Source organism: Kitasatospora sp. NPDC005748, from assembly GCF_040630735.1.
Lineage (GTDB): Bacteria > Actinomycetota > Actinomycetes > Streptomycetales > Streptomycetaceae > Kitasatospora.
On sequence record NZ_JBEXYD010000006.1, the window covers coordinates 1 to 57230 of the forward strand.

At 71.8% G+C, this 57230-nt stretch carries 51 protein-coding genes and 4 tRNA genes (1 of these 55 running past the window's edge); 12 read left to right on the forward strand and 43 right to left on the reverse strand.

Annotation, left to right across the window (positions count from 1 at the left end):
* From ABZ495_RS06810 to rfbB, 5 genes are all read right to left on the reverse strand, one after another.
* Positions 1 to 413: hypothetical protein (locus ABZ495_RS06810; protein ID WP_359834794.1), on the reverse strand; the 413-nt coding region annotated here is incomplete at its 3' end.
* Positions 414 to 693: 280 nt separating this feature from the next.
* Positions 694 to 1473 (reverse strand): glycosyltransferase family 2 protein, encoded by a 780-nt coding sequence (locus ABZ495_RS06815; protein WP_359834797.1) that lies wholly within the window; start codon positions 1471 to 1473, stop codon positions 694 to 696.
* The gene (locus tag ABZ495_RS06820) at positions 1470 to 1871 is read right to left on the reverse strand and encodes a DUF2304 domain-containing protein (protein ID WP_329488130.1); all 402 of its coding nucleotides are present in this window, start codon (positions 1869 to 1871) and stop codon (positions 1470 to 1472) included. The genes ABZ495_RS06815 and ABZ495_RS06820 overlap by 4 nt, the downstream gene beginning before the upstream one ends.
* Before the next feature lie 107 nt (positions 1872 to 1978).
* Positions 1979 to 3295 (reverse strand): hypothetical protein, encoded by a 1317-nt coding sequence (locus ABZ495_RS06825; protein ID WP_329488131.1) that lies wholly within the window; start codon positions 3293 to 3295, stop codon positions 1979 to 1981.
* Entirely contained in the window at positions 3292 to 4266 is a 975-nt protein-coding gene (gene rfbB / locus ABZ495_RS06830; protein ID WP_329488132.1) for a dTDP-glucose 4,6-dehydratase, read from the reverse strand. The genes ABZ495_RS06825 and rfbB overlap by 4 nt, the downstream gene beginning before the upstream one ends.
* Positions 4267 to 4347: 81 nt before the next feature.
* On the opposite strand from rfbB, the gene rfbA reads away from it, so the two are divergent.
* The 5 genes from rfbA (at position 4348) to ABZ495_RS06855 (ending at position 9247) form a co-directional block, all read left to right on the forward strand.
* On the forward strand, positions 4348 to 5223 hold the full coding sequence (gene rfbA, locus ABZ495_RS06835; RefSeq protein WP_329488133.1) for a glucose-1-phosphate thymidylyltransferase RfbA: 876 nt from the start codon (positions 4348 to 4350) through the stop codon (positions 5221 to 5223).
* On the forward strand, positions 5220 to 5819 hold the full coding sequence (gene rfbC, locus ABZ495_RS06840; RefSeq protein WP_329488135.1) for a dTDP-4-dehydrorhamnose 3,5-epimerase: 600 nt from the start codon (positions 5220 to 5222) through the stop codon (positions 5817 to 5819). Before rfbA ends, rfbC begins: the two co-directional genes overlap by 4 nt.
* A gap of 156 nt (positions 5820 to 5975) precedes the next feature.
* Positions 5976 to 6878, forward strand: a complete 903-nt coding sequence (locus ABZ495_RS06845; RefSeq protein WP_359834799.1) for a glycosyltransferase — start codon at positions 5976 to 5978, stop codon at positions 6876 to 6878.
* Positions 6879 to 6945: 67 nt separating this feature from the next.
* On the forward strand, positions 6946 to 7902 hold the full coding sequence (locus ABZ495_RS06850) for an NAD(P)-dependent oxidoreductase (RefSeq protein ID WP_329488137.1): 957 nt from the start codon (positions 6946 to 6948) through the stop codon (positions 7900 to 7902).
* A gap of 112 nt (positions 7903 to 8014) precedes the next feature.
* Positions 8015 to 9247 (forward strand): acyltransferase family protein, encoded by a 1233-nt coding sequence (locus tag ABZ495_RS06855; RefSeq protein ID WP_359834801.1) that lies wholly within the window; start codon positions 8015 to 8017, stop codon positions 9245 to 9247.
* Here the strand turns inward: ABZ495_RS06855 and ABZ495_RS06860 are convergent.
* The 9 genes from ABZ495_RS06860 to ABZ495_RS06900 all read right to left on the reverse strand — a co-directional run bounded on the left by ABZ495_RS06860 (position 9234) and on the right by ABZ495_RS06900 (position 20345).
* Positions 9234 to 9701: a GtrA family protein gene (locus ABZ495_RS06860; protein WP_359803475.1), complete on the reverse strand. Its 468-nt coding sequence runs from the start codon at positions 9699 to 9701 to the stop codon at positions 9234 to 9236. The genes ABZ495_RS06855 and ABZ495_RS06860 overlap by 14 nt on opposite strands.
* Positions 9702 to 9730: 29 nt before the next feature.
* Positions 9731 to 12136, reverse strand: a complete 2406-nt coding sequence (locus ABZ495_RS06865) for a hypothetical protein (protein WP_359834803.1) — start codon at positions 12134 to 12136, stop codon at positions 9731 to 9733.
* A gap of 94 nt (positions 12137 to 12230) precedes the next feature.
* Positions 12231 to 13238: a glycosyltransferase family 2 protein gene (locus ABZ495_RS06870; RefSeq protein ID WP_329488142.1), complete on the reverse strand. Its 1008-nt coding sequence runs from the start codon at positions 13236 to 13238 to the stop codon at positions 12231 to 12233.
* Positions 13239 to 13442: 204 nt separating this feature from the next.
* Entirely contained in the window at positions 13443 to 14636 is a 1194-nt protein-coding gene (locus ABZ495_RS06875; RefSeq protein WP_359803471.1) for an acyltransferase, read from the reverse strand.
* Positions 14637 to 14845: 209 nt separating this feature from the next.
* Positions 14846 to 16039: an elongation factor Tu gene (tuf, locus tag ABZ495_RS06880; RefSeq protein ID WP_329488145.1), complete on the reverse strand. Its 1194-nt coding sequence runs from the start codon at positions 16037 to 16039 to the stop codon at positions 14846 to 14848.
* Between the two features lie 236 nt (positions 16040 to 16275).
* Positions 16276 to 18381 carry an elongation factor G gene (gene fusA / locus ABZ495_RS06885; protein ID WP_329488147.1) on the reverse strand — a complete coding sequence of 702 codons (2106 nt, stop codon included), beginning with the start codon at positions 18379 to 18381 and terminating at the stop codon, positions 16276 to 16278.
* Positions 18382 to 18420: 39 nt separating this feature from the next.
* Positions 18421 to 18891 (reverse strand): 30S ribosomal protein S7, encoded by a 471-nt coding sequence (gene rpsG / locus ABZ495_RS06890; RefSeq protein ID WP_148644378.1) that lies wholly within the window; start codon positions 18889 to 18891, stop codon positions 18421 to 18423.
* A 2-nt stretch (positions 18892 to 18893) separates the two neighbouring features.
* Entirely contained in the window at positions 18894 to 19265 is a 372-nt protein-coding gene (gene rpsL, locus ABZ495_RS06895; RefSeq protein WP_014144289.1) for a 30S ribosomal protein S12, read from the reverse strand.
* A gap of 489 nt (positions 19266 to 19754) precedes the next feature.
* Entirely contained in the window at positions 19755 to 20345 is a 591-nt protein-coding gene (locus ABZ495_RS06900; protein ID WP_329488149.1) for a DUF1707 and DUF4190 domain-containing protein, read from the reverse strand.
* Positions 20346 to 20584: 239 nt separating this feature from the next.
* Here ABZ495_RS06900 and ABZ495_RS06905 point away from each other — a divergent pair, with 239 nt between their 5' ends.
* The 4 genes from ABZ495_RS06905 (at position 20585) to ABZ495_RS06920 (ending at position 25672) form a co-directional block, all read left to right on the forward strand.
* On the forward strand, positions 20585 to 21388 hold the full coding sequence (locus tag ABZ495_RS06905; RefSeq protein WP_359834805.1) for an ABC transporter ATP-binding protein: 804 nt from the start codon (positions 20585 to 20587) through the stop codon (positions 21386 to 21388).
* Positions 21385 to 23031, forward strand: a complete 1647-nt coding sequence (locus ABZ495_RS06910; RefSeq protein WP_359834807.1) for a transporter — start codon at positions 21385 to 21387, stop codon at positions 23029 to 23031. The genes ABZ495_RS06905 and ABZ495_RS06910 overlap by 4 nt, the downstream gene beginning before the upstream one ends.
* A gap of 121 nt (positions 23032 to 23152) precedes the next feature.
* Complete coding sequence (locus ABZ495_RS06915) at positions 23153 to 24466, forward strand: DUF2786 domain-containing protein (RefSeq protein WP_359803464.1); 1314 nt, start codon at positions 23153 to 23155, stop codon at positions 24464 to 24466.
* A 99-nt stretch (positions 24467 to 24565) separates the two neighbouring features.
* Positions 24566 to 25672, forward strand: a complete 1107-nt coding sequence (locus ABZ495_RS06920; RefSeq protein WP_359803462.1) for an ADP-ribosylglycohydrolase family protein — start codon at positions 24566 to 24568, stop codon at positions 25670 to 25672.
* A 48-nt stretch (positions 25673 to 25720) separates the two neighbouring features.
* Here ABZ495_RS06920 and ABZ495_RS06925 read toward each other — a convergent pair whose 3' ends face one another.
* From ABZ495_RS06925 to ABZ495_RS07025, 21 genes are all read right to left on the reverse strand, one after another.
* On the reverse strand, positions 25721 to 27064 hold the full coding sequence (locus ABZ495_RS06925; RefSeq protein WP_359834809.1) for a serpin family protein: 1344 nt from the start codon (positions 27062 to 27064) through the stop codon (positions 25721 to 25723).
* 58 nt (positions 27065 to 27122) lie between these two features.
* Positions 27123 to 27275 carry a hypothetical protein gene (locus tag ABZ495_RS06930; protein ID WP_359803458.1) on the reverse strand — a complete coding sequence of 51 codons (153 nt, stop codon included), beginning with the start codon at positions 27273 to 27275 and terminating at the stop codon, positions 27123 to 27125.
* 9 nt (positions 27276 to 27284) lie between these two features.
* Positions 27285 to 28499 (reverse strand): cytochrome P450, encoded by a 1215-nt coding sequence (locus ABZ495_RS06935; protein WP_329488156.1) that lies wholly within the window; start codon positions 28497 to 28499, stop codon positions 27285 to 27287.
* 69 nt (positions 28500 to 28568) lie between these two features.
* Positions 28569 to 29309 carry a Sir2 family NAD-dependent protein deacetylase gene (locus ABZ495_RS06940; protein ID WP_329488158.1) on the reverse strand — a complete coding sequence of 247 codons (741 nt, stop codon included), beginning with the start codon at positions 29307 to 29309 and terminating at the stop codon, positions 28569 to 28571.
* 97 nt (positions 29310 to 29406) lie between these two features.
* Complete coding sequence (locus ABZ495_RS06945) at positions 29407 to 30015, reverse strand: hypothetical protein (RefSeq protein WP_359834811.1); 609 nt, start codon at positions 30013 to 30015, stop codon at positions 29407 to 29409.
* A 132-nt stretch (positions 30016 to 30147) separates the two neighbouring features.
* Entirely contained in the window at positions 30148 to 30837 is a 690-nt protein-coding gene (locus ABZ495_RS06950; protein WP_329488160.1) for a response regulator transcription factor, read from the reverse strand.
* Complete coding sequence (locus ABZ495_RS06955; protein WP_359834812.1) at positions 30834 to 32039, reverse strand: sensor histidine kinase; 1206 nt, start codon at positions 32037 to 32039, stop codon at positions 30834 to 30836. Before ABZ495_RS06955 ends, ABZ495_RS06950 begins: the two co-directional genes overlap by 4 nt.
* A 76-nt stretch (positions 32040 to 32115) precedes the next feature.
* Positions 32116 to 32784, reverse strand: a complete 669-nt coding sequence (locus ABZ495_RS06960) for a hypothetical protein (protein ID WP_359834814.1) — start codon at positions 32782 to 32784, stop codon at positions 32116 to 32118.
* Between the two features lie 172 nt (positions 32785 to 32956).
* Positions 32957 to 33030: transfer RNA gene (locus tag ABZ495_RS06965), tRNA-Met, on the reverse strand.
* Positions 33031 to 33232: 202 nt separating this feature from the next.
* Entirely contained in the window at positions 33233 to 37123 is a 3891-nt protein-coding gene (locus ABZ495_RS06970; RefSeq protein WP_329488164.1) for a DNA-directed RNA polymerase subunit beta', read from the reverse strand.
* A 103-nt stretch (positions 37124 to 37226) separates the two neighbouring features.
* The gene (rpoB, locus tag ABZ495_RS06975) at positions 37227 to 40703 is read right to left on the reverse strand and encodes a DNA-directed RNA polymerase subunit beta (protein WP_329488165.1); all 3477 of its coding nucleotides are present in this window, start codon (positions 40701 to 40703) and stop codon (positions 37227 to 37229) included.
* Between the two features lie 836 nt (positions 40704 to 41539).
* Positions 41540 to 41920, reverse strand: coding sequence for a 50S ribosomal protein L7/L12 (gene rplL / locus ABZ495_RS06980; RefSeq protein WP_329488166.1), 381 nt, complete (start codon positions 41918 to 41920; stop codon positions 41540 to 41542).
* A gap of 90 nt (positions 41921 to 42010) precedes the next feature.
* Complete coding sequence (gene rplJ, locus ABZ495_RS06985) at positions 42011 to 42574, reverse strand: 50S ribosomal protein L10 (RefSeq protein ID WP_359803449.1); 564 nt, start codon at positions 42572 to 42574, stop codon at positions 42011 to 42013.
* A gap of 339 nt (positions 42575 to 42913) precedes the next feature.
* Positions 42914 to 43774 carry a hypothetical protein gene (locus ABZ495_RS06990; RefSeq protein ID WP_329488168.1) on the reverse strand — a complete coding sequence of 287 codons (861 nt, stop codon included), beginning with the start codon at positions 43772 to 43774 and terminating at the stop codon, positions 42914 to 42916.
* A 169-nt stretch (positions 43775 to 43943) separates the two neighbouring features.
* Positions 43944 to 44768 carry a hypothetical protein gene (locus ABZ495_RS06995; protein WP_359803445.1) on the reverse strand — a complete coding sequence of 275 codons (825 nt, stop codon included), beginning with the start codon at positions 44766 to 44768 and terminating at the stop codon, positions 43944 to 43946.
* 92 nt (positions 44769 to 44860) lie between these two features.
* Complete coding sequence (locus ABZ495_RS07000; RefSeq protein WP_359834816.1) at positions 44861 to 45652, reverse strand: hypothetical protein; 792 nt, start codon at positions 45650 to 45652, stop codon at positions 44861 to 44863.
* A 204-nt stretch (positions 45653 to 45856) separates the two neighbouring features.
* Positions 45857 to 46579 carry a 50S ribosomal protein L1 gene (gene rplA / locus ABZ495_RS07005; RefSeq protein WP_359803441.1) on the reverse strand — a complete coding sequence of 241 codons (723 nt, stop codon included), beginning with the start codon at positions 46577 to 46579 and terminating at the stop codon, positions 45857 to 45859.
* Positions 46580 to 46655: 76 nt separating this feature from the next.
* Positions 46656 to 47090: a 50S ribosomal protein L11 gene (rplK, locus tag ABZ495_RS07010; protein ID WP_148644356.1), complete on the reverse strand. Its 435-nt coding sequence runs from the start codon at positions 47088 to 47090 to the stop codon at positions 46656 to 46658.
* A 180-nt stretch (positions 47091 to 47270) separates the two neighbouring features.
* The gene (nusG, locus tag ABZ495_RS07015; protein ID WP_359834924.1) at positions 47271 to 48149 is read right to left on the reverse strand and encodes a transcription termination/antitermination protein NusG; all 879 of its coding nucleotides are present in this window, start codon (positions 48147 to 48149) and stop codon (positions 47271 to 47273) included.
* Between the two features lie 275 nt (positions 48150 to 48424).
* A complete protein-coding gene (gene secE / locus ABZ495_RS07020; protein ID WP_329488174.1) occupies positions 48425 to 48781 on the reverse strand; it encodes a preprotein translocase subunit SecE in 357 nt (118 codons plus the stop codon).
* 149 nt (positions 48782 to 48930) lie between these two features.
* A tRNA-Trp gene (locus ABZ495_RS07025) sits at positions 48931 to 49003 on the reverse strand.
* Positions 49004 to 49289: 286 nt separating this feature from the next.
* On the opposite strand from ABZ495_RS07025, the gene ABZ495_RS07030 reads away from it, so the two are divergent.
* The gene (locus ABZ495_RS07030) at positions 49290 to 50537 is read left to right on the forward strand and encodes a pyridoxal phosphate-dependent aminotransferase (RefSeq protein WP_352286320.1); all 1248 of its coding nucleotides are present in this window, start codon (positions 49290 to 49292) and stop codon (positions 50535 to 50537) included.
* Positions 50538 to 50643: 106 nt separating this feature from the next.
* Positions 50644 to 51741, forward strand: a complete 1098-nt coding sequence (locus ABZ495_RS07035) for an adenosine deaminase (RefSeq protein ID WP_329488176.1) — start codon at positions 50644 to 50646, stop codon at positions 51739 to 51741.
* Here the strand turns inward: ABZ495_RS07035 and ABZ495_RS07040 are convergent.
* The 6 genes from ABZ495_RS07040 to ABZ495_RS07065 form a co-directional block, all read right to left on the reverse strand.
* Complete coding sequence (locus ABZ495_RS07040) at positions 51738 to 52787, reverse strand: UDP-N-acetylmuramate dehydrogenase (RefSeq protein WP_329488177.1); 1050 nt, start codon at positions 52785 to 52787, stop codon at positions 51738 to 51740. The two genes, ABZ495_RS07035 and ABZ495_RS07040, sit on opposite strands and share 4 nt — an antisense overlap.
* 63 nt (positions 52788 to 52850) lie before the next feature.
* On the reverse strand, positions 52851 to 53273 hold the full coding sequence (locus tag ABZ495_RS07045) for a MaoC family dehydratase (protein WP_329488178.1): 423 nt from the start codon (positions 53271 to 53273) through the stop codon (positions 52851 to 52853).
* Positions 53274 to 53277: 4 nt separating this feature from the next.
* The gene (locus tag ABZ495_RS07050; protein WP_329488179.1) at positions 53278 to 53736 is read right to left on the reverse strand and encodes a MaoC family dehydratase N-terminal domain-containing protein; all 459 of its coding nucleotides are present in this window, start codon (positions 53734 to 53736) and stop codon (positions 53278 to 53280) included.
* A gap of 115 nt (positions 53737 to 53851) precedes the next feature.
* Complete coding sequence (rpmG, locus tag ABZ495_RS07055; protein ID WP_006604855.1) at positions 53852 to 54016, reverse strand: 50S ribosomal protein L33; 165 nt, start codon at positions 54014 to 54016, stop codon at positions 53852 to 53854.
* A gap of 83 nt (positions 54017 to 54099) precedes the next feature.
* A tRNA-Met gene (locus ABZ495_RS07060) sits at positions 54100 to 54172 on the reverse strand.
* A 43-nt stretch (positions 54173 to 54215) separates the two neighbouring features.
* A tRNA-Thr gene (locus ABZ495_RS07065) sits at positions 54216 to 54288 on the reverse strand.
* Between the two features lie 254 nt (positions 54289 to 54542).
* Here ABZ495_RS07065 and ABZ495_RS07070 point away from each other — a divergent pair.
* On the forward strand, positions 54543 to 55814 hold the full coding sequence (locus ABZ495_RS07070; protein WP_359803437.1) for a hydrolase: 1272 nt from the start codon (positions 54543 to 54545) through the stop codon (positions 55812 to 55814).
* Between the two features lie 303 nt (positions 55815 to 56117).
* On the opposite strand, the gene ABZ495_RS07075 is transcribed toward ABZ495_RS07070, so the two are convergent.
* Together ABZ495_RS07075 and ABZ495_RS07080 are read right to left on the reverse strand one after the other, a co-directional pair.
* The gene (locus tag ABZ495_RS07075) at positions 56118 to 56792 is read right to left on the reverse strand and encodes a response regulator (protein ID WP_352286313.1); all 675 of its coding nucleotides are present in this window, start codon (positions 56790 to 56792) and stop codon (positions 56118 to 56120) included.
* Positions 56789 to 57230, reverse strand: partial view of an ATP-binding protein gene (locus ABZ495_RS07080; protein WP_359834818.1) — the 3' end only. It continues 2108 nt past the right edge of the window; the window shows 442 of its 2550 coding nt (coding positions 2109–2550); its start codon lies beyond the right edge, outside the window; it ends in the stop codon at positions 56789 to 56791. The genes ABZ495_RS07075 and ABZ495_RS07080 overlap by 4 nt, the downstream gene beginning before the upstream one ends.

A 57230-nucleotide genomic window follows, 5' to 3' on the forward strand; every position in this document is an offset into this window, starting at 1 on the left:
ACCAGCGCGTTCAGCAGCGCGTTGATCCCCATGATCAGGTGGTAGGCCATGACCGGGTCGTCGGCGATCCGGAACGCCGGGGAGATCAGCAGCGGGTAGCCGCCCGGGATCACCACGCCGACCGGCATCTCGGTGGTCGGCCGACCGGCCAGCACGCGGGCCAGTACCAGGTACCCGTCCTCGTCCGCGTGGACGGAGGGGTAGCTCATGTGCCGGACGAGGACGAGCCGGAAGAGCACCTCCGCGGCGTACCCGGCCACCAGCGCGGCCGGCCAGAACCAGCGCCGCCCGCGGGCCTCCTCGAACCGCCGCACCGCCCGGGCCGCCAGACCCGCCGAGCGCGAGGCGCCGACCCGTCTCGTCCCCTGGACACCGTCCAGCTGCTCGTCGACGGTCTCTGCTGAAGTCTGCACTGAACTCCGACTCTTCCCCTGGTAGCCCGGCTCTGAGGTGGATCCGGCAGGCCGCCCGGCCCGTTCGATGGTGGAGGTCACGCTAACAACTCGCGGAGGGCCCGTGCCCGGGCGCCCCGGCCCGCGGCACGTGCCGGGACCTCACCGCTACGGTGGACCCGGCACCCATAGCACACTCCGCGCAGCGCTCAGCCTAGCGGCACGCGGCGGAGGTGCCCCGACGACCGCCGGCGGCCGGCCCGTGGGGCCGACCGCCGGAGTCGTGTCGATCGCGGTACCGCTAGGCCTTGCCGACCAGCTCGCGCCGGCTCGCCGCCGCCGTGCGGGTGGCGGGCTCGATGGTCTTCAGGTGCTTGGGCATCCGGCGGATCATCGCGAGCAGGAGCACCAGGCCGGCGCGGGCCAGGTAGATCGTCGCCTTGATCGGGGAGGCGCTGGGCGTACCGGTGGTCCGCTCGCGCATCGCCACCGGGACCTGCCGGATGACGAAGCCGCAGCGGGCGGCGCCGACCATGCTCTCGATGGTGTCGCCCAGGTACTCGACCGGGTACCACTGCGAGAAGAACTCGATCATCGGCTTGTTGCAGGCCTTGAAGCCCGAGGTGGTGTCGGTGAGGCGGGTCCGGGTGACCCTCGACAGCACCACCGAGAGCAGCTTCATCGCCCAGCTGCGCGGGCCGCGCACCTTGTAGCTGCCCTGGCCGGCGAACCGGGCGCCGATGACCAGGTCGGCCTCCTGGAGCTTCTCCAGCAGCGCCGGCACGTACGCGGGGTCGTGCTGGCCGTCGGCGTCGCACTGGATGGCGACGTCGTAGCCGTGCAGGTGCGCGTAGCGGTAGCCGAACCGCATGGCGCCGCCGACACCGAGGTTGTACGGCAGCTGCGCGACCCGGGAGCCGGCCGCGGCGGCCACGGCGGCGGTGTTGTCCACGGAGCCGTCGTCGACCACCAGGGTGTCCACGCCGGGGAGCTTCTGCTGGATCTCGTGGAGGATCTTGGGCAGACCCTCCGCCTCGTTCCAGGCGGGGAGGATGATCAGAACCCGCTTGCCGTCGATCATGCCGTCACCCCGGAGTCCGTCGCCTTGCCGGCGTCGTTGCTGCTGCGTGCGATCGGGTACCCGTGGTGCTCGGCCAGGTGGGCCCGCATCATGGCGACGTCCTCGGCCAGGGTCCGGGTCTCCGCCTCCAGCCGGGAGGCCTCCCAGCTCAGGTGCAGCGAGACCATCAGGACCAGGACGAAGCCCGCGAAGAGCACGAGGCTCACGCCGGAGGCGATGCCGAGCCGGCGGGCGGTCGAGTCGAGGATCGTCGGGAAGAACCCGAGCGGCGCCACGACGACGCCGATCGCGAGCCAGATAGCCGCGTACTTCTCCCGGAGCTGCTGTCGGCGCAGCAACTCCAGGATGTAGACGAGCACCAGCACGCCGGTGATCGAAGTGATGACGGTGAGATGCACGACTGGAGGCGCCTTTCAGCGGCAGTGGCGTGGCCAAGGGTAATCACATATTAAAGGCGCGGCGTGAACGTCCCGCCGCCGCCGGCTGTGGGCCCGGCGAACGGGCGTCATACCTCCGACGACTGGTGCGCCGCCAGTGGTGCCCGGTGTTCCGCCACGGGCCGGGCCGGGGCGGACAGCGAGCGGGCCAGCGCCCACAGCATGGCAGCAGCGCTGACCGCCGCACCAGCCAGGTAGGCGAGTTCGACCCTGGTGGCGATCGCCCCGGGTACCAGGGTGACGGCCACCAGCACCACGGAACCGGCCAGCCAGGAGAGCAGCTGGCGCTGGTGGCGCCCGAGCGCGAGCAGGGCCTGGCCGAAGACGGTCGCCAGCATGTAGCAGAGCGTGCCGAGGGCCAGCCAGAGGAAGTCCACCGAACCCAGCACGTCCTGCGCCTTGAAGAACAGCCGGATCGCCCAGGGGCCGAGGATCACCGTCGGCAGGCCCGCCGCGGCGCTCATCAGCACCACGATGCCGCCGGTGCGCAGCAGGACCTTGCGGAACTCCCCGTGGTTGCCGGCCGCGGCGGCGCCGGAGAGCGAGGAGACCAGGGAGGCCTGGATCGCCGCGTAGGCGAAGAGCGGCACCCGGGCCAGCACCACGGCGTTCAGCAGGGCGGCGATCAGCGCCTTGGAGGACGGCGAGAGCACGCCGACGCTGACCACGGCCGCGTTGACCATCAGCTGGGCCAGCAGCGTCGAACCGGTCAGCAGGCCGAGCCCGGTGACGACGTCGCGCCAGACCGGGGCCGGACCGCCGCGCCGGTCCGCGAGGACCGAACGCATCCCGATCGCCGAGGCGGCGAGCGGTGCGGCGACCAGGATCAGCGCGAACGCGAACGCGGAGTGCGCGCCGAACACCGGGATCAGCGCGGCGAGCCCGATCCGCAGCCCGCCGTCGACGGCGAGCTGCATGCCGTACGCGCCGAAGTTGCCCAGGCCGGCCAGTGCCCCGCGGGCCACCGAGCTCACGGCCAGGCCGACCAGGGCGCCGCCCAGGCCGGCCACCAGGCCGAGGTCGCCGGAGAAGAAGCGGTCCGCGATCGGCCGGGCGGCGGCCGCGATCACGGCCAGCACCGCCACCAGGACCCCGGCGGTGACCAGCAGGACCCGCCGGATCGCCGGTCCGGGGCCCTGTCCCGCCACGTCACGGGCGGCCACCAGGCGGGTCAGCTCCAGCTCGACCGGCGAGAACAGCCCGTACCCGACGGACATGACCACGGTCCAGAGCATCGAGACGCCGGCGACCTGGGTGGTGTCCAAGCTGTGCCCGGCCAGGGCCAGGAAGATGTACGAGGAGACACCGAGGACCACGGTTCCCCCCGCGACGAGCCGCACACCGGGGGGCAGCGCCCCCAGCAGCTTGGCCACCGGGTTCGTCATCGCAGGGTGGCCTTGGCCTTCAGCGGCTCCCACCAGGCGCGGTTCTCGCGGTACCAGGCGATGGTGGCGGCGAGGCCGTCCTCGAAGCGGACCTGCGGGGCGTAGCCGAGCTCCTCGCTGATCTTGGTGATGTCCAGCGAGTAGCGCAGGTCGTGGCCCTTGCGGTCGGCGACCGGCTCGACCATCGACCAGTCCGCGCCGGCGGCCTGGAGCAGCAGCTCGGTGAGCTCCTTGTTGGTGATCTCGGTGCCGCCGCCGATGTTGTAGACCTCGCCGGAGCGGCCCTTGCGCATGGCCAGCTCGATGCCGCGGCAGTGGTCGGAGACGTGCAGCCAGTCCCGGATGTTGCCGCCGGTGCCGTAGAGCGGCACCTTCCTGCCGTCCAGCAGGTTGGTGGTGAACAGCGGGATGACCTTCTCCGGGAACTGGTAGTGCCCGTAGTTGTTGGAGCAGCGGGTGACCACCACGTCCATGCCGTGGGTGCGGTGGTAGGCGAGCGCCAGCAGGTCCGAGCCGGCCTTCGACGCCGAGTACGGGGAGTTGGGCGCCAGCGGCCACTCCTCGGTCCACGAGCCCTCGGAGATGGAGCCGTAGACCTCGTCGGTGGAGACGTGGACGAAGCGGCCGACGCCGTGCTTCTTGGCCGAGTCCAGCAGCACCTGGGTGCCCAGGACGTTGGTGACCACGAACGGGCCGGCGCCCTCGATGGAGCGGTCCACGTGCGACTCGGCCGCGAAGTGGACGACCACGTCGTGGCCGGGCATGACCTGGTCGACGGCCTCCGCGTCACAGATGTCGCCACGCACGAAGGAGTAGCCGCTGTGACCGGCGACGGGCGCCAGGTTGGCCTCGACGCCCGAGTAGGTGAGCTTGTCGAAGACGGTGATCTGATCCGTTGCGTCGGCGCCGAGCAGCTGGCGGACGAACTCTGAACCGATGAAGCCGGCGCCGCCGGTGACGAGGATGCGCATAGTGCGGGCAGTCTACCGGTGTGCCCCGGGGCCCTCGCCCCGGGTCAGCGGCGGGCTCCGAACCTCACATAAGCTGCGCGCATGCGTGGAATCCTCTTGGCGGGCGGCACCGGGTCACGACTGTGGCCGCTGACCCGAGCAGTCTCGAAGCAGCTCCTCCCCGTCTTCGACAAGCCGATGATCTACTACCCGCTGTCGACCCTGGTCATGGCGGGCATCAGCGAGATCCTGATCATTACCACCCCGCAGGACCAGGAGCAGTTCCAGCGGCTGCTCGGCGACGGCTCCCAGTTCGGCCTCAAGCTGGAGTACGCCGTCCAGGAGAAGCCGGAGGGCATCGCCCAGGCCTTCGTGCTCGGCGCCGACTTCATCGGTGACGAGCCCGTCGCGCTGATCCTCGGCGACAACATCTTCCACGGCAGCGGCCTCGGCACCCGGCTCGCGCAGCGCACCGCGCCGCAGGGCGGCATGGTGTTCGCCTACCCGGTCGCCGACCCGACCGCGTACGGCGTGGTGGAGTTCGACGACAACGGCCAGGTCATCTCCATCGAGGAGAAGCCCACCCAGCCCAAGTCCCGCTACGCGGTGCCCGGCCTGTACTTCTACGACAACCGCGTGGTCAAGATCGCGGCCGGCCTGCGCCCGAGCGCGCGCGGCGAGCTGGAGATCACCGCGGTCAACGAGGAGTACCTCAAGACCGGTGAGCTGCACGTCACCATCCTCGACCGCGGTACCGCCTGGCTCGACACCGGCACGTTCGTGTCGATGGTGCAGGCCTCCGAGTTCGTCCGGGTCATCGAGGAGCGCCAGGGCTTCAAGATCGGCTGCATCGAGGAGGCGGCCTGGCGGGCCGGCCTGATCGACGACGCGCAGCTGCGCGAGCTGGCCGAGCCGCTGTGCAAGAGCGGCTACGGCGACTACCTGATCGCGCTGCTCGAAGAGGAGGCGGCCCGGTGAAGTTCCGTGAGCTCTCGATCCCCGGCGCCTTCGAGGTCACCCCGCAGCAGCACGGCGACCCGCGCGGCCTGTTCATGGAGTGGTACCGCTTCGACCGGCTCGAAGAGGTGGTCGGCCACCCGCTGAAGTTCGCCCAGGGCAACCTGTCGGTGTCCGCCAAGGACGTCGTGCGCGGCATCCACTTCGCCGACGTCCCGCCCGGCCAGGCCAAGTACGTCAGCTGCGTGCGCGGCGCCGTGCTCGACGTGATCGTGGACCTGCGGGTGGGCTCCCCCGCCTTCGGCCGCTGGGAGTTCGTCCGGCTGGACGACGCCGAGCGCAGGTCGGTCTACATCCCCGAGGGCCTCGGCCACGGTTTCTGCGCGCTGACCGACGACGCCACGCTGTCCTACGTCTGCTCCGAGACCTACAACCCGACCGGTGAGCACGCGGTGCACCCGCTGGACCCGGACCTCGGGATCGAGTGGCCCACCGACGCCCCGCAGCTGTCCGCCCGGGACGACGCCGCGCCCTCGCTGGCCGAGGCGCTCGCCACCGGCCTGCTGCCGGACTACGAGAAGTGCCTCGCCTTCACCGAGAGCCTGCGCACCCGCTGAACCGCCCGATGCCCGGGCCCGCCGCCCTCCGGCGCGGGCCCGGGCATCGTCGTCCGCCCCGGCGGGAGCCGCCGACCGGCTCAGTATGATGGGCCCGCCGCGGGGTCCTCGCCTCGCACCCGGCCCCGACTCAGACCAGCGGATGTGCCCTCCACCATGACCACTCTGGAAATCCTGCTTCCGTACTACGGCGACGTCGCACTGATGCAGGCCGCGGTCCGCAGCGTGCTGGCGCAGAGCGATCCCGACTGGCGGCTGACCGTCGTCGACGACGGCCGGGAGCCCGGCGTCCCGGAGTGGTTCGCCGAGCTCGGCGACCCGCGGGTGCGGTACTTCCGGAACGAGCAGAACCTCGGCGTCACCGGCAACTACCGCAAGTGCCTGGGCATGGCCGAGTACGAGTACATGATGTTCATGGGCACCGACGACATCATGCTGCCCAACTACGTCGCCACCATCCGCTCGATCCTGGCCCAGTACCCCGGCGTCGCGATGATCCAGCCGGGCGTCCAGGTGATCGACGGCGACGGGAAGCCGACCAGCTCGCTGGCCGACGAGGCCAAGCGCCGGATCTACGCGCCCAAGCAGCAGGGCCGCACCCTGCGGGGCGGCGAGGAGCTCGCGGTCAGCCTGCTCAAGGGCAACTGGTTGTACTTCCCGTCGATCTGCTGGCGCACCGAGGCCGTGCGGACCACCGGTTTCCGCGACAACCTGGAGATCATCCAGGACCTCGCGCTCGTCATCGACCTGCTCCAGGCCGGCGAGCACATGGTCGTCGACGACGTCCGGGCGTTCCAGTACCGCCGGCACACCGTCAGCATCTCCTCGACGTCCGCCTACAGCGGCACCCGGTTCACCGAGGCCCGCCGGTACTTCCTGGACGCCGCCGACCGCCTGGACGCGCACGGCTGGCCGCGGGCCGCCAAGGCCTCCCGGATGCACCTCTCGGCCCGGATCCACGCCCTCACCCTGGTCCCGGGCGCGATGCGCGCCGGCCAGTGGGACGGGGCGAAGGCCCTGCTGCGCAACGCCACCAGCACCGCCGCCCGCCCCCGCTGACCCAGCCGCCACCGTCCCGGGCCCGTCACCGTCCCGGGCCCATCACCGCCCCAGGGAGTCACCGCACATGACCGCACCGCACCCGGCCCCCTCCCGGGTCGCCGTCCTCGGCGGCACCGGCTTCATCGGCCGCGTGGTCGGCGCCCGCCTGCTGGAGCAGGGCGCCGAGGTCGTCAGCCTCGCCCGCAAGGCCCCGGCCGTGCCGGCGCCCGGCCGGTTCGTCGCCTTCGACATCTCCTCCGACGCCGCCGCCGACCTCACCGCGCTGCTCGACCGCGAGCGGATCGACACCGTCGTCAACGCGGCCGGCGGCATGTGGGGCCTGAACGACGAGCAGATGTACCAGGCCAACGTGGTCCTGGTGGACCGGCTGATCGAGGCCGTCTGCGCGATGGCCTCCCCCGCCCGCCTGGTCCACCTCGGCACCGTGCACGAGTACGGCATGGCGCCGGTCGGCACCAGCCAGCGCGAGAGCGACCCCGCCGCGCCGGTGATGGAGTACGGCAAGCTCAAGCTCACCGCCACCGAGGCCGTCGTCCGCGCCGTCGAGGCCGGCCGGCTGGACGCGGTGTCGCTGCGGCTCGGCAACGTGGTCGGCGCCGGCCAGCCCGGTCACAGCCTGCTCGGTGTGATGGCCGCCAAGCTGGACGCCGCCCGCCGGGCCGGCGAGACCGCTCAGCTCTCGCTGCAGCCGCTCACCGCCCAGCGCGACTTCGTCGACCTCGGCGACACCCTGGACGCCGTGCTGCTCGCCGCCGTCCGCCCGGACGTGCCGCCGGTGGTCAACATCGGCACCGGCGCCGCGTCCTCCGCCCGGCTGCTGGTCGAGCTGCTGATCGAGGAGAGCGGGGTGCCCACCGAGATCACCGAGGTCCCCGCGCCGGACGGCACCGGCCCGGAGACGGAGTGGCAGCAGCTCGACATCACCGTCGCCCGCGAGCGGCTCGGCTGGGAGCCCCGGCGCACCCTGCGCGAGGCCGTCCGCGACCTCTGGGAGGCCCAGATCGCCGCTCCGCAGGCGTAGGGCCCCGGCCCCCTCGTCCGACGAGCACCGCACGCCACCACGGGGCGGCGTCCGCGACGACCGCGGGCGCCGCCCGGCCGATCCGCCGGGGGGAGCCATCAGCCGACCAGCAGTGCTCCGCCCGCGCGGCACCCTCGAGCGGATCCTCGACGACCGGGCGAACGGGCTCGGCGCGCTCCGCCTCCTACTGGCCGCCACCGTCGTCGTCTCGCACGTCTTCCCGCTCGGCTGGGGACGCCCCGATCCGCTCTGGCTCTGGAGCGGCCGGCAGACCGACCTCGGCAAGGCCGCCGTCCTCGGGTTCTTCGCACTCTCCGGATTCGTGATCACCGAGAGCGCCCGGCGGCTCCCGCCCGGCCGCTACCTCTGGCACCGGGCCCTGCGCATCGGGCCCGGCCTCGGCGGCTCGCTGCTGTTCTCGGCCGCCGTCCTGATGCCCGCCCTGTACTGGTGGCAGCACGGCACCCTGGGCGGCTTCTGGACCCGCCCGGACGGTCCGCTGAGCTATCTGACCAGCCTCGGCAGTGCCGCGCCCACCACCGGCTGGGACGTCTCGGGCGTGATCGCCGAGGGCGTCCGCAGCGGGACCAACTTCGACCGGAGCCTCAACGGCGCCCTCTGGTCGCTCAAGTACGAGCTGCTCTGCTACCTGGCGGCGGGGCTGCTGGCCGCCCTGGGGCTACTGCGCCGGCGGGCGTTCGTCGCCTCGGCGGCGCTCGCGCTCTGGCTCCTGGTCGCGAGCGGCGCCGTGGACCTCCCGGCCGAGGTGCCCCCGGCGGGCGGGCCCGGGGTGGCGCTCCCGCTGCTGGGCCTGGTCACCTTCCACCTCGCCGCCACCCTCGGCCTGGCCTTCCTGCTCGGCGGCGTGCTGCGGCTCTACGCCGAGCGGATCCCGCTCCACGACGCCCTGGCGCTGACCGCCGCGCTCGTCCTGACCGGCTCGGCCCGCTGGGGCGGCTTCGCGGTGCTCGGCGTCCCCGCGCTGGTCTATCTGCTGTTCTGGGCCGCGTCGGCGCTCCCCCGCCGCTGGCGGGCGATCGGCGTGCGCGGCGACTACTCGTACGGCGTGTACGTCTTCGGCTTCCCGGTCGAGCAGGCGCTGGCGCTGACCGGCGCGGCCCGCTTCGGTCCGCTCGGCTTCCTGGCCGGCGCGCTGGCCGTGACCGGTCTGCTGGCGGCGCTCTCCTGGCACCTCGTCGAGGCGCCCGCGCTGCGGTTGCGGTCCTGGACCCCGGGGCAACAGCGGCGGGCCGCCGGGCGCGGGCCCCGGCCCCCGGCACCGCCGCGGCAGCCCCGGACGCCGTCCCAGCCGCCACCGAAGCCGCCCGGGGTCACTTCTCCCTGAAGACCCAGACCTTCATCAGCAGGAACCGGACCACCGTCGCCAGACCGTTCGCGGCGATCAGCCCGGCCACCTCGACCGCCTTCGAGGCGTTCGGCGCGGCCAGGTCGAGCAGCGCCAGCGCCCCGGAGCTCAGACCGAGGCCGATCAGGAAGGCCACCGCGCCCTGGAGCTGGTGACGCAGCGCGCCCTCTTTGCCGGTGATCCCGAAGGTGAACCGGCGGTTGGCCGCGGTGTTGGCGACCGCACTCACCGCGAGCGCGATGAGGTTGGCCGCCTGGGGGTCGACGAAGCGCCGGGCCACCACGTAGAGGAGCAGGTAGAAGAGGGTGCTCAGGACCCCGATCACCAGGAAGGACGGGACCTGGCGCTTGGCCGTCCCGGTGTCGGAGGGCCGCGGGCCCTGGCCGGCCGGCGGCACCTCGGCCGCTTCGGTCGGCTGGTCGGTGGAAACCATGTGAGCACCCATGCGATCGGTTCGGCGGTTCAGGAAATCTCGTACACGGCCATCCGGCCGTTGTCGAAGACCGGCTTGGCGAAGGTCTTCAGGTCCGGCGACTCCGGCGCCACCTTGCGGTTCACCACCACGTAGCGGACGTGGTGCCGCTCGCTCAGCCGGTCGAGGATAGCGGCCGTCGGCCGGTAGACGGAGTCCTCGTTGAGCTTGAGCAGCTCCTGGTCCCAGAAGGACGCGGACTTCGCCGACATCAGCCGCGGCGAGTAGGCCCAGCCCTCCACCAGCACCGAGCGTTCGGAGTAGGCGCTCAGGTAGAAGGACAGGGAGTTCCAGCAGTTCTCCCCGGGGACGGTGTAGTCGCTCTCCGACCGGCAGTGGCCGTTGGTCACCAGGACGTCGGTCGGGTCGCTGTGCGCGCGGACCCAGCGCGCGGCCTCCACCTGACTGGCCGGGAGCGGCCACGCGCCGTCCCACGGGACCTGGCGGGACTGCTGGACGTCGAGTAGCAGCGAGGGGGCGCCGGCCGCCAGCGCCGCGGTGAGCAGCACCACGGCGCCGCGGCCGCGCAGCGCCGGCAGCGCCCGGCCGGCCGCCCACCAGAGCAGGCCGCAGACCGTCGCGGCCCCGGCCAGCGCCGCCGCCGCGGCCAGCGCCGGCACCAGCGCCGTGTAGGACTCGGTGCCGTCGGCGTCGCCGACCGCCTTGAGCGCGAAGGCCGCCCAGTCGTCCGCGTAGTGGTAGATGCCGAGGGTGAGCAGGAGGACGAAGGCCACCGTGCCGGCGCCGAGCGCGAACTTGACCCGGGTGGGCAGCGCGGCCCGCTCGAAGACCTCGCAGTAGCCCCAGGCCGAGAGCAGCACGCCGAAGGAGAGGCCGGCGAGGGTGAAGTAGCTGGCGTTGAAGCCGTTGACCACCAGGTAGACGGCCGGGCCGGCGATGGCCCCGCCGAGCAGGAACCACTGGGTCTGCTCCAGGCGGAGCCGGCGGCGCCACAGGAGCGGGATCATGCCGACCATCCGCAGCTGGTGGTTGAGCAGGAACGCGATCAGCGTGGCGGCGACGACCACGCTCTGGGTCACCGCCGTCCGGGTCTGCTGCGGATCGGCCCAGTACTTCTCGATGTTGCCGAAGGGCACCACTTCGAGGCCGTAGCTCTCGAAGCGGAACAGCACCGCGGTGGCGAACACCTGGGCGCCGGCGATGACCGCGCCGAGGCCGACGATGGTCCACGGGATGCGCCGCGTGCCGATCAGCACCATCAGACCGGCGAAGGCCAGCGCGGCCAGCGTCACCGGCAGGGAGCTCGCCTTCGCCGCGCTGGAGGCCACCGCGAACAGCGCGGTGAGGACGAACGCGCCCCGGCCGAGCGCCGGGATCCGGACGGGCCCGTCCTCCTCGGCCCGCGCCTCGCCGCCGCGCCCGCGCAGGGCGTCACCGACCACCCCGATCAGGGCCATCAGCAGCGGCTGGCTGTACGTCAGCGAGAGGCTCGCCCAGGACATCAGCGGTACCGCCGGAGCCCCGAAGGTCCAGTGGCCGACGTTGTTGGGGTAGATCGCGTTGAACTCGCCGACCGCGAAGATCAGCAGGGCGGCGACCGGCCCGGCCCACGGCCGCCCGGTCAGCCGGTGCGCCACCACGGCGGTGATCACCATGGCCAGGGCGGCGAGCGCCGGGACCATCAGGCGCATCTGGACCACGGTCAGGTCGATGTGCCCGACCAGGTCGGTCATCGCCATGTGGACGAAGGTGAACCAGTGGTAGTGCAGCGGCTCCCCGGCGGCCTGCGGGAAGGTCAGCGGGAAGTTGTGCTTGGCGTTCCCGGCCAGCGACAGCAGGTAGGGCAGGTCGATGTACTGCCGGGTGGTCTCGCTGTCCGGCACGACCGGGTTCCGGCTGAGCACCGCCCCGTACATGTAGGCACTGGTGAACGCGACGGTGCCGGCGACCGACCAGGACCAGCCCGGCGAGGGGCGGCGGTAGCCGCGCGGCCGCCAGTGCCGCCGCAGCCCCGGCACGGCGGCGAACGGGATCAGCACCGCCAGCGGCCAGGCCGTGGCCACCGACTGCAGGCCGAGCCCGACCAGAACGGCCCAGGCGGCCAGCTCCAGCACCAGGCCGACCACGGCGCCGAAGGCCAGGTCCTCGACCAGCGTGTGCGGACGGCGCCGCAGCAGGCGGAAGACCAGCGTGCCCGGGAGCATGACGCCCCACAGCACGTAGAAGGTGTACCGCGCGATGTCACTGACCGAGGTGTCGGCGGCCAGCAGCAGGACGACCAGGAAGAGGTAGGCCGCGAGCGCGGGCAGGAACGCCACCACCCGGTCGCGCGGGCGCAGCGGGGCACCGCCGGCGTCCGGCGCGGAACTGCCGGTCCGCCCGGCGGGCGGGGTCGGCGTGCCCAGGGCGGGCGCGGTGCTGTCGGTAGTGCCCATCGCTCTTCTTCTCCTGCGGGCTGTGCGTCGGCTTCCTGGCGGTCGGCGGCCGGTCCGTCCCGCGGCGGCCGGCGCCGCGGGACGGACCGGGGGGTCACACCGCGTACTCGGAGACCTTCGCCGCCTTCGCGCGGTCCTCGGCCGAGTCGTACCCGACGAAGTAGGCCGGGCGGGCCTGCGCCGCCGAGTAGATCCGGCCGACGTACTCGCCCAGCAGACCGATGCAGACCAGCTGGACGGCGCCGAGGAAGAGCATGCCGACGAACAGCGAGGACCAGCCCGGCACAGTCTTGCCGAGCGCGTACTCGACCGTGGTGTAGATCCCCAGGCAGAAGCAGAGCACGAAGCTCAGCAGGCCGAGCCAGGTGGCGAGCCGCAGCGGGCTGGCGGAGAAGTTGGTGATGCTGTCGATGGCGAGACGGACCATCTTGGACAGCGGGTAGTGCGTGCTGCCCGCGACCCGCTCCTCGCGGACGTAGACGACCTCGCCGCTGGGGAAGCCCAGCCACGGGACCAGCAGGCGGTAGACCGGCTGGTGCTCGGGCATCGCCTTGAGCGCGTCCACCGCGGCGCGGCTGAGCAGGCGGAAGTCACCGGCCTGGTTCGGCATGTTCTTGCCGACCAGCTTGCGCATCAGCCAGTAGTAGGCGCCGGCCGTACGCCGCTTGAAGAAGGTGTCGGTGCCGCGGTCGCCGCGCACGCCGTAGACGATGTCGAGGTTCTTCTCGCGGGCGAGCGCGAGCATCTCGGGGATCTTCTCCGGCGGGTCCTGCAGGTCGGCGTCGATGGACACCACGTAGTCGCCGTAGGCCCGGTGGATGCCCGCGGTCAGCGCCGCCTGGTGACCGGAGTTGCGCGCGAAGCGGACGATCCGGAACTCCGGCCAGTCCTGGTGGATCTTCTGCATGATCGCCGGGGTGGCGTCGGTGCTGCCGTCGTCGATACCGACGACCTCGTAGTCGATCCCCAGCTCGTCCAGGATCGGGCGCAGGCGCTGGACCGTCAACGGCAGGGCCTCCTGCTCGTTGTAGATCGGCATCACGACCGACAACAGCGGCGCCGGCGGGACGGCCTGCTCTGCCGATACTGCTGCGTTGTACATCAGTTGTCGCCTGTCCCTTATGTCTTTGAGAACGATCGATCGATCCCGGAGTGCGGCCGGGTGGCCCGGACGACCGAGCTGATGGTTGCGAAGGAGGGGTGCGCGGCCTGGGTCCACCCCGTGATGGCGGCCAGGCTAGCAGCAGGATTTTGCGATTGCATGAATGATTCTTGGGACGCCGAATTCACGCGTCCCCCTGCGTTGTCAGTGCTTCACCGGAGCGGGTTCGTCCGAGGCCCGGCGGAGGGTCGCCATCGAACGGTCCAACGCGTTCTTCATCATCTTCGAGACCGGCCGCTCGACCAACCGGTGGATCAGCCAGGCCGCCACCATCACCGCGAGCAGGGTCGTCCCCAGGGCCGCCCGGACACCGAAGTCCTTGGTGAGCAGCCAGTGGATCAGCGTCCAGCCGATCTCCTGGTGGATCAGGTAGAGCGGGTAGGTCAGCGCACCGGCGACCGTCAGCCACTTCCACTGCACCCAGTCGAACACGCCCAGCGCGGCACCCAGCACCAGGGCGAACGCGGCCGTCACCGCACCGGCCATGACGTTCCACGAAAGGGGGTGGCCGAGAACGTTGACGTACACCTCCTGGATGGAGGTCAGGCGGGTCAGCGCGAGGATCCAGGAGAATCCGACGATCCCCCAGAGCAGCAGGTTCTGACCGAAGCGGTACATCAGGAACATGCCGACGCCGGCGATGAAGAACGGCGACTCGTTCGGCATGGCGAGGGTGGTCAGCAGCGGGAGGTCCGCCTGCGGGGCGAGCACCGCGAGGATCGTCCAGATCCCGCAGAACGCCACCACCTTGCGGTAGGTGAGGCCGGTCGCCACGACGATCGCGAAGAGCAGGTAGAACCGCATCTCCACCCAGAGCGTCCAGTAGACGCCGTCGACGTGCCGCATCCCGAGCGGAGTCTGAAGCATGGTCAGGTTGCCGAGGATGGTGCCGGCGTTGAGCCCGTCACCGGCCCCCGAACGGGCGAACTGCTTGAGGTTCAGCACCACCAGGCTGGTGAGCGCTATGCCCGCCCAGTAGCCGGGGTACAGCCGGACCACCCGGGAGACGAAGAACTCCCCCGGCCGCTTCCCCCAGCAGCTCATGCAGATCACGAAGCCGCTGATGACGAAGAACAGCTCCACCCCGAGCCAGCCGTAGGCCGCCATCCGGTTCACCGTCGGCAGTACGTCCTTCGGAGTGACGCCCTGCCACACCCCGGAGATGCCGACGTAGGCGGTCCAGTGGAAGGAGAGCACGCTCAGGGCCGCGAAGAGACGCATCCCGTCGAGCGCGTACAGCCGGGGGCGCTTGGCGCGACCGTCGGGCGACTGGCCCGCGCGCGCGGCCGAACGGCGCCGGAGAAGCGAGGGCTTCGTGAGAAGGGGGGCAGAGGTCATTCCGGAGCGCTTTCAGCGAGTGGGGCGGAGAGCCTCGGTCAGCCTCGCCCTGGCGACGGCTGCGGGTGGCTCAGTCTATCCGCAGCGCGATCGCCCTACGCACAGGACCCCCGCGCGCTCCGCGCGACACGCCGAAGGGCCCCGCACACCGAGGTGTGCGGGGCCCTTCGGACTTCACCTGTGTGACACAGGCAGGTCCAGAGCCTCGATTACTTGAGGATCTTGGTGACCTGGCCGGCGCCGACGGTGCGGCCACCCTCACGGATGGCGAACTTCAGGCCCTCCTCCATGGCGATCGGCTGGATCAGCACGACCGTCATGGCGGTGTTGTCGCCCGGCATGACCATCTCGGTGCCCTCGGGGAGGGTCACGACGCCGGTCACGTCCGTGGTACGGAAGTAGAACTGCGGGCGGTAGTTGTTGAAGAAGGGGGTGTGACGGCCACCCTCGTCCTTCGACAGGATGTAGGACTGGGCCTCGAACTCGGTGTGCGGGGTGACCGAACCGGGCTTGATGATGACCTGGCCGCGCTCGACATCCTCGCGCTTGATGCCACGGAGGAGCAGACCGACGTTCTCACCGGCCTGGCCCTCGTCGAGCAGCTTGCGGAACATCTCGATACCGGTGACCGTGGTGGTGGTCTTGGTCTCCTTGATGCCGATGATGTCGACAGTCTCGTTGACCTTGAGGATGCCACGCTCGATACGACCGGTGACGACGGTGCCACGACCGGTGATCGTGAAGACGTCCTCGATCGGCATCAGGAACGGCTGGTCCACGGCGCGGGCCGGGGTCGGGATGGCCTCGTCGACCGCGTGCATCAGGCCGAGGAGCTTCTCGCCCCACTCCTTGTCGCCCTCCAGCGCCTTCAGCGCGGAGACGCGGACGACCGGCAGGTCGTCGCCCGGGAACTCGTACTCGGAGAGGAGCTCACGGACCTCGAGCTCGACGAGCTCCAGGATCTCCTCGTCGTCCACCATGTCGGCCTTGTTCAGGGCGACGACGATGTAGGGGACGCCGACCTGGCGGGCCAGGAGGACGTGCTCCTTGGTCTGCGGCATCGGGCCGTCGGTGGCGGCGACGACGAGGATCGCACCGTCCATCTGGGCCGCACCGGTGATCATGTTCTTGATGTAGTCCGCGTGACCCGGGCAGTCGACGTGGGCGTAGTGACGCGCCTCGGTCTGGTACTCGACGTGCGCGATCGAGATGGTGATACCGCGCTGCCGCTCCTCCGGCGCCTTGTCGATCTGGTCGAACGGCGTGAAGGGGTTGATCTCCGGGTACGCGTCGTGCAGCACCTTGGTGATGGCCGCGGTAAGGGTCGTCTTACCGTGGTCGATGTGACCGATGGTGCCGATGTTGACGTGGGGCTTCGTCCGCTCGAACTTCGCCTTCGCCACTGCAGTCCTCCTGAGGACAGTTCTGTACGCCGTGCTGACGTCAGTTGGTCTTTGATCGGGTTGGGTATGTGGCGCTGGAGTGCGCCCCATGCCGTCCCGCGGGTGGGGGCGGAGGCCCCCGGGGGAATCCGAGTGGGTTCCCCCGGGTTCGCCTCCTAATAGCCTAAGGGTTCGCAATCGTCCCGAATGTCGGGATGTCCTGCGAGCTCGGGCAAGGACTCGGCTCGCGCCGGTCCTTACTCGCCCTTGGCCTTGGCGATGATGTCGTCCGCCACGTTCCGCGGAACCTCGGCGTACGAGTCGAACTGCATCGAGTAGCTTGCGCGACCAGAGGTCTTGCTGCGCAGGTCACCGACGTAGCCGAACATCTCGGAGAGGGGCACCAGCGCCGAAACGACGCGGGCACCGTAACGCTCGTCCATGGACCGGATCTGGCCACGGCGAGAGTTGATGTCGCCGATCACATCGCCCATGTAGTCCTCGGGCGTGGTGACCTCGACGGCCATCATCGGCTCCAGCAGAGTCGGAGAGGCCTTGCGGGCGCCCTCCTTGAATGCCATCGAGCCGGCGATCTTGAACGCGAGCTCGGAGGAGTCGACGTCGTGCGAGGCACCGTCGAGCAGCGTCACGCGGACACCCTGGAGCGGGTAGCCGGCGAGCACGCCGAACTCCATGGCCTCCTGGCAACCGGCGTCGACCGAAGGGATGTACTCCTTCGGCACGCGGCCACCGGTGACCTTGTTGACGAACTCGTAGCCCTCGCCGGACTCGATCGGCTCGATCGCGATCTGGATCTTCGCGAACTGGCCGGAGCCACCGGTCTGCTTCTTGTGCGTGAAGTCGATGCGCTCGACGGCCTTGCGGATCGTCTCGCGGTACGCGACCTGCGGCTTGCCGACGTTGGCCTCGACCTTGAACTCACGCTTCATACGGTCGACCAGCACCTCGAGGTGCAGCTCGCCCATACCCGCGATGATGGTCTGGCCGGTCTCCTCGTCCGTGTTGACCTGGAAGGACGGGTCCTCCTCGGCCAGGCGCTGGATGGCGGTACCGAGCCGCTCCTGGTCGCCCTTGGACTTCGGCTCGATCGCGACGCGGATGACCGGGGCCGGGAAGTCCATGGACTCCAGGATGACCGGGTGCTTCTCGTCGGACAGGGTCTCACCGGTGGTGGTCTGCTTGAGACCCATGACGGCGACGATGTCGCCGGCGCCCACCGACTCGATCTCCTCACGCTTGTTCGCGTGCATGCGGTAGATCTTGCCGATGCGCTCCTTGCGGCCCTTCACCGCGTTGAGGACGGCGGTGCCGGCCTCAAGGCGCCCGGAGTAGATCCGGACGAAGGTGAGCTTGCCCAGGTGCGGGTCGGACATGATCTTGAACGCCAGAGCCGCGAGCGGCTCGTCGTCCGACGCCTTGCGGGAGATCTTGACCGTGTCGTCGCCGGGCTTGGTGCCCTCGATGGACTCGATGTCCAGCGGCGACGGCAGGTAGTTGACGACCGCGTCGAGCAGGGGCTGAACGCCCTTGTTCTTGAAGGCGGTGCCGCAGAAGATCGGCGTGAAGTCCGAGTTCAGCGTGCCCTTGCGGATCGCGGCGATCAGGAGCTCCTCGGGGACGGCCTCGCCCTCCATGGCGAGCTCCATCACCTCGTCGCTGACGGTCGACACGGTGTCCAGCAGCTGCTCGCGGTACTCCTCGGCCTGGTCCACCAGGTCGGCCGGGATGTCGACGATGTCGTACATCTCGCCCTTGGCGGCCTCGGCCGTCCAGACCAGCGCCTTCATGCGGACCAGGTCGACAACGCCCTGGAAGTCCGCCTCGGCACCGATCGGGAGCTGCATCACCAGCGGGGTGGCGCCGAGGCGCTCCACGATGGTGTCGACGCAGAAGAAGAAGTTCGCGCCCGTGCGGTCCAGCTTGTTGATGAAGCAGATGCGCGGGACGCCGTAGCGGTCAGCCTGCCGCCACACGGTCTCGGACTGGGGCTCCACGCCGGCGACACCGTCGAACACCGTGACGGCACCGTCGAGGACGCGCAGCGAACGCTCCACCTCGACGGTGAAGTCGACGTGACCCGGGGTGTCGATGATGTTGATGGTGTTGTCGACGCCGTCGAGCGTCCAGTGACAGGTCGTCGCGGCCGACGTGATCGTGATGCCGCGCTCCTGCTCCTGCTCCATCCAGTCCATGGTGGCAGCGCCATCGTGGACCTCACCGATCTTGTACGAGACACCGGTGTAGAACAGGATCCGCTCGGTGGTGGTGGTCTTGCCCGCGTCGATGTGCGCCATGATCCCGATGTTGCGGACCCTGGCGAGGTCAAGGGAGGTTGCAGCCATGGTGGCTCGTTCTCTCTCTGTCTAGTGACGGGGTTCGGACTACCAGCGGTAGTGCGCGAAGGCCTTGTTGGACTCGGCCATCTTGTGGGTGTCCTCGCGACGCTTCACGGAAGCGCCCAGGCCGTTGCTGGCGTCGAGGATCTCGTTCATCAGGCGCTCGGTCATGGTCTTCTCGCGACGGGCGCGGGAGTAACCGACCATCCAGCGCAGCGCCAGGGTGCTGGCGCGGCCCGGACGGACCTCGACCGGAACCTGGTAGGTCGCGCCACCGACACGGCGGGACTTGACCTCAAGAGCCGGCTTGACGTTCTCCAGCGCGCGCTTCAGCGCCACGACGGGGTCGGAGCCGGTCTTCTCGCGGACGCCCTCAAGGGCGCCGTAGACGATCCGCTCGGCGGTGGAGCGCTTGCCGTGCAGCAGGATCTTGTTGACCAGCTGGGTGACGACCGGGGAGCCGTAAACCGGGTCGATGATGACCGGGCGCTTCGGGGCGGGGCCCTTACGAGGCATTCTTACTTCTCCTTCTTGGCGCCGTAGCGGCTGCGAGCCTGCTTGCGGTTCTTGACACCCTGGGTGTCGAGCGAACCGCGGATGATCTTGTAGCGGACACCAGGAAGGTCCTTCACACGACCACCGCGCACCAGCACGATGGAGTGCTCCTGCAGGTTGTGGCCCTCGCCCGGGATGTAAGCGGTGACCTCGATCCCGCTGGTGAGGCGCACACGGGCGACCTTACGAAGCGCCGAGTTCGGCTTCTTCGGGGTGGTCGTGTACACACGCGTGCAGACGCCGCGACGCTGGGGCGAGCCCTTCAGCGCGGGAGTCTTGTTCTTCTCGACCTTGTCCTGCCGGCCCTTTCGGACCAGCTGCTGGATCGTAGGCACCGTTTCTCCGTTTTCTGTGTGCCAAGGCTTGGTAAAACTAACCTGCGGTGTCTCCATCGCACACGACCCCGTGGTCGACCCACGCGGTCGGGTGTGTTGGGCTTATTCCGACACGGAATCCCATGAGCTGATGTACAGCGACGGCGCTCAACGCGCGGAGCGCTGGGAGGCGCTCCGGCTCGGCGCGGCGGCCGGTGTGCATGCACGCACAAGGACCCGGGGACACCCCAGGCACAAGGTCAGAGCGTACCTAGCGCATCGGGCTCGGTCAAAACAAATGCAACGCCGCAGGTCGCGGCGGTGGCCGGGCGGCGCCGGGGTGTCGCGGGCACGACTTCCCGGTGACGAACCGCTCTTCTGCCGCTCTACCACACCCCGGCGGGCGCCGCCACCGGGGCGGGCACCGGCCGGGGGGCCGGGCGGGCGAGGGCGATCGGCCGGTCAGGCACTCAGACGCTCAGGCACTCAGATGCTCAGGCGATCAGGCGATCAGGCGATCAGGGCCAGCATCAGCAGGGTGTAGACGGCGCTGGCCAGGTAGCCGAAGACCAGGCCGACCGTGGCCATGGTGTCGCCCTCCTCGTTGCGCTCCCGGATCTGGGCCTTGGCGATGTGCCCGGTGATCACGGCCGGCAGCCCGAGCCCCATCAGGCCGAGCACCATCGACGCCACGGCCGTGCTGTTGGTCGGGCGGGTCGGCACCGGCGGGGGCGGCAGCAGGAAGGTCTGCGGCACCGGCTGGCCGACCGCCGTCATCGGCGGCATCGGCGTCACCATCGGGCCGGAGGGCAGATCGGCCACCAGCCGGGCCAGCTCGCCGTACGTCTGCGCGGCGCTCGCCGCGTCGAAGCGCTGGCCGTACTCGTCGGCGGAGAGCCGGCCCTCGGCGTACGCGGCCTTCAGCACGTCGACGGTGCGGTCCCGGTCGGTGTGGGCCGCCCGCATCGCCGACTGCGGCATCGGCGCCGGCTGCGCGTAGGACTGGGCGTACGGCTGCGGTTGCGCGTACGGCTTGGCCGGTACCTGGGGCGGCCGTCCTCCGTACCCGGGGCCCTGCTCGCCCCACGGTTGAACGGCCATCCGCCACCTCCGACACCCCGGCGCGCCGTGCGCGCTCACTGGCCTTCATAGTGCAGGACGAACAGGGGGCCTGAGTAGTTGCCACTTTCCGCGACCTGCCTCGGCGGCCCCCGAGGGGCGCCTCACACTCACCCGTTCGGCCCAGCCCAGCCCAAGATCATCGATCCGGACGACAGCCGGCCCCGGGCGATGGCAGGCTGGCCTGGACATTCACCCGTTTCCCAGCAGAGAAGGCCGCCATGCAGGCGTCAGCACCGCCGTCCCCGGTCCCCGCGTCCCCGGTCCCCGCCGCCGTCAGCATCCAGGGGCTGTGGAAGCACTTCGGCAGCCAGGCGGCGGTCGCCGGACTGAGCCTGGAGCTGCCGGCCGGCGCGTTCATCGGGCTGGTCGGCCCGAACGGCGCCGGCAAGACCACCACGCTCTCCATGGTCACCGGCCTGCTCCGGCCCGACCAGGGCACCGTCCTGGTGCACGGCGCCGACGTCTGGGCCGACCCGGTCACCGCCAAGGCCCGGATCGGCATCCTGCCCGAGGGCCTGCGGATGTTCGAACGGCTCAGCGGCCGCGAACTGCTGCAGTACAACGGCCGGCTGCGCGGCCTGCCCGGGGCCGAGGTGGACCGCCGCGCCGAGGAGCTGCTGGCCGTCCTGGACCTCGCCGGTGACGCCGACAAGCTGGTCGCCGACTACTCCACCGGGATGCGCAAGAAGATCGGCCTGGCCGCCGCGCTGCTGCACAACCCCGACGTGCTCTTCCTGGACGAGCCCTTCGAGGGCGTCGACCCGGTCTCCGCCCAGACCATCCGCGGCGTGCTCAAGCGCTACGCCGCGGCCGGCTCCACCGTCATCTTCTCCAGCCATGTCATGGAACTCGTCGAGCAGCTCTGCGACTGGGTCGCCGTGGTCAACGCCGGCCGGGTGATCGCCCAGGGCCCGCTGGACACCGTGCGCGGCGACCGCAGCCTGCACGAGGCGTTCCTGGACCTGATCGGCGTCCGCGAGGACGACGGCCAGGCCCTCGGCTGGCTCGGGGGCGAGCGGTGAGCTCCACCCGCGCCGACACCGGGGTCCGCACCGCCCGCGCGACCGTGCCCGACGGGCGCGTGGTCGTCCGCACCCTGGTGTCGCTCAAGCTGCGACTGCTCCGCAACGGCCTGCGGCGCAGCCGCGGACGCGCCGTGCTCTACGTCGTCGGCACGGTGGCCGGCCTGCTGTTCGCCTCGCTGATCGCGTTCCTGCTGGCCCTGCTGAACGGGCACGCCGGCGCCGGCGACGCGGGCGTGATGCTGGTCGGCGCCCTCACCATCAGCTGGGCCGCGCTGCCGCTGTTCCTCTTCGCCAGCGACGAGAGCGCCGACCCGACCCGGCTCACCATGCTGCCGCTGCGCCCCGGCCCGCTGCTGCGCGGCTCGGCGCTGGCCGCGCTGCTCGGGCCCGGCCCGCTGGTCGCCCTGGTGCTGGTCACCGGCGCGGCGCTGTCCGGCGCGGACGGCGCCGCCTCGGCGGCGGCCGCGGTGGTCGGCGTCCCGCTGACGGTGCTCACCCTGGTGACGCTCTCCCGCGCGGTCGCGGCGGGCAACGCCCGGCTGCTCTCCAGCCGGCGCGGCAAGGACTTCGCGATCTTCGGCGGTCTGCTCTTCGCGCTGCTGATCCAGGTCGCCAACGTCGGTTCGCAGAGCGTCTTCGGCAAGCCGGGGAAGGGCGGCCTCGACCTCAGCCCGCTGGCACCGATCGCCTCGGTGCTGCGCTGGGTGCCGCCGGTCGGCGCGGCGGACGCCGGACGCACCGCCGGTGAGGGGCGGTACGGGCTGGCGCTGCTCCAGCTGGCCTCCACGGCCGTCGTGCTGGCCCTGCTGCTGCGCTGGTGGCGGGCCAGCCTCCAGCAACTGATGGTCACCGCCGACGCCTCCACCCTGGAGGTGGCGCGCGGCGTGCAGGCCTCGCGCGGCTGGGGCTTCCTGCCCGCCGGCCGGACCGGCGCGGTGATGCAGCGCCACCTGCGCTACGCCTGGCGGGAGCCGCGCGCCAAGGCCGCCGTCTTCACCAGCATCGGGATGACGGTGGTGATCTGCGTGCTCTCGGTGGTCCAGGGCTGGTCGACCGTCTACCTGGTGGCCGCCACCGGGATGTTCCTCGGTCTGCAGATGCTCAACCTGTTCGGCATGGACGGCTCGGCGTTCTGGATGGTCGCCGCGACCCTGCTGACCCCCGCCGACGCCCGCGAGGAGCTGCGCGGGCGGGCGTTCGCGATCCTCTCCTACGCGGTGCCGGTCACCCTGGTGCTGGCGCTGCTGCTGGCCGCCGTCACCGGTGACTGGGCCGGTCTGGCGCCGGCGTTCGGCCTGGCGCTCGGCCTGCTCGGCTGCGGCATCGCGATCGGCGCGGTGCTCAGCGTGCTGGCCCCGTACACCATGCCGTCCGACAACAACCCGATGCGCAACGCCGCCCCCGGCCAGGGCGGGCTGGTGATGCTCAACAGCTTCGGCTCGATGTTCGGCGCCGCGCTGCTCAGCCTGCCGGTCTCCGGCTACCTCGGCTGGGCACTGCTCTCCGACGGCCCGGCCTGGCCGGTGCTGGCGCTCGGCCCGCTGTACGGCGCGCTGGTCGCCTTCCTCGGCATCCGGCTGGCCGCCGGCCGCCTGCTGGAGCGTGCCCCGGAGATCCTGGCCAAGGCCGTCGAACGCTGACGGCCAGCCCGTCGGGCACCCCCGTGAGCGCCCGGTCCCCGTCCTCGGGGCCGGGCGCTCCGGCATCATGGGCGGAGGCCGCCCCGACCGCGGGACGGGCACGACGAGAGCAGGCGACACCGTGGGCAAGCGCAGGCAGCAGGGCGGGACCGGGGCGGACGGGAGCGCCGGACCGCTACTGGAGCAGGCGGTGCGAGCGGTGCTGACCGCACCGGACGAGGGGCTGGACCTCGCCCTGGACACCGGCGCCTCGCTGCTGGCCGCCTCCCCCGCCCAGTGGCCGGCGGTGAGCCGGGCACTGCTCGGGTACGCGGACACGGCGGTCGGGCGCTGCTGGTCGGCGGGCTGGCGGCCGGCCGACCTGGCCCGGGTGGTGCGGCGGGAGCTGAAGCCGGTGCACCTGGCCCTCGCGGTGGACCTCATCGCCGCCGAGAACCGCCGCCACCCGGCGGCCACCACCGACCGGCGCTGGCAGGAGCAGCTGCGCGAGCTGGAGACCGCGGTGTGGTGGCCGGGCGACGAGGCGTATCTGGGTGCCTTCGCCGACCGCCACCGGCTGGACCGGTTCGCGCTGGCCACCCACGTGCTGGAGCTGTTGCGCAGCTGGGGCCGGCTGCCCCCGATCGCCCCGGTCGGCCCGGCTCCCGGGCCGGGCGGGCAGGCCCCCCGGACGGAGCGGCGGGCCGCGGGCCCGGTGCCGGGCGAGCCGCGGATGCTGTCCCGGATCCGGGCGCTGCTGGCGAAGGCCGAGTCGACCGAGTACCCGGAGGAGGCCGAGGCGCTGACCGCCAAGGCCCAGCAGCTGATGGCCCAGCACAGCATCGACGACGCGCTGCTGGCGGTCGGCGGCGAGGACCGCGACGCCCCGGCGGCGCTGCGGATCGGCGTGGACAACCCCTACGAGGTCCCGAAGACGATGCTGCTGGACGCGGTGGCGGCGGCGAACCGGTGCCGGGTGGTCTGGGCGAAGGAGTTCGGCTTCTGCACCATCATCGGCTTCGACGGCGACCTGGACGGCGTCGAGCTGCTCTACACCTCGCTGCTGGTGCAGGCGACGCACGCGATGAACAAGGCCGGTTCGCGCCAGCACCTGGACGGCGCCTCCCGCACCAAGGCGTTCCGGCACTCCTTCCTGGTCGCGTACGCGGCGCGGATCCGTGAGCGGCTGACCGCCGCGACCGAGCAGGCCACCAGCGACGCGGCGGCCGGCCGGCACCTGCGCGAGGACGGCACCGAGGAGCAGCTGGTGCCGGACGAGCGGCTGCTGCCGGCGCTGGCGGCCCGGACCGAGGCGGTCGACCAGCAGGTCGGGCGGATGTTCCCGAAGCTGGTCTCGCAGCGGGTCCGGGTGAGCGACGGCGAGGGCTGGGTGGCGGGCCGGGCGGCGGCCGACCGGGCCGCCCTGCACGGCCGGGCCGGGGAGATCCGGCGGTAGCGGTCGGGCCTGATAGAACGGACGTCGGCAGGGCCGGTCCGGCCGGTCCGGCCTCGGCCCGACCGGCCGGGCGGGCCCCGGGAGCAAGGGGGAGCGACGGTGGCGGTGACGGAGTCGGGGTATGCCGACCGGGTACGCGGGGCGCTGCTCGGCGGGGGCGTCGGCGACGCCCTGGGCTGGCCGGTGGAGTTCCAGCAGCTGCAGCAGATCCGGGAGCAGTACGGCCGGGCCGGGGTGACCGGGCTGCCCGGTGGCGGCCGGATCGCCGAGGTCACCGACGACACCCAGATGACGCTGTTCACCGCCGAGGGGCTGATCCGCGGCTTCGTCCGGGGCTGGTCGGGCGGCGGCGGATCGGTGCCGGAGGCCGTCCACGGCGCCTACCGGCGCTGGCTGCTGACGCAGCAGCAGGGCGCTCCGGACCAGGGCCCGCTCCCCCGCCCGTACGACGGCTGGCTGCTGCGGCAGCCGTTCCTGTACGCGCGGCGGGCGCCGGGCAACGCCTGTCTGAGCGGGGTGTCGTACCACCCGGAGTTCCGGGCACCGGCGCCGTTCGGGCAGCCGGGGCCGATCAACGCGCACTCCAAGGGGTGCGGCACGGTGATGCGCTCGGCGCCGTTCGGGCTGGCCCGGCTGGGCGTCGAGCAGTCCTTCGGGCTGGCCGCGCAGTGCGCACAGCTCACCCACGGGCACCCGACCGGCTACCTGGCGGCGGGCGCGTTCGCGTCGCTGGTCGAGCGGCTGGTGGACGGGGTCGAGCCGTGGACGGCGGTCGGGCAGGTCGTCGAGCAGACCCGGGACTGGCCGGGCTCCAAGGAGACCGTCCTGGCGCTGCACCGGGCGGTGCGGGTGGCCGAGGAGGCCGAGCCCTCGGCGGAGGCGGTGGAGCGGGTCGGGCTCGGCTGGATCGCCGAGGAGTGCCTGGCGATCGCGGTGTACTGCCTGCTGGCCGCCGCGTCCGGGCCGGACCCGGCCAGGACCGCGCTGCTGCTGTCGGTGAACCACTCCGGGGACAGCGACTCCACCGGCGCGGTCTGCGGCAACCTGGTGGGCGCGGCGTACGGCGCGGCGGCCCTGCCGACGGCCTGGACCGAGGCGGTCGAGGGCACGGAGACGCTGCTGCGGGTGGCGGACGACCTGCTGGTGCTGTTCGGCAGCCGCGAGCCGACCCACCCGGCCCTGGACGGGCGCTACCCGGCCTGGTGACCGGGCGGGCCGCCGGGGCGGGCCGCCGCACGGCCCCGGCGGCGCCGGTCACCCGGCCTGCGGGTCGGTGACCTGGCCGAGGAAGAGCGGGCGGCCGGTCGTGGTGTCCCTGATCAGGAACAGGAACGGCCGGTCGATGTGCAGTTCCTCGGCCCTCTTGGGGACCGCCCCGGCCGCCGCCTCGATCCCGACGCCGCTTCCGGCGGCGGCCACCGTGCCGTCCTCGTCCACCTGCACGGTGGCCTTCTGCACCACCGTGCCGACCTTCAGCCGCTCGTCCGTCCCCGGTCCGGGAATGCCGCCGAGGTCCGCGGCGTCGAAGGCCGCGGCGACCCCGAGCGCCCGCAGGGTCGGCGTCAGCTCGTTGGCGGTCTCGAAGAGGAAGCGCGGCAGGGTGAGGTCGACCGAGCGCTCGGTGAGCGAGTCGAGGATCATCGTGAGCTGGGCCTGGTCCAGGCCCTTGCGGAAGGCCTCGAACCCGCCCTGGGCGGGCACCAGCAGGTCCATCGCCATCCCGCCGCCCGCGTAGGGCAGTTCGACGGCCTGCCAGGGCTGGCCGAGGATCCCGCCGGAGCCGTCGGCGTAGCGCAGGGTGCCGGTCCGGGCCATCGTGGCGACGGACGGGGTCGAGCCGTCCGGCCGGTGGAACGGCCGGTCGGAGGTCTGCGAGGCCTTGAACGGGGTGGCCCACCTCGCCTTCAGGTAGAGCGCGTCGGTGAGCGCCAGGCGGGTGTCCTGGTTGATCGTCCGCTCGGCGAAGAGGTCCTTGATCCGGCCCTCGGTCGCCTTCTCCACCGTCGCGTTGACGGTCCTGCGGGCGCTCTCCGGGTCCTTGCGGAAGTCGGCGGTGTGCACGCCGGTGCCGAAGGCGGCGGCGAGGGTGGCCAGGTAGCCCTGGTCGAGCGGGAAGCCCTGCTGGACCCAGAGGTCGTCCGCCTGGCGCAGGGTCAGGCCGTCGGTGGGCGGGCCGGTCCGGTTCAGGGCGCCGGTGGCGAGGGCGTACTGCTGCGGGGTGAGCCCGGTGTGCAGGGCCTTGGCGAGCTCGTCGGCGGTGGCGCCGCGGGCACCGGGCAGCACCATGGCGAGCACGGTGGCCAGGCCGGACGGCGAGAGCACGAGGTTGCGGCCGGTCCCGTCGGGCGTGGCGGTGAGGGTGTGCAGCAGGTCCAGGCCGAAGGCGTTGGTGGCGGCGGCGGTCGCCGCGACCTGAGCCGGGTCGGTCGGCGGGGCGGAGGTGGGTGCGGGGGCCCGGACGACCTGGTCCGCGACGCCGGTGCTGCCGCAGCCGGTGAGCAGCGGTGCGGCGAGCGCGGCGACGAGGACCGGGGCGAGGAGCGGGGCCGCCGGGCGGCGGCGGGTGCGACTGCGGGTGCTGCGCGTGCGACTCGTCATGGCGGTTCGACGCGGCGCCCGCCGGACCGGTTCCCCCGCCCGACCGGCTCCCTCGCCCTCAGGCGGCCCGGCGCACGGCGGCCACCGGGTCGTCGGGCAGCAGCCAGTCGGGGTCGTGGGCGGCGATCAGCTCGATCGTGCGGAATTCGGTCATCCGCCCCAGGGCGTCGCCGAGCGCCAGGCCCAGCAGTGTTCCGGTCGCCTTGTCCACGGCTCCCCCTCAGATCTCGACCAGCAGTTCCTCCAGCCCCCGGATCACGTAGCCCGGGCGCCACCGCGGCTCGCGGACCAGCCGCAGGCCGGGCGCCCGGCGCAGCAGTGCGCCGTAGGACTCGGTGAGCTCCAGTCTGGCGAGCGGGGCGCCGAGACAGAAGTGGATTCCGGCGCCGAAGGTGACGTGCGGGTTGTCGGCACGGCCGAGGTCGAGCCGGTCCGGGTCGGCGAACCGGGCCGGGTCCCGGTTGGCGGAGCCGAAGAGCAGCGCGACCTCGGAGCCGCGCGGGACGGTGACGCCGCGGACCTCGATGTCCTCCAGCACCCAGCGTTCGAACATCTGGAGCGGCGTGTCCCAGCGCATCAGTTCCTCGACCGCGGTGGGGAGCAGCTCGTCCACCGACCCGCGCAGCCGGGCGAGTTCACCGGGGTTGCGGAACAGCGCCCACCAGCCGTTGCCGGTGGTGTTGACGGTCGCCTCGTGGCCGGCGTTCAGCAGCAGCACGCAGGTGGAGACCATCTCCTGCTCGCTGAGCGCGTCGGCGCCCTCCTGGGCCTGGATCAGCGCGCTGATCAGGTCGCCGCCGGGCTCGGTCCGGCGCTCGCGGATCAGGGCGCGCAGGTAGTCCGAGAACTCGGTGCTCGCGGTGACGGCCCGGCGGGCGGCCTCCTCGGTCGGGTTGAGCTCGAACATGCCGGTGATGTCGGCCGACCACGGCCGCAGCAGGTGCCGGTCGCCCTCCGGTACGCCCAGCATCTCGGCGATCACCGCGACCGGCAGCGGCTCGGCGACGGCGGCGACCAGGTCGCCGCCGCCGGCCGCGAGCAGCCCGTCCACGAGCTCCGCGGCGAGCCGCCGGACGGTCGGGCGCAGCCCCTCGACCATGCGCGGGGTGAAGGCCTTGGAGACCAGCCGCCGGATCCGGGTGTGGTCCGGCGCCTCCAGGTCGAGCAGCCCGTGGTCGTTGAGGGTGTGGAACGGCTCGTGCGCCGGGTCGGGCGCGGGCCGGCCGAACTCCTCGTGGGTGAAGCGGTGGGTGTACGTCCGCCCCAGCCGCCGGTCCCGCAGCAGCGCGCTGACGTCCTCGTGGCGGGACACCAGCCACTGTCCGGTCGGCTCGTAGTACGTCACCGGGGCGTGCTCGCGCAGCTCGGTGTACGCGTCGTAGGGGTGGGCCACGAACGCCGCCGACCAGGGGTCGAACTTCGCCGTCGTCGTCATCGGTCGATCACTCCTGGCCGTGAGGGGGAGCCGGGGTGATCATCGTACGCAGGCGGCCGGTCCGGTCCACTAGGCCTGCTCGGCCACCAGCCGGCGGACCAGGGCCGGGAGCGCGGTGGAGATCGGCTCCCGGATCACCTCGTCCGCCGCCTCGTCGAACGGCGTGGGCTCGCCGTTGACGACGACCAGCCGGGCACCGGACTCCAGCGCGATCTGCGGGAGGGCGGCCACCGGGTACACCTGGAGGCTGGTCCCGACGGCGACGAACAGGTCGCAGGCCCGGGCCACGGCGTCGGCCCGCTGGAGCACCACCGGGTCCAGCGCCTCGCCGAACATCACCGTGCGGGGCTTGAGCACCCCGCCGCACGCCCGGCAGGCCGGGTCCGGCTCACCGGCGGCGACGCGTTCCAGCGCCTCGGCCGTCGGGCCGACGACGTGGCAGCGCACGCACTCCACCTCCCGCGCGGTGCCGTGCAGTTCGAGCACCTTGCGGGCGGGCAGCCCGGCCCGCTGGTGCAGGCCGTCCACGTTCTGGGTGAGCACCCGCACCGGCAGACCGCTGCGCTCCAGCTCGACCAGCGCGAGGTGGCCGGCGTTCGGCTCGGCGGCCAGTGCGCCGGTGTCCCGGCGCAGCAGCCAGGCCCGGCGGCGGACGTCCGGATCGGCCAGGTAGGGGCCGATGGTGACGAGTTCCTGGGCCCGCGGATCGCGCTGCCAGAGGCCGTTCGGGCCGCGGTAGTCGGGGATGCCGGAGTCGGTGGAGACGCCGGCGCCGGTGAGAACGGCGATCAGCGGGCGCTTGGCGGTCATGCCCGGGACGTTACGGGCCCGCCGCCGCGCGCCGCCACCGGAATTCCCCGGGCACGGCGGGCCGGCCGCCCCACCCCCGTGCGAACGGCCCGCCCGCTCAGGCCGCGACCGGGCGGCGCACCCCGCCGAACCCCGCCAGCGGCGCCAGCGCCGCCAGGTAGAGCGCGGCGGCCGGCGGGATCAGCGCCAGGTCGGCGGCCGTCATCGCCGTCCCGACCAGCACCAGCACCGGGCTCCACCACCGCAGCGCCCGGGTCGCCCCGGCCGAGGCGGCGACCAGCAGCGCCAGCAGGCCGACGTAGAACAGCAGCGGACCGACCGAGTAGAAGGCCGGCAGCACGCCCGGCCTGCTCTGGATGCCGTCGAACAGCCGGTGCTGGTCGGCCTTGTCCACGGCGACCGCCCCCACGTACAGGTCGATCCCGATCTGGACCACCGAGGCCGCCAGTCCCGCGAAGGCCACCGCCGTGGCCGCGTTCGCGGCGATCCGGCCGGCCGGACGGCGCGGCACGAGCAGCCCGCGCAGCGCGGCGAGCAGCGGACCGAACAGCAGCAGCCCCGCCAGCATCAGGGCGTGGCCCACCGTCCAGCCGGGGCCGGGCTCCCGGGAGCCCTCCAGCAGCCGGACACCGCCGTACAGCGCCATCAGGACGGGGGCGCCGACGGCGGCGATCGGGGTGAGGCGGTCGAGCCTGGTGACGGTCATGGGTGTTCTCCGCTCCGCGAGTGCGTTTCCGACACTCCGGATGCTGTCCGCCGGGCCCCTCGTCGCGGATCACCCGCACCGGCGATCCCGCCGGCTCCCCCGCGCGGGGGACTCCCCCGGGCCGGGGCGCCGTCAGCCCTCCCCCGCGACGACCGCTCCCGCCTCGTACGCGAACACCACCGCGTGCACCCGGTCCCGCAGCCCCAGCTTGCTCAGCACATTGCTGACGTGCGTCTTCACGGTGTGCTCGCTGACCACCAGCTCGGCGGCGATCTCCGCGTTGGAGAGCCCCCGGGCCAGCAGCCGCAGCGTCTCCCGCTCCCGCAGCGTCAGCTGCTCCAGCAGCCGGGACGGCGCCCGGACGCCCTGCGCGGGCGGCCTGGCCCCGCCCGGCCGGCGGGCGGCGAACTCGCCGATCAGCCGGCGGGTCACCGACGGCGCCAGCAGCGCCTCGCCCGAGGCCACCATCCGCACGCCGTGCGCCAGGTCGTCCCGGCGGACGTCCTTGAGCAGGAACCCGCTCGCCCCGGCGTAGAGCGCGTCGAAGACGTAGTCGTCGATGTCGAAGGTGGTCAGCATGATCACCTTGGTCTCCGGGTGGTCCGCGCAGACCCGGCGGGCCGCCTCCAGGCCGTCCATCACCGGCATCCGGACGTCCAGCAGCAGGACGTCCGGGCCGTGCTCGCGCACCGCCTCGACCGCCTCGGCGCCGTCGCGCGCCTCCGCGACCACCTCGATGTCCGGCTGTGCGTCCAGGATCATCCCGAACCCGGCCCGCACCAGCTCCTGGTCGTCCGCGACGACCACCCGGATCGGCTTCACCGGCCCACCCTCTCCCTCGACGCACCCTCGCCCAGCGGCAGCCTGGCACTCACCAGGAAGCCGTTCCCCTCCGGTCCCGGCCCGGCCTCGGCCCGCCCGCCGCAGGCCGCGGCCCGCTCCCGGATGCCGACCAGCCCGCGCCCGCCGGACCAGTCCGCCGCACGGTCCGCCGGCCGGCGCACCCCGCGCCCGTTGTCGGACACCACGACCTCCAGCACCCCGCCCGAGCGGACCACCCGCACGGCCGCCCGGTCCGCCCCGGCGTGCTTGACCGTGTTGGTCAGCGCCTCCTGCACGATCCGGTAGGCGGCCGCCTCCACGTCCGCGGGCAGCGGGCCCGGCGAGCCTTCCGGGTCCAGCTCCAGCTCCACCCGCAGTCCCGCCCCGCGGACCCGCTCGACCAGGCCCGCGAGCTCGGCCAGCCGCGGCTGCGGCGCCAGCTCCGGAGCCGCGCCGTCCTCCTTCAGCACCCCGAGCACCCGCCGCAGCTGCACCATGGCGTCCCGGCCGGAGTCGGCGATGGTGTCGAAGGTCCTGATCGCCCGCTCCGGGTCCTTGTGCACCACCAGCGGGCCGGCCTCCGCCTGGATCACCATCAGCGACACGGCGTGCGCCAGGATGTCGTGCATCTCCCGGGCGATCCGGCCGCGCTCCTGCGCCACCGCGCGCGCCGCGTCGCTGGCCGCCCGCCGACCGGCCTCCCGGGCCCGCTCCGCCTCCACCTGCGCCAGCCGGCGCAGTTCGCGCACCAGCGAGCCGAAGACGAAGGCACCGACCGAGGTCAGCAGCGAGAACAGCATGCCGTTGAGCGAGTGGGTCCCCACCACGTTGGCCGCCACCACCACGGCCAGCACCGCCCAGCGCTGCCGGTCCGGCGCGCGCTCGGCCACCGTGTACACGGTGATCACCGCGTACAGCGGCAGCTGCGGCATCACCGGGTGCGCCACCACCGAGAGCACCGCCGACACCCCGCCGCTGACGGCCATCACGGCGAGCGGGGCCCGCCGCCGCCAGGGCAGCGGAAGCGCGGTGCCGAGCGCCAGCAGATAGACCCACCAGGGCCGGGTGACGTCGTCGTGGTACACCGCCCAGAACGAGACCCCGGCCGATCCGACGGCCAGCAGGGTGTCCAGCACGTAGGGGCTCACCCCGGCGAACCGCGCCCGCCAGGCCCGCCCCGGCGCGAACCGGTCCTCGTCCACGTACCCCCCGTACCCGGGGACCCCGCCCCCGCGGAGAAGATCATGCCCTACCGGCAGCACCGTGGGCACCGGCCCGTCAGGCACCGCCGACCGTCACGCCGCCGGTCTCGGCCCGCGCCGTGATGCTGCGCGCCGCCCCCGCCGCGCGGGGCACCTCCACCGAGACGTCGCCCGTCCCGGCGCTCGCGTCCACCGCGTACGCCTGCCCCGCCGGCACCCGGACCCGGACCCCGCCCGTCCGCGCCCGGGCCTCCACGGTGGTCGGGCTCCCCGCGAAGGAGGCCTCGATCCCGCCCGTCCCGGTGCTCAGCCGCACCACCGGCGAGGTCAGTCCGCTCGCCTCCACACCGCCGGTGCCGGCCTTCACCTCCACCTCGGCGGCCAGCCCGGTCAGCCGCACCCCGCCGGTCTCCGTGCCGACCCGCACCCGGGTGCCGGCCGGCACGTCCACCTCGTACCCGACCCCGCAGTTGTCGCAGTCGTAGCGCAGCGTCAGGGTGCCGTCCCGGACCTCGTGGCTGCTCGTCGGCGCCGCGCCCCGGTAGTTCTGGTGCTCGGTGACCCGCACCGCCTCCCCGCCGCCGCGGATCGTGACCCCGCCGGTGCGCCCCTCGACCACCAGGTCCCGCACCGGCCCGTCCACGCCGTAGCCGACGTCCCGCCGCTGCTCGTCGCCCCGCAGACAGCCCGACACCCCGGCCAGCACCGCCCCGGTGACCGCCATCGCACCCAGTACCCGCTTCATCGCCGGCTCCCCTCCACGTCCGCCGTTCCGACGCCGCCCAGCCTCTCCCGCCGCCCCCGGCCGGCGCCTCGCCCTCCCGAGCGGTTCCCCCGGCTCCCCCGCGCGAGGGAGGCGGGCGACCCGGGAACGCCGAAGGGCCCGGAGGCTGAATGCCTCCGGGCCCTTCACTGTGTAGCGGGGACAGGATTTGAACCTGCGACCTCTGGGTTATGAGCCCAGCGAGCTACCGAGCTGCTCCACCCCGCGTCGGTAAACACGACTCTACGCGACTTCGTCCGGGGAACCTAATCGGTTTGATATTCGCCCCCGCCAACGGCCCCGCGGAGCCGGTGCGGAGCCCCCGCCGCGTCCTCTCCGATCCCGCCGGCCCCCGGGAAGGCCCCGGGAAACGCCGCCGGGCGGCCACCCCCGTGAGGGGTGACCGCCCGGCGGTTCAGGGACCGTCGACTCAGCCGGTGTAGGGGCCGTAGTCGTAGTCGTCCAGCGGCACCGCCTGGCCGGAGCCGGCGCCGAAGGGCGACAGGTCGTAGTCGTCGTAGCCAACGGCCGAGTACATCGCGGCCTTGGCCTCCTCGGTCGGCTCGACCCGGATGTTGCGGTACCGGGGCAGACCCGTACCGGCCGGGATGAGCTTACCGAGGATGACGTTCTCCTTGAGGCCCAGCAGCGGGTCCGACTTGGCGTGGATCGCCGCGTCGGTGAGGACCCGGGTCGTCTCCTGGAAGGAGGCGGCCGACAGCCAGGACTCGGTGGCCAGCGAGGCCTTGGTGATACCCATCAGCTGCGGACGGCCGGAGGCGGGGTGACCGCCCTCGGAGACCACACGACGGTTCTCGGTCTCGAAGCGGCCGCGCTCGACGAGCTCGCCCGGGAGCAGCTCGGCGTCGCCCGACTCGATGATCGTCACGCGGCGCAGCATCTGCCGGATGATGATCTCGATGTGCTTGTCGTGGATCGACACGCCCTGCGAGTTGTAGACCTTCTGGACCTCGGCGACCAGGTGGATCTGGACGGCACGCTGGCCCATGATCCGCAGCACGTCGTGCGGGTTGGTGGCACCCATGGTCAGCTTCTGGCCGACCTCGACCGCCTCGCCCTCGCTGACGAGCAGCTTCACACGCTTCGAGACCGGGTAGGCGATCTCGTCGGTGCCGTCGTCCGGCGTGACGACCAGCTTGCGGGTCTTCTCGGTGTCCTCGATGCGGACCCGGCCCTGCGCCTCCGAGATCGGGGCCACACCCTTGGGGGTACGGGCCTCGAAGAGCTCGACGACACGGGGCAGACCCTGCGTGATGTCGTCACCGGCCACACCACCGGTGTGGAAGGTACGCATGGTCAGCTGGGTACCGGGCTCACCGATGGACTGGGCGGCGATGATGCCGACCGCCTCACCGATGTCGACCAGCTTGCCGGTGGCCAGCGAGCGGCCGTAGCAGAAGGCACAGGTGCCGACGGCCGACTCACAGGTCAGGATCGAGCGGGTCTTGACCTCGCTGATGCCGTGGCGGATCAGCTCGTCGATCAGCACGTCACCGAGGTCGGTGTTGGCGGTGGCGAGGAGCTTGCCGTCCACCGTGATGTCCTCGGCCAGCATGCGGGCGTAGACGCTGGTCTCGACGTCGTCCGTCTTGCGCAGGACGCCGTTCTCGACCGTGCCGATCGCCAGCTTGAGGCCGCGCTCGGTGCCGCAGTCCTCCTCGCGGATGATGACGTCCTGGGAGACGTCGACCAGACGACGGGTGAGGTAGCCGGAGTCGGCGGTGCGCAGCGCGGTGTCGGCCAGACCCTTACGGGCACCGTGGGTCGAGATGAAGTACTCGAGAACGGTGAGGCCCTCACGGAACGACGCCTTGATGGGACGCGGGATCGTCTCGTTCTTGGCGTTGGACACCAGACCACGCATACCGGCGATCTGACGCATCTGCATCATGTTTCCACGAGCACCCGAGTCGACCATCATGAAGATGGGGTTCGTCTTCGGGAAGTTCGCGTTCATGGCCTCGGCGACCTCGTTGGTCGCCTGGGTCCAGATGCCGATGAGCTCCTGCTTGCGCTCGTCGTTGGTGATCAGGCCGCGCTCGTACTGACGCTGGACCTTCTCCGCCTTCGCCTCGTAGCCCTCGAGGATCTGGGGCTTGCTCGGCGGGACGACGACGTCGGAGATCGAGACCGTGACACCCGAGCGGGTGGCCCAGTGGAAGCCGGCCGCCTTCAGGTTGTCCAGGGTCGCCGCGACGACGACCTTGGGGTAGCGCTCCGCCAGGTCGTTGACGATCGCGGAGAGCTGCTTCTTGCCCACCTCGTAGTCGACGAACGGGTAGTCCTCGGGCAGCAGCTCGTTGAAGAGCGCGCGGCCCAGGGTGGTCTTCAGGCGGAAGGACTCGCCCTCGAACCAGTTCGACTGGCCGTCCTCGTCGACCGGCGGGGTCCAGCCACGGGGCGGGACGGTGCCGATCGGCAGGCGGATGTCGATGACGGCCTGGACGTCCAGCTCCTTGGCGTCGAAGGCCATGACGGCCTCGGCGGTCGAGGAGAAGGAGCGGCCGGCGCCCTTGACGTTGTCGCGGTCCGAGGTCAGGAAGAACAGACCCAGCACCATGTCCTGGGTCGGCATGGTGACGGGGCGACCGTCGGCCGGCTTCAGGATGTTGTTCGAGGACAGCATCAGGATGCGGGCCTCGGCCTGCGCCTCCGCGGAGAGCGGCAGGTGGACGGCCATCTGGTCACCGTCGAAGTCCGCGTTGAACGCGGTGCAGACGAGCGGGTGGATCTGGATGGCCTTGCCCTCGACCAGCTGGGGCTCGAAGGCCTGGATGCCGAGGCGGTGCAGGGTGGGCGCGCGGTTCAGCAGCACCGGGTGCTCGGCGATGACCTCTTCGAGGACGTCCCACACGACCGGACGGGCACGCTCGACCATGCGCTTGGCCGACTTGATGTTCTGCGCGTGGTTCAGGTCCACCAGGCGCTTCATCACGAACGGCTTGAAGAGCTCCAGCGCCATGGCCTTGGGCAGACCGCACTGGTGCAGCTTGAGCTGCGGGCCGACGACGATGACCGAACGGGCCGAGTAGTCGACTCGCTTGCCGAGCAGGTTCTGACGGAAACGACCCTGCTTGCCCTTCAGCATGTCGCTGAGGGACTTCAGCGGGCGGTTGCCGGGGCCCGTGACCGGGCGACCACGACGGCCGTTGTCGAACAGCGCGTCGACGGCCTCCTGGAGCATGCGCTTCTCGTTGTTCACGATGATCTCGGGGGCACCGAGGTCGAGAAGGCGCTTCAGGCGGTTGTTGCGGTTGATCACGCGGCGGTACAGGTCGTTCAGGTCGGAGGTCGCGAAGCGGCCACCGTCCAGCTGCACCATCGGACGCAGGTCCGGCGGGATGACCGGGACGCAGTCCAGCACCATGCCGTTGGGCTTGTTGGTGGTCTGCAGGAACGCGGAGACGACCTTGAGGCGCTTCAGCGCACGGGTCTTCTTCTGGCCCTTGCCGGTGCGGATGATCTCGCGCAGGCGCTCGGACTCCTCCGCCAGGTCGAAGGTCTCGAGGCGGTCCTTGAGGGCCGCCGCGCCCATCGAGCCGGAGAAGTAGGTGCCGAAGCGGTCGCGCAGCTCGCGGTAGAGCAGCTCGTCGCCCTCCAGGTCCTGGACCTTGAGGTTCTTGAAGCGGGCCCACACCTCGTCGAGGCGGTCGAGCTCGCGCTGCGCGCGGTCGCGCAGCTGCTTCATCTCGCGCTCGGCACCCTCGCGCACCTTGCGGCGCACGTCGGCCTTGGCGCCCTCGGCCTCCAGCTCGGCCAGGTCGGTCTCGGCCTTCTTGGCGCGGGCTTCGAGGTCGGAGTCGCGGCGGTTCTCGATCTGCTGGCGCTCGACCGAGACGTGCGCCTCCAGGGACGGGAGGTCGCGCTGGCGACGCTCGTCGTCCACCCAGGTGATCATGTAGGCGGCGAAGTAGATGACCTTCTCGAGGTCCTTCGGCGCCAGGTCGAGCAGGTAGCCCAGGCGGGACGGGACACCCTTGAAGTACCAGATGTGGGTGACCGGGGCGGCCAGCTCGATGTGGCCCATCCGCTCACGGCGCACCTTGGCGCGGGTCACCTCGACGCCGCAGCGCTCACAGATGATGCCCTTGAAGCGGACGCGCTTGTACTTACCGCAGTAGCACTCCCAGTCCCGGGTCGGACCGAAGATCTTCTCGCAGAAGAGTCCGTCCTTTTCGGGCTTCAGGGTGCGGTAGTTGATGGTCTCCGGCTTCTTGACCTCGCCGTGCGACCACTGGCGGATGTCGTCGGCGGTGGCCAGGCCGATGCGGAGCTCGTCGAAGAAGTTGACGTCAAGCACTGGTCGTCAAGCCCTCTTTCGTAAGTCGAGAGTCGTTCATGTGGTCTGAGGGGGGCCTGGGGGCGGGCCGGCTCCCAGTGGTGAAGAGCCGGCCCTGCCTCCGTCAGACCTCTTCGACGCTGCTCGGCTCGCGCCGGGACAGGTCGATGCCGAGCTCCTCGGCGGCGCGGAACACGTCCTCGTCGGAGTCCCGCATCTCGATGGACTGGCCGTCCGAGGACAGCACCTCCACGTTGAGGCAGAGCGACTGCATTTCCTTGATGAGCACCTTGAAGGACTCGGGAATGCCGGGCTCGGGGATGTTCTCGCCCTTGACGATGGCCTCGTAGACCTTCACGCGGCCGAGAACGTCGTCGGACTTGATGGTGAGGAGTTCCTGCAGCGCGTAGGCGGCGCCGTACGCCTCAAGGGCCCACACCTCCATCTCACCGAAGCGCTGACCACCGAACTGCGCCTTACCACCCAGCGGCTGCTGGGTGATCATCGAGTACGGGCCGGTCGAACGGGCGTGCAGCTTGTCGTCGACCAGGTGGTGCAGCTTGAGGATGTACATGTAGCCGACCGAGACCGGCATCGGGAACGGCTCGCCGGAGCGGCCGTCGAACAGCCGGGCCTTACCGGTGGAGTTCACCAGGCGCTCACCGTCACGGGTGAGGGTGGTGTTGTCCAGCAGGCCGGTGATCTCGTCCTCGCGGGCACCGTCGAAGACCGGGGTGGCGAGGTTGGTGCCGCCCTGGACGGTGTCGGCGCCGATCGCCTGGAGGCGCTGGGCCCACTCGTCGGCGAGGCCGGAGACGTCCCAGCCCTGCTTGGCGAGCCACCCGAGGTGGATCTCCAGGACCTGTCCCGGGTTCATTCGGGACGGGACACCCAGCGGGTTGAGGATGATGTCGACCGGGGTGCCGTCCTCCAGGAACGGCATGTCCTCGACCGGCAGGATCTTCGAGATGACGCCCTTGTTGCCGTGACGGCCGGCGAGCTTGTCACCGTTGGTGATCTTGCGCTTCTGGGCCACGTAGACGCGGACCAGCTGGTTGACGCCCGGGGGCAGCTCGTCGCCCTCTTCGCGGTCGAAGACGCGGACGCCGATGACCTTGCCGGACTCACCGTGCGGCACCTTCAGCGAGGTGTCGCGGACCTCACGGGCCTTCTCGCCGAAGATCGCGCGGAGCAGGCGCTCCTCCGGGGTCAGCTCGGTCTCACCCTTGGGCGTGACCTTGCCGACCAGGATGTCACCGGTGACGACGTCGGCGCCGATCCGGATGATGCCGCGCTCGTCGAGGTCGGCGAGGACCTCCTCGGAGACGTTCGGGATGTCCCGGGTGATCTCCTCGGGGCCGAGCTTGGTGTCACGGGCGTCGACCTCGTGCTCCTCGATGTGGATCGAGGAGAGGACGTCGTCCTGCACGAGGCGCTGCGACAGGATGATCGCGTCCTCGTAGTTGTGACCCTCCCACGACATGAACGCCACGAGCAGGTTCTTGCCGAGGGCCATCTCGCCCTCGTCGGTGCACGGGCCGTCGGCCAGCACCTGGTTGACCTCGACCCGGGCGCCCTCGTCCACGAGCACCTTCTGGTTGAAGGCGGTGCCCTGGTTGGAGCGGGTGAACTTGGCGGCGCGGTACGTGGTGTACGTGCCGTCGTCGTTGGCCACGGTGACGTAGTCGGCCGAGACCTCCTGGACGACACCGGCCTTCTCGGCGGTGATGACGTCCGCGGCGTCGACGGCGCAGCGGTACTCCATGCCGGTGCCGACCAGCGGAGCCTCGCTCTTCAGCAGCGGCACCGCCTGGCGCATCATGTTCGAGCCCATGAGCGCGCGGTTGGCGTCGTCGTGCTCGAGGAACGGGATCATGGCGGTCGCGACCGACACCATCTGGCGCGGCGAGACGTCCATGTAGTCGATCTCGGTGCCCGGGATGTAGTCGATCTCGCCGCCACGGCGGCGGACCAGGACACGCGGCTCGGCGAAGGTCAGCTCCGCCGTCAGCGGGGCGTTGGCCTGCGCGATGACGTAGCGGTCCTCCTCGTCGGCCGTGAGGTAGTCGACCTGCTCGGTGACGACACCCTCGATGACCTTGCGGTACGGGGTCTCGATGAAGCCGAACGCGTTGACCCGGCCGTACGAGGCCAGCGACCCGATCAGACCGATGTTCGGGCCTTCCGGGGTCTCGATCGGACACATCCGCCCGTAGTGCGAGGGGTGCACGTCACGGACCTCGAAGCCGGCGCGCTCACGGGAGAGACCACCGGGGCCGAGGGCGGACAGACGGCGCTTGTGGGTCAGGCCCGACAGCGGGTTCGTCTGGTCCATGAACTGCGACAGCTGGCTGGTGCCGAAGAACTCCTTGATGGAGGCGACGACCGGCCGGATGTTGATCAGGGTCTGCGGCGTGATCGCCTCGACGTCCTGGGTGGTCATGCGCTCGCGCACGACGCGCTCCATACGGGCGAGACCCGTACGGACCTGGTTCTGGATGAGCTCGCCGACGTTGCGCAGACGACGGTTGCCGAAGTGGTCGATGTCGTCGACCTCGACCACGATGTCGCGGCCCTCGGTGTCACGCCACTCGGTCTCGCCCGCGTGCAGCTTCACCAGGTACTTGATCGCACCGATGATGTCGGGCTCGGTGAGCACGCCGGAGTCCAGCGACTCGGCGTTGCCCAGCTTGCGGTTGACCTTGTAACGGCCGACCTTGGCGAGGTCGTAGCGCTTCGGGTTGAAGTAGAGGTTCTCCAGAAGCGTCTGCGCGGCCTCGCGGGTGGGCGGCTCGCCCGGGCGCAGCTTGCGGTAGATGTCGAGCAGCGCGTCGTCCTGGCCCTGGGTGTGGTCCTTCTCCAGGGTGGCGCGCATCGACTCGTACTCGCCGAACTCCTCGAGAATCATCTCGTTGGTCCAGCCGAGCGCCTTGAGCAGCACGGTGACGGACTGCTTGCGCTTGCGGTCGATGCGGACGCCGACCATGTCGCGCTTGTCGATCTCCATCTCCAGCCAGGCACCACGCGAGGGGATGACCTTGCAGGAGTAGATGTCCTTGTCGGACACCTTGTCCAGGGTGGAGTCGAAGTACACACCCGGGGAGCGGACGAGCTGCGAGACGACGACACGCTCGGTGCCGTTGATCACGAACGTGCCCTTGTGGGTCATGAGCGGGAAGTCGCCCATGAAGACCGTCTGAGACTTGATCTCACCGGTCTCGTTGTTGGTGAACTCGGCCGTGACGAAGAGCGGGGCCGCGAACGTGAAGTCGCGGTCCTTGCACTCGTCAATGGAGTTCTTCGGCGGCTCGAAACGGTGGTCGCGGAAGGTCAGCGACATCGACCCACTGAAGTCCTCGATCGGCGAGATCTCTTCGAAGATCTCCTCCAGACCGGACTTGGTGGGGACGTCCTGACCACTCTCCAGGGCCGCCTCGACCCGGGCCTTCCAGGCCGCGTTGCCGAGCAGCCAGTCAAAGCTCTCGGTCTGCAGGGCCAGGAGGTTCGGGACCTCGAGGGGCTCCTTGATCTTCGCGAACGAAACGCGGAGCGGGGCGGTGGATGCGGCGGAATTGTTCGAGGCGTTGCGCGGCGCGGCCAAGAGGGGGGTCCTTCCGAGGGCTCGGAGCTCACTGCGCGCGTACCGGCCGGGCCTGGAAAGGCTTGGTCCCACCTCCCTCGCCACTGGCCTCTGCCGGGTCGTGAAACCCGAGGTCAGAGCCGTTTTGCGGAGGCGGTGCCAGACCCCTTCAGGGCAACGCAAACTCCGGGCGACGAGTCACGGAGCAGCTAACAGGCAGCGCAAAGGGACAGTGTAGCCAAACGGCACACTGCTGTCCAGCTCTGATTCGGAAACCGAATCGGAGACTCCTCCCGGTAGCCGGCGAACGCGAACGCCCGCCGGGTACTGCACTGGCCCGGACACCGCCGGGCCGCCTCGACTCACGTGGAGTCACTTCCCTCCGGAGCCGCTGGTTATGCATCCACCAGCGAACCAACCGGGGCGGACTCGCGCCACGAGAATCGCGCGCCGCGCCCGGTTCGTCAAGGGCCCGCCTCCGGCACGGACCTCGACCCGTCCATCGCCCTGGACCCGCCCGGCGTTACAGAAGCCGTGGTGAGGGCCACTCTCGATGACAGCGATCACCCTACCCGCCCGCACCGACGGTGCCGAGTGCGCTCTCGGCCACTCCGGTGCCGCCGGGTAGCGGGGGCCGCCGCGGGGCCGCCGCGGAGCCCCTCCGGCCCGTCGGCGGCCCGCTCCGGACGCTTCTGCCCGGCCCCCGGCGCCGGCGCCCGCTCCGGACCCTCCCGGGGCCCGGGAACGCGAAAAAGGCCGGGCCGACCACCCGCGAGGGTGATCGGCCCGGCCCGTGGCATCCTCCGCCCTCAGTGAGGGCGTGCGGCTGCCTCCCGGCCCTCAGGGCCGGGGAGGAGTCACTTGACGGTGACCTTGGCGCCAGCGGCCTCGAGGGCAGCCTTGGCCTTCTCGGCAACGTCCTTGGCAACCTTCTCCAGGACCTTGGCACCAGCGGTGTCAACGAGGTCCTTGGCCTCCTTCAGGCCGAGGGAGGTCAGGGTGCGCACCTCCTTGATGACCTGGATCTTCTTGTCGCCGGCACCGTCGAGGATGACGTCGAACTCGTCCTGCTCCTCAACAGCCTCGACCGGGGCAGCGCCACCGGCGGCGGCAACGGCGACCGGAGCGGCAGCGGTGACGTCGAACTTCTCCTCGAACGCCTTCACGAAGGCGGCGAGCTCGATGAGGGTGAGCTCCTCGAACTGCGCGAGCAGCTCGTCCTGGGTCAGCTTCGCCATGATTGGCGTCCTTCCACTAATTCGGCAGGTGGTGCCGTATGTACGGGTTGGCGGGCGTACGGGCCCGCAGCGAGGCGTGAGCCTGCGGAATTACTCCGCGGCCTCGTCCTCGGCGGCGGGAGCCGGCGTACCGGCACCGCCCTGCTCGACCTTGTCGCGCAGCGCGTCCACAGTGCGGACGAGCTTCGACGGCAGGGCCTGGAAGAGCGCGGCAGCCTGGGACTGCTTGCCCTTCAGCGCGCCGGCCAGCTTGGCGAGCAGCACCTCGCGGGACTCGAGGTCCGCGAGCTTCTTGATCTCATCGGCGGTCAGCGCCTTACCGTCAAGGACACCGCCCTTGATGATGAGAGCGGGGTTCTCCTTGGCGAAGTCACGCAGAGCCTTCGCCGACTCCACCGGGTCACCGGTGACGAAGGCGACAGCCGTCGGACCGGCGAACAGGTCGTCGAGCTCCGTGATCCCGGCCTCATTGGCCGCAATCTTGGTCAGCGTGTTCTTCACCACGGCGTACTGGGCGTTGTCACCCAGCGAGCGACGCAGGGTCTTAACCTGCTTCACCGTCAGACCGCGGTACTCGGTCAGCACGGCCGCGTTCGAGGCACGGAACTGCTCCGTGATCTCGGCGACGGCGGCAGCCTTGTCGGGCCTAGCCATAGGCTTACGCCTCCTTCCGTGATGTCGAAGTCAGGCCGACCGCGAAAGTCGACCATTCGAACCTCGGACCACCGGACGGAAGGAAAGCTCCTGCGGAAAAGCAGATGAGCCCCGGTGCGCAGGCGCACGGGGCTCAGTTCGACCTCGACGGGTCCACGTGCGAACACGCGGGTCCCGGAAGTCCAAGCTCCAAACAATCCTGCGCGGGCTGCCTGCGACGAATCGCAGATCCTTCGGTCCCCGCGCCCCTTGCGAGTGCACGGCGACAACCAGCGGTCTTTGGCTTCGGTAACACTAGCCGGACTCGGCCGTCCGGGGCAAATCGCCCACCCGGGGCCCTCAGCGGGCCAGCGGGGAGATGCTTCGGGTGCCCACGTCCACGGTGTCCGCCTCGGCCGGGGCCTGCACCGAGAGGGTGCCGGCGAAGTCGCTGTAGAGCACCGCGTCGTCCGCCCGGCCGCTCGCCCCGGTGCCCGTGCGCTGCAGCCGGACCAGCTGGTCCTTGTCGTTCAGCCACAGGTCCAGGGTCAGCGAGACCGAGCCGCCGGGGGCCAGCGCGGCCCGCAGGCCGTCCCGGCGGGCCTGGCCCAGCTGGACCTGGGCGGCCGCGTAGCGCTCGGCGTCGGTGGTGACCCGGAAGTGCTCGACCGCCGAGTCCTCGAACTTCTCCTCGCCGAGGTACTGCGCCTCGATCCCGTCGGCGGTCGCGGCGGCCAGCGCCTCGACCGGGTTCAGCAGGTCGATCAGCCCGGCGTAGGGGATCTCCCGGTGGCCGTCCGCGGTCGGCGCCACGGAGAACCGCTCCCAGTGCCGGCCGGCCTGCCGGGCCGCGGTGGCCGCGTCACCGCCCTGGTACGCGACGGTGTCCACGACGATCAGCTGCTCGGCCTCGGCCGAAGTGGAACGTTTGACCTGGAGCGCGGTCTTCGGCTGCCAGAACAGCGGGCCGGAGCCGGCGTCCGCCCCCAGCCGGTAGCTGACCTTGGCCCGGCGGGCCGTCTGCATGGTGAGCTGGGCGGAGAGCAGGACGCCGTGCGGCGACCGGTCGGTGGGCTTGGCCGGCCCGGTCGCGGCGACGGTGCTCGGCGACGGGGTGCCGGACGGCACCGGCGAGGCGCCCCCGCCGCTGCCGCACGCGGTGAGACCGCTCGCCAGGAGCACCGCGGCCGTGATGGCCGCCAGTCGCTGCCGCACCGCCATGCCCCCTCTCCTTCCGTCCGGTCACCACTGCGGCGGTCCCGCTGCGGGCCGCCCCGTCCCCGGCCGCCGTGGACCGGCCGTGCTGTTCCAGCCACCTTGCCACCAGGGACCGGACCGACCTGCGGCGACCCCCTCGGCCCGTCGGGCGGTGTCGCCGGGCCCGGTGGGGTCAGCTGCGGAAGACCTTGGCGAAGTCGGCCCCCTTGCCGACGTCGCCCGCGGCCGGTGCCTCGATCTTGGGCGCGGCGCCGAGGCCCGAGTAGGTGACGGTGACGGCCGAGGACTCGCCGCCCTTGTCGCCGTACTCCCGGAGCTGGACGAGCTCCTGCTTGTCGTTGATCCAGAAGTCCACGGTCAGTGTGCTGCCGCCGGTGTCGAGCGTCTGGCGGACGGCCGCGCGCTGGTCGCCGCCGAGCGCGCTCAGGCTGTCGGCCAGCTTGGCGACCTCCTCGACGGCGCGGTAGTGGGTGGTCTGGACCCCGCCGACCGCCTCCGCGCCGACCTTGGTGAGCTTGCCGCCCTGGGCCGCCGCCGACAACTGGAGGACCGGGTTCGTCAGTTGCGCGACGGTCAGGAACATCACCGACATCGAGCCGACGATCGGGTCCTTCGGCTCGATCCTGGCCCAGTGCTTCCCGCCCAGCACGGCCGTGGTCTGCAGGCCGCCGCCGAGGTAGACCTCGTCACCGATGATCCTCGCCCTGGTGCCCGACTCGGTCTTGGCCGCGACGTCGACGACGGTCCGCTGCTGCCATTCGGCGGTACCGGCCATCGGGCCGGCCTCCGCGGTCAGCGCGAGCGAGCCGTTGCCGGCCCGCTGCATCACCACGGCCGAGGCGGCCAGCGCCGCCCGCGGGTCGAGTCCCGCCGCGGCGCCGGCCACGGCGTCACCGGCCGCCTTGGTGCCGGTCGTACCGTCGCTGCCGCAGGCCGCCAGCCCGGCGGCCAGGACGGTCGCCGCGACCGTGACGCACGCATGGCGCAGAACGCGCATAAGGAGCCCCCCAAAGACCTGATCATCAGAAAATACCCAGCGGACTCTAATGGATCACCGGGCGCCTTCCCCACCGCGTGCGGTGGCGCCGCCTAGCCCGCGGGGGCCGGGCTCTCGGTGCCCGTCCCGAGCTCGGAGACGTCCGTCGTGGTGACCACGGTTCCGGCGCTGCCCACGGCGGTGGCGCGCAGCCGCAGCAGGCGGTCGCCGGGCGCGATCCAGACGTCGTACCCGATGGCGGTCACGCCGCGCTCCCGGTAGTAGCGGAGGACCACCGCGAGCCGCTCGGGGGTGAGGCCCTGGTCCGCGGCGAAGTACTCGGCCACCGGCGCGCTCCCCTGATAGTGCGCCACGGTGGTGCCGGCGAGCTCCTCCCCGCCGAGCGAGGTGAGCCGGCCGGCCAGTGCCATGGTGTGCGCCGAGTCGCCCGGGTTGGATATCAGCCCGGTCATCCAGCCGCCCGCGTAGCCGCCCGCGCCCGGGACGGCTCGCGGGTCGAGCGACTCGGCCTCGGCCCGCTCGGCCCGCAGCGGCGCCGCCCCCTCGTACCCGAGGTCGACCGTGCCGTCCTGGCTGCGCAGCCGGCCGGTGCCCCGCTCGTCGGTGACGGTCAGCTCGGCCGCGTCCCGGGGGCCCCAGACCACGGTGCCGGCGGCGGTGCGCCGCCCGGCCGGGCCCTCCTCGACCGTCCGCACCCGCGCGCCGCCGGTGTCGTCCAGTGTCTGGGTGGCCGAGAGCAGCACCTGCTTGGGCGGGCGGACCATCGCGGGTGTGCCCAGCGGCGTGCGGTCCCCCGAGACCGCCAGCAGGCTGCACGCCGTCAGGCCGCTGGCGAGCACCAGGAGGGCCGCCCCCCAGGCGGCGGGGCGAAGGGCGGGCGGCACGGCACACTCCGGCGGTCGGCTTCGGTCGGGCATCGATCAGATGATCGGACCGGCCGAGCGTACGACGAGCCGCCCGGGAGTTCCCCACCGCCGGGATCTCGATCCGGACACGACGACGGGCCCGCACCCCCGGTGAGGGGGTACGGGCCCGTCGTGCGGACTACTGCTGCGCCCAGGACGCGGCTACCGGTCGGAGCTCAGGGCTCAGACGGAGGCCGGGTCCTCCTCGACCAGGAGGTTGCGGGTGCGGTTCGGGTCCACCAGGATGCCGGGGCCGATCGTGGTGCTGATCGCGGTCTTCTTGATGTAGCGACCCTTGGCGGCGGACGGCTTGGCGCGGAGCACCTCGTCCAGCGCGGCGGCGTAGTTCTCGACCAGCTGCTCGTCGGTGAAGGAGGCCTTACCGATGATGAAGTGCAGGTTCGAGTGCTTGTCGACGCGGAACTCGATCTTGCCGCCCTTGATCTCGTTCACGGCCTTGGCCACGTCCGGGGTCACGGTGCCGGTCTTCGGGTTCGGCATCAGGCCACGGGGACCGAGCACGCGGCCCAGGCGGCCGACCTTGCCCATGAGGTCCGGGGTGGCGACGACGGCGTCGAAGTCGAGGCGGCCCTTGGCGACCTCGTCGATGAGCTCGTCGGAGCCGACGATGTCGGCGCCCGCAGCACGCGCGGCCTCGGCACGCTCGCCGGTCGCGAAGACCAGGACCCGAGCGGTCTTACCGGTGCCGTGCGGGAGGATCACGGTGCTGCGGACCATCTGGTCGGCCTTGCGCGGGTCGACGCCCAGACGCATGGCGACCTCGACGGTGCCGTCGAACTTGCTGGTGCTGGTCGCCTTGGCGAGGCGGATGGCCTCGAGGGGGGCGTAAAGGCGCTCGCGGTCGACCTGTGCGTCCGCGGCCTTCAGAGCCTTGCTGCGCTTCACTGCTGCTCCTGAATGGGGAATGGAGTCGTGGTATGGACGGGCCGCGCAGGCCCTACCACAAGGACGAGAAGGGTGATCAGCCCTCGACCGTGATGCCCATCGACCGGGCGGTGCCGGCGATGATCTTGGACGCGGCGTCCAGGTCGTTGGCGTTCAGGTCGGGGAGCTTGACCGTGGCGATCTCGCGGACCTGGGCGGCCGTGAGCTTGGCGACCTTGGTCTTGTGCGGCTCGGCCGAGCCCTTGTCCACGCCCGCGGCCTTCAGGATGAGGCGCGCGGCCGGCGGCGTCTTCGTGATGAAGGTGAAGGAACGGTCGTCGTAGACCGTGATCTCCACCGGCACGATCATGCCGCGCTGCGACTCGGTCGCGGCGTTGTAGGCCTTGCAGAACTCCATGATGTTGACGCCGTGCTGACCCAGCGCGGGGCCGACCGGCGGCGCCGGGTTGGCCGCACCGGCGTTGATCTGGAGCTTGATAAGCCCCGTGACCTTCTTCTTCTTGGGAGGCATTTCTCTCCGGGTCCTTCCGAGAGGTGATTGCTGGTGCGTGCGGAACCGGGGCGACACCCAGCCGCCAGCACACACATCGGACCAGGCTAACGCGGATGCGCCGCTGGACCAAAACGACTTCGGGGCGGAGCCGAAGCCCCGCCCCGAAGCCGAGGACTCGTCCGAGTCCCCGCGGCCGTACTAGTTCTTCTGGATCTGGTCGAAGGAGAGCTCGACCGGGGTCTCCCGGCCGAAGATCTCGACCAGGCCCTTGACCTTCTTCGAGTCCGGGTTGATCTCGTTGATCGTCGCCTGGAGGGTGGCGAAGGGGCCGTCGGTGACGGTGACCGAGTCGCCGACCTCGAAGTCCAGGACCTGGATCTCGCTGGGCTTGACCGGCGACGGCTTGCCGGCGTCCTTGGCCGCCTGGCGCTCGACGTCGGGGGCGAGCATCTTGACGACCTCGTCCAGCGTCAGCGGGTACGGGTCGTAGGCGTTGCCGACGAAGCCGGTGACACCGGGGGTGTTGCGCACGACGCCCCAGGACTCCGGGGTGAGGTCCATGCGCACCAGCACGTAGCCGGGGAGCTTGTTCTGGCGGATGGTCTTGCGGTCGCCGTTCTTGATCTGGACGACCTCCTCCTGCGGCACCTCGGCCTGGAAGATGTACTCCTCGACGTTGAGGGAGACCGCGCGCTGCTCCAGGTTCTGCTTCACCCGGTTCTCGTAGCCGGCGTAGGTGTGGATCACGTACCACTCGCCGGGCATGAAGCGCAGGTCCTCGCGGAACTTGGCGACCGGGTCGACCTCGACGGCCTCCTCGGCGGCTTCCTCCTCGGCCTCCGCCTCGGCGCCGGCCTCGTCCGCTGCCTCGTCCTCGTCCTGGTCCTCGGCGGCCTCGGTGTCCTCGGCGGCCTCGGCGTCGAGCTCCTCGGCGGACTCCGCGTGCAGCGCGGCCTCCTCGGCGGGCTCGCCGGCCTCGGCCTCGTCGTCCGCCGCGACCTCGTCCTCGTCGCTGTCCGCGGCGTCCACGATCTGCTCGGCGGCCTCGGCTTCGTCAGCCAGCTCGGCCGCGTCCAGCTCGGCGGCGACATCCGCCTCGCGGACGGTCTCGTCGGCGTCGTACAGGGGGGACTCAGACACGGTGGCTGCTTCTTTCCTGGAGATGGTGAAGGTGGCGCGCTCCGGGACCTTTCCGGCGCCGCTCTGCTTCACACGGGCGCCAGGAGATGACTCGGAGACTTCAACAGTACCGAGTCAACGGTAGCGGCCTCGTACGTCCGGCGCCGACAGCTCGACCCGGGCCGAAGAATCGGCCCGGGTCGGGAAGCTGTTTCGAAGGTGGGACCGCTCGGTCAGCCGAAGACCCAGAGGCTGAGCTTCGAGAAGCCGTAGTCGAGGCCGGCGACGAACGCCATCACGACCACGACGAACACGACCACCACGGTGGTGTAGTTGACCAGCTCGTTGCGGGAGGGCCAGACGACCTTGCGCAGCTCCGCGATGATCTGGCGGTAGAACAGCGCGAGCCGGGCGAAGGCGCCCTTCTTGGCACGCTTGCCGGACTTCTTGTCCGCGCGGCCTGCCCGCTTGCGGTCGCGGCGCGACTGCCCCTCGTCCCCGCCCTCGGCAGGCGTGGTCTCGTCAGCGCCGTCGGCACCCTCGGGGTTGCCGCTCTCAGGCGTTGCGGTGGAGCCCGTGGTCTCCGTCACTCGTCCTCACCTGAATCCGGGTCCTGCCGAGCATCACCTGCGTGCCCGAGAGGGCACGAGCGGCCGGCTAAAGCGGTGCTGTTCGGAGCCCTCTCCGCATCAAGCCCGCTCGCTCTGTGGAGCGAACGGGCTGAATACGGATCAAGCAGCAGGGCAAGAGGGACTTGAACCCCCAACCGCCGGTTTTGGAGACCGGTGCTCTACCAATTGAGCTATTGCCCTACGGTGCCTCTCGGCCCCTGTAGCGACCACCAACCTACCGCATCTCCCGCCGCTGCATGCACAGGCGGTGGAAGCGTGGCTTCTCGGTGGCCGTCGAGGAGTGAGTGTACGTGGTCGAGAGGCGTTTGGTCGAACCTCTTCTTTCACGTCCGACCACCGAACCGACCACCGAACCGGCCGCCTGACGACCACGGACCGGCCCCGCTCCGGGCCACCATCCGGACGAGCCCGTACATATGGTGAAACCCCCATGCCCGGTCCGTCCCGGTTCTGCGACCATGCAGGCATGAGCGCTTCCACCCCGCAGCCCGACAGTTCCGTCCGCCCCGCCGACCGCCGGGTCTCCGCCCGGATCGGCGCGATCGCCGAGTCCGCGACCCTCGCCGTGGACGCCAAGGCCAAGGCCCTCAAGGCGGCCGGCCGGCCGGTCATCGGCTTCGGCGCCGGCGAGCCGGACTTCCCCACCCCGGACTACATCGTCGAAGCCGCCGTCGAGGCCTGCCGCGACCCGAAGAACCACCGCTACACCCCGGCCGGCGGCCTGCCGGAGCTGAAGGCCGCGATCGCCGCCAAGACGCTGCGCGACTCCGGCTACCAGGTGGACGCCTCCCAGGTGCTGGTGACCAACGGCGGCAAGCAGGCGATCTACGAGGCCTTCGCCGCGATCCTCGACCCGGGCGACGAGGTCATCGTCCCTGCCCCGTACTGGACCACCTACCCGGAGTCGGTGCAGCTGGCCGGCGGTGTGCCGGTGGAGGTCGTGGCCGACGAGACCACCGGCTACAAGGTCTCGGTCGAGCAGCTGGAGGCCGCCCGCACCGAGAACACCAAGGTGGTGCTCTTCGTCTCGCCGTCCAACCCGACCGGCGCGGTCTACACCGAGGCCGAGGCCCGGGCCATCGGCGAGTGGGCCCTGGAGCACGGCCTCTGGGTGCTGACCGACGAGATCTACGAGCACCTGGTCTACGGCGACGCGAAGTTCACCTCGCTGCCGGCCCTGCTGCCCGAGCTCGCGGACAAGACCATCGTGGTCAACGGCGTGGCCAAGACCTACGCCATGACCGGCTGGCGGGTGGGCTGGCTGATCGCCCCCAAGGACGTCGTCAAGGCCGCGACCAACCTGCAGTCGCACGCCACCTCGAACGTCTCCAACGTCGCGCAGCGCGCCGCGCTCGCCGCCGTCAGCGGTGACCTCGCCGCCGTGCACGAGATGCGCACCGCCTTCGACCGGCGCCGCAGGACCATCGTGAAGATGCTGAACGAGATCGAGGGCGTCCTCTGCCCCGAGCCCGAGGGCGCGTTCTACGTCTACCCGTCGGTCAAGGGCCTGCTGGGCAAGGAGATCCGCGGCACCCGTCCGCAGAGCTCCGCCGAGCTGGCCGCGCTGATCCTGGACGAGGTCGAGGTCGCGGTCGTCCCCGGCGAGGCCTTCGGCACCCCGGGCTACCTGCGGCTCTCCTACGCGCTCGGCGACGCCGACCTGGTCGAGGGCGTCGGCCGGATGCAGAAGCTGCTCGCCGAGGCCACCGCCTGACGGTCCCGACCGTCCCGCTCCACCGCGGACCGCCCCCTTTTCACCCCTTCGGGGGACGGGAAGGGGGCGGTTCCCGTATCGGGGCCCGATACGGCAGTATCGGCGAATGGAACGCCTGCTGAATCCGCGAGACGTCAGGGACCTCCCCAAGGCCCACCTGCACCTGCACTTCACCGGCTCGATGCGCCCCGCCACCCTGCTGGAGCTGGCCGACAAGCACGGCGTCCGGCTGCCGGAGGCGCTCAGCTCCGCCGAGCCGCCCAGGCTGCGGGCCACCGACGAACGCGGCTGGTTCCGCTTCCAGCGCCTCTACGACACCGCCCGCTCGGTGCTGCGCGACGAGTCCGACATCCGCCGCCTGGTGCTGGAGACCGCCGAGGACGAGCGGCGGGACGGCTCGCGCTGGCTGGAGATCCAGGTCGACCCGACCTCGTACGCGCCCCGGCTGGGCGGTCTGATCCCCGCCCTCGAACTGATCCTGGACGCGGTGGAGCAGGCCGCCGGGGCGACCGGCGTCGGGATCCGGGTGCTGGTCGCGGCCAACCGGATGAAGTCCCCGATGGACGCCCGGACGCTGGCCCGGCTGGCCGTCCGCTACACCGACCGGGGGGTGGTCGGCTTCGGCCTCTCCAACGACGAACGGCGCGGCCTCGCCCGGGACTTCGACCGGGCCTTCGACATCGCCCGCAAGGGCGGGCTGCTGGCCGCCCCGCACGGCGGCGAACTGGCCGGGCCCGAGTCGGTCCGGGACTGCCTGGACGACCTGGGCGCCGGCCGGATCGGCCACGGCGTCCGGGCCGCCGAGGACCCCCGGCTGATGCAGCGGCTGGCCGACCGGCAGGTCACCTGCGAGGTCTGCCCGTCCTCCAACGTCTCGTTGGGCGTCTACGAGCGGGCCGAGGACGTCCCGCTGCGGCGACTGTTCGACGCGGGCGTCCCGCTGGCACTGGGCGCCGACGACCCGCTGCTGTTCGGCACCCGGCTGGCCGCCCAGTACGAGCTGGCCCGCGACGTGCTCGGCTTCTCCGACGCCGAACTCGCCGAGCTGGCCCGCCAGTCGGTGCGCGGCTCACGCGCGCCGGACAGCGTCCGCAAGGAGCTGCTGGCGGACATCGACGGCTGGCTCGGGGACGGCACCACCCCGGGGGTGGCGGCCGCCCGGGGCTTCCCGGCCGCCCAGCACCCGGGCCGCGCCGCCGGCTAGAGCTCGACGCCCACCATCACCGGCTCGTTGACCAGCTCCACGCCGAACGCGGACCGGACGCCGTCGCGGATCTCGCGGGCCAGCGCCAGCAGGTCCTCGGCGGTGGCCGCGCCGCGGTTGGTCAGGGCCAGGGTGTGCTTGGTGGAGAGGGTGGCCGGGCCGCTGCCGTACCCCTTGCCGAAGCCGGCCTTGTCGATCAGCCAGGCCGCCGAGGTCTTGGTCCGGCCGTCCGGCGCCGGGTAGGCGGGGGCGGTGAGCTCGCGCGCGGCCGCCAGCGCCAGGAAGGCGGCGTACTGCTCGGCGGTCAGCACCGGGTTGGTGAAGAAGGAGCCCGCCGACCAGGTGTCGTGGTCGGCCGCGTCGAGCACCATGCCCTTGCCCGCGCGCAGCGTCAGCACGGCGTTCCAGGCGGTGGTGAGGTCGACCCGCTCACCCGGCAGCACGCCCAGGTGCCGGGCCGTCTCGGCGTAGGCGACCGGGGTGGAGAGCCCGCCGCCGTCCTCCAGGCCGAAGCGGACCCGGAGCACGACGTAGCGGTCCGGGTCGGCCTTGAAGCGGCTGTGCCGGTAGGAGAAGCCGCACTCGGCGTTGGTGAGGGTGACCACCCGGTCGCTCCGGCGGTCGTAGGCGACCACCTCGGTGATCGACTGGGCGACCTCCTGGCCGTACGCACCCACGTTCTGGACCGGGGTGGCACCGGCCGAGCCGGGGATCCCGGCCAGGAACTCGATCCCGGCCAGGCCGTGCTCCAGCACGGTCCTGGTCACCGCGTCGGCCCACACCTCACCGGCCGCGAGTTCCAGGGTGGTGCCGTCCAGCACGAAGCCGGTGGTGGCGATCCGCAGCACCGTCCCGGCGAAGCCGGCGTCGCCGATCACCAGGTTGGAGCCGCCGCCGAGGACCAGCAGCGGCTCGCCGGCCGCGTCGGCCTCCCGGACGGTGGCGATCACGTCCTCGTCGGTCTGCGCGGTCACCAGCCGGCGGGCGGGACCGCCGAGCCGCAGGGTGGTCAGCGGGGCGAGGGGGGCGTCGAGTTCTACCAGCACGCCCCCAGCGTACGGGGAGGGGCCGGTCCGCCCCTCCCCGCCGGGCGCTCGGGCTCCGGGCGCTCAGGCCAGCCGGACGACGGCGCGGGACATGCCCAGCACCTTCAGGCCGCCGAAGGTCGCCAGCAGGTCGACCTGCACCTTCCGGTCGTCCAGCAGCTTGGCGACCTTGCCGGTCACCTCGATCACGGAGCCGACGCCGTCGTTGGGCACCGTCACCGGCCGGGTGAAGCGCACGCCGTACTCGACCACCGCGCCCGGGTCGCCGACCCAGTCGGTGACCACCCGGACCGCCTCGGCCATGGTGAACATGCCGTGCGCGATGACGTCGGGCAGGCCGACCTCCAGCGCGAACTTCTCGTTCCAGTGGATCGGGTTGAAGTCCCCGGAGGCGCCCGCGTACTGCACCAGCGTGGCGCGCGTCACGGGGAAGGACCGCGCCGGCAGCTCGGTGCCGACCGCGACCTCGTCGTAGCTGATCGCCATGGTGTTACTCCCCCGCCTCGTCGGCGGCCCGGGCCACCAGGGTCATGACCGACGTCACCACGTGCTCGCCGGTCGCGTCCGTCACCTCGCCGCGCACCGTGAGCACGTCGTTGCCCGCGAGCGACTTGATGTTGTCGATGGTCACCGCGACGGAGAGCCGGTCGCCGGCCCGCACCGGGCGGGTGTAGACGAACTTCTGGTCACCGTGCACCACGCGGCTGTAGTCCAGGCCCAGCTGCGGGTCCTCCACCACCTGGCCGGCGGCCCGGTAGGTGAGCACGAACGGGAAGGTCGGCGGGGCGATGACGTCCGGGTGGCCGAACGCCTTGGCCGCCTCCGGGTCGGTGTACGCCGGGTTGGCGTCGCCCACGGCGACGGCGAACTCGCGGATCTTCTCCCGGCCGACCTCGTACGGCTCGGTGGGCGGGTACGTCCGCCCGATGAAGGAGGGGTCGAGTGCCATGGCAGCTCCTCAAGAGCGCGGTGAATGACGAAAAGACTCCGGGCCGCACCCTGTGAGGGGTACGGCCCGGAGTCGTAGACCTGTGATCACACAGGCCCGCGGACACGCGACAGGGTCAGCGGGTCTCGCGGTGCGCGGTGTGCGAGTTGCAGCGGGGGCAGTGCTTCTTCATCTCAAGACGGTCCGGGTCGTTACGCCGGTTCTTCTTGGTGATGTAGTTCCGCTCCTTGCACTCCACGCAGGCCAGCGTGATCTTCGGGCGGACATCGGTGGCAGCCACGGGAGTGCCTTCCTTGGACATTGAATAAGAACACAACAAGAGTAGCCGACCGGGAGTGCGATCTCCCGACCGACTACGCGGGGTAGCGGTGACCGGACTTGAACCGGTGACACAGCGATTATGAGCCGCTTGCTCTACCAACTGAGCTACACCGCCACAGTGATCCGGAGCACAGCCGAAGCTGACTCCTTCTCACCAGAGCCCCCATGCGGAATCGAACCGCAGACCTTCTCCTTACCATGGAGACGCTCTACCGACTGAGCTATAGGGGCGAACGAGGAAGAGATTACACGTTCCGCGCCCAGAGGTGAAATCCGTATCCCGGCGCGAAGACCGCAGGTGGGCGAGGTGCACGGGCGAGCGATCGAAGGCAGGGCGTTCGATCGGCCCCGGTGGGGCGCGGCCCGACCCGATACGACTATTGCCCGCGTCCCCGCACCCCGTGCCCCCGCGCCATAGGCTCGTCGCTCATTGATCGGGACGGGCCGGGGATCCGCACCGGCCGGCGCGAGGGAGGAACCGGGCGATGGACAGCGCACCCTCCGACGGGCCCCACCCCGGGTCCGGACCGGCCGCCAACCCGCTGGGGCACGGCCCCGTCCTGCTGCTCACCGACGCCCGGCTCGCCGACGGCCGGGTGGTGGACGTACGGATCAGCGGCGACCGGATCCAGGCCGTCGGCACCACCGGCAGCCTCGGCCCACTGCCGGCCCTGCCCGGTGCCCCCACCACGACAACCGGGGCCCGGATCGACCTCAAGGGCTATCTGCTGCTGCCGGCCCCCGCCGAGGCGCACGCCCACTACGACGTCGCCTTCTCGGCCGCGCTGCCCGCGCCGCCGCCGGAGACCTCCGGCGACCTGACCCGCCGGGTCACCGAGGCCGCGCTCACCTCGCTGGGCTACGGCGCCACCGCGCAGCGCACCCACGTCCGGATCGGCGACGTGCACGGGCTGCGCCGGCTGGAGGCGGTGCTCACCGCCCGGCAGGCGCTGCGCGGCCTGGCGGAGCTGCAGGCGGTCGCGATGCCCCGGCTGCTCACCGGTCTGGCCGGCGCGGACGGCCGGGCCCAGCTGCGCGACGCGCTCAAGCTCGGCGCCACCGCGGCCGGCGGCTGTCCGGAGCTGGACCCTGACCCGGCCGGGTACGTCCAGGTGCTGCTGGAGGCCGCCCGGGAGGCGGACTGCCCGGTGGACCTGCACACCACCGGGGCCGACGCGGCGCAGCTGGCCCGGCTGGCGAGCGCGCTCGCCCCGCTGCGGCCCCGGGTGGTGCTCGGCCCGTGCGGCGCGCTGGCGCCGGGCGGGCCGGCGGTGCTGGCCAGCAGCGGCGTCCGGGTGGTCTGCCTGCCGCAGAACGGCGGCTGCAGCGGTCTGGAGGGCCGGGCGGCCGGGATGCGGCCGGGGCTGCCGCGGGAGCTGGCGCAGGCCCGGGTACCGCTCTCGGCCGGCAGCGGCTCGCTGCGGGACCCGGCCAACCCGGTGGGCCGGGCCGATCCGCTGGAGGCCGCCTACCTGCTGGCGGCGAGCGGGGTGCTGGACGTGGAGGAGGCGTACGACGCGGTGGCCAACCAGGCCCGGGCGGCGCTCGGGCTGCCGCCGGTCCGGGTGGACGCCGGGTTCCCGGCGGAGCTGCTGGCGGTGCGCGGGGACAGCCTGGCGGGGGCGCTCGCGGGCGGACACAGCCGGCTGGTGGTGCACAGCGGGCGGATCGTCAGCCGGACCAGTGCCGTGCGGGAGTTCGCCGACACGGTGGCGCTGGCGCTGCCGCGGCAGTCGGGGAGCACGGGCGGGGGCTGAGCGGCGGGCCGGCGGCGGCCCGACCGGGACAGCTGAGCAGGGCCGAGCAGGGCAGCCGAGCAGGGCCGAGCGGGTGACAGGGGCGCGCGTCGTTGGTCGCGCGCCCCTCCCCCACCGGTCGGCCGCCGAGGCGGCGGAGCGGTCCCGGCATCCCCCACATGGAGCAGGGCCGCTCGCTCACCGACGACGCTACGCCCGCCGACCGCCCCGTCCGGCCCGTCCTGACGCCCTCCTGTCGCCCGGCGGCCCACCTTTGACGCTCCGTTGACGCGCGGTCGTCGGGGCGCCGCCGCCGTCCCGGCGTCAGGGCTCGTACCGGTAGCCGAGACCGGGCTCGGTGATCAGGTGGCGCGGCCGGGCCGGATCGCGTTCCAGCTTGCGGCGCAGCCCCGCCAGGTAGACCCGCAGGTAGTTGCCGCGCCCCTCCTGCGCCGGGCCCCAGACCTCGCGCAGGATCCGCCGGCCGGGCACCAGGCGGCCGGGGTCGGCGAGCAGCAGCGCCAGGATCCGCCACTCGGTGGGGGTGAGCCGGACCGGGCCGTCCGGGCCGGTCACGGTGGTGGCGGCGAGGTCGACGGTGTGGGCGCCGATCACCCGCGCGGCCGGGGCCGGGCCGCCCGGCGGACGGCGCAGGACGGCGCGCAGCCGGGCCAGCAGTTCCTCCATCAGGAACGGCTTGGTGAGGTAGTCGTCGGCGCCGGCGTCCAGGGCGCCCACCTTGTCGGCCGCGCCGGTGCGGCCGGAGAGCACGATGATCGGTACGGCGCTGCGGCTGCGCAGGCCCCGGATGACGTCCAGGCCGTCCAGGTCGGGCAGGCCCAGGTCGAGCAGGACGGCGTCGGGCGAGGTCCGGGCGGCGCGGTCCAGGGCCTCGCCGCCACTGGCGGCCGTCCGGACGGCGTACCGGCGGGCGCTCAGGTTGATCCGCAGGGTACGCAGCAGCGCCGGTTCGTCGTCGACGATCAGGATCTCGCTCATGCGGGCGCTCCTCCCGGGTGGGCGGCGGGCAGGGTGAGCAGCATGGTGGTGCCGCCGCCGGGGGTGTCCTCGACCTCCAGGCCGCCGCCCATGGCCTCGGCGAGGCCGCGGGAGAGGGCGAGGCCGAGGCCGACGCCGGTGGTGTTGTCGGTGTCGCCGAGGCGCTGGAAGGGCAGGAAGACGCGGTCGCGGTCCTCGGCGGCGATGCCGGGGCCGCGGTCGATCACCCTGACCTCGACCCGGTCGCCGAGGTGGCTGGCGGCGACCAGGACCGGCGTGCCGGGGGCGGTGTGGCGCAGGGCGTTGGCGATGACGTTGGCCAGGACGCGCTCCAGCAGCGGCGGGTCGACCAGGACGGCCGGAACGCCCTCCTCGATGTCGAACGTGAGGTCGAGCGGCCCTACCGGCGCGTACGGGTCGGGGAGGGTGTCCAGGGCC

What these genes read in the sequence shown, in the direction of transcription:
- rpsG (WP_148644378.1), bottom strand. Translation starts at nt 18,891, where the DNA reads ATGCCTCGTAAGGGCCCCGCCCCGAAGCGCCCGGTCATCATCGACCCG.
- ABZ495_RS06900 (WP_329488149.1), bottom strand. Translation starts at nt 20,345, where the DNA reads ATGGCCGTTCAACCGTGGGGCGAGCAGGGCCCCGGGTACGGAGGACGG.
- ABZ495_RS06935 (WP_329488156.1), bottom strand. Translation starts at nt 28,499, where the DNA reads ATGACGACGACGGCGAAGTTCGACCCCTGGTCGGCGGCGTTCGTGGCC.
- ABZ495_RS06960 (WP_359834814.1), bottom strand. Translation starts at nt 32,784, where the DNA reads ATGAAGCGGGTACTGGGTGCGATGGCGGTCACCGGGGCGGTGCTGGCC.
- ABZ495_RS06925 (WP_359834809.1), bottom strand. Translation starts at nt 27,064, where the DNA reads ATGACGAGTCGCACGCGCAGCACCCGCAGTCGCACCCGCCGCCGCCCG.
- ABZ495_RS07035 (WP_329488176.1), top strand. Translation starts at nt 50,644, where the DNA reads ATGGAACGCCTGCTGAATCCGCGAGACGTCAGGGACCTCCCCAAGGCC.
- rfbA (WP_329488133.1), top strand. Translation starts at nt 4,348, where the DNA reads ATGCGTGGAATCCTCTTGGCGGGCGGCACCGGGTCACGACTGTGGCCG.
- ABZ495_RS06990 (WP_329488168.1), bottom strand. Translation starts at nt 43,774, where the DNA reads ATGGCGGTGCGGCAGCGACTGGCGGCCATCACGGCCGCGGTGCTCCTG.
- rplK (WP_148644356.1), bottom strand. Translation starts at nt 47,090, where the DNA reads ATGCCTCCCAAGAAGAAGAAGGTCACGGGGCTTATCAAGCTCCAGATC.
- ABZ495_RS06860 (WP_359803475.1), bottom strand. Translation starts at nt 9,701, where the DNA reads ATGGTTTCCACCGACCAGCCGACCGAAGCGGCCGAGGTGCCGCCGGCC.
- ABZ495_RS06815 (WP_359834797.1), bottom strand. Translation starts at nt 1,473, where the DNA reads ATGATCGACGGCAAGCGGGTTCTGATCATCCTCCCCGCCTGGAACGAG.
- rfbB (WP_329488132.1), bottom strand. Translation starts at nt 4,266, where the DNA reads ATGCGCATCCTCGTCACCGGCGGCGCCGGCTTCATCGGTTCAGAGTTC.
- ABZ495_RS07045 (WP_329488178.1), bottom strand. Translation starts at nt 53,273, where the DNA reads ATGGCGATCAGCTACGACGAGGTCGCGGTCGGCACCGAGCTGCCGGCG.
- ABZ495_RS06905 (WP_359834805.1), top strand. Translation starts at nt 20,585, where the DNA reads ATGCAGGCGTCAGCACCGCCGTCCCCGGTCCCCGCGTCCCCGGTCCCC.
- rplJ (WP_359803449.1), bottom strand. Translation starts at nt 42,574, where the DNA reads ATGGCTAGGCCCGACAAGGCTGCCGCCGTCGCCGAGATCACGGAGCAG.
- ABZ495_RS06875 (WP_359803471.1), bottom strand. Translation starts at nt 14,636, where the DNA reads ATGACCTCTGCCCCCCTTCTCACGAAGCCCTCGCTTCTCCGGCGCCGT.
- ABZ495_RS06995 (WP_359803445.1), bottom strand. Translation starts at nt 44,768, where the DNA reads ATGCGCGTTCTGCGCCATGCGTGCGTCACGGTCGCGGCGACCGTCCTG.
- ABZ495_RS07030 (WP_352286320.1), top strand. Translation starts at nt 49,290, where the DNA reads ATGAGCGCTTCCACCCCGCAGCCCGACAGTTCCGTCCGCCCCGCCGAC.
- ABZ495_RS06850 (WP_329488137.1), top strand. Translation starts at nt 6,946, where the DNA reads ATGACCGCACCGCACCCGGCCCCCTCCCGGGTCGCCGTCCTCGGCGGC.
- ABZ495_RS07050 (WP_329488179.1), bottom strand. Translation starts at nt 53,736, where the DNA reads ATGGCACTCGACCCCTCCTTCATCGGGCGGACGTACCCGCCCACCGAG.
- ABZ495_RS07075 (WP_352286313.1), bottom strand. Translation starts at nt 56,792, where the DNA reads ATGAGCGAGATCCTGATCGTCGACGACGAACCGGCGCTGCTGCGTACC.
- ABZ495_RS06870 (WP_329488142.1), bottom strand. Translation starts at nt 13,238, where the DNA reads ATGTACAACGCAGCAGTATCGGCAGAGCAGGCCGTCCCGCCGGCGCCG.
- ABZ495_RS07070 (WP_359803437.1), top strand. Translation starts at nt 54,543, where the DNA reads ATGGACAGCGCACCCTCCGACGGGCCCCACCCCGGGTCCGGACCGGCC.
- ABZ495_RS06940 (WP_329488158.1), bottom strand. Translation starts at nt 29,309, where the DNA reads ATGACCGCCAAGCGCCCGCTGATCGCCGTTCTCACCGGCGCCGGCGTC.
- ABZ495_RS06825 (WP_329488131.1), bottom strand. Translation starts at nt 3,295, where the DNA reads ATGACGAACCCGGTGGCCAAGCTGCTGGGGGCGCTGCCCCCCGGTGTG.
- rplL (WP_329488166.1), bottom strand. Translation starts at nt 41,920, where the DNA reads ATGGCGAAGCTGACCCAGGACGAGCTGCTCGCGCAGTTCGAGGAGCTC.
- ABZ495_RS06945 (WP_359834811.1), bottom strand. Translation starts at nt 30,015, where the DNA reads ATGACCGTCACCAGGCTCGACCGCCTCACCCCGATCGCCGCCGTCGGC.
- fusA (WP_329488147.1), bottom strand. Translation starts at nt 18,381, where the DNA reads ATGGCTGCAACCTCCCTTGACCTCGCCAGGGTCCGCAACATCGGGATC.
- ABZ495_RS06865 (WP_359834803.1), bottom strand. Translation starts at nt 12,136, where the DNA reads ATGGGCACTACCGACAGCACCGCGCCCGCCCTGGGCACGCCGACCCCG.
- ABZ495_RS06845 (WP_359834799.1), top strand. Translation starts at nt 5,976, where the DNA reads ATGACCACTCTGGAAATCCTGCTTCCGTACTACGGCGACGTCGCACTG.